The organism is Virgibacillus kimchii (genome assembly GCF_055379185.1).
The window spans coordinates 3,626,030-3,683,368 of sequence record NZ_AP043951.1 but is presented as its reverse complement, the minus strand read 5'-3'; the positions used below and the strand labels follow the sequence as shown (position 1 = coordinate 3,683,368).

At 41.5% G+C, this 57,339-nt stretch carries 59 protein-coding genes, 1 pseudogene and 1 other annotated feature (2 of these 61 only partly in view); of the genes and pseudogenes, 23 read left to right on the top strand and 37 right to left on the bottom strand.

All coding sequences use genetic code 11. The features are described 5' to 3' along the window. The 3 genes from typA to ACZ42C_RS17895 all read right to left on the bottom strand — a co-directional run. Positions 1-189: the beginning of a translational GTPase TypA gene (typA, locus tag ACZ42C_RS17905; RefSeq protein ID WP_461180487.1), read on the bottom strand. It extends 1,641 nt beyond the left edge of the window; only the first 189 of its 1,830 coding nucleotides appear in the window; it begins with the start codon at positions 187-189; its stop codon lies off the left edge, out of view. 158 nt (positions 190-347) lie between these two features. Next, entirely contained in the window at positions 348-1,691 is a 1,344-nt protein-coding gene (locus tag ACZ42C_RS17900) for a sensor histidine kinase (protein WP_461180486.1), read from the bottom strand. Beyond that, the gene (locus ACZ42C_RS17895; RefSeq protein WP_461180485.1) at positions 1,688-2,380 is read right to left on the bottom strand and encodes a response regulator transcription factor; all 693 of its coding nucleotides are present in this window, start codon (positions 2,378-2,380) and stop codon (positions 1,688-1,690) included. Before ACZ42C_RS17895 ends, ACZ42C_RS17900 begins: the two co-directional genes overlap by 4 nt. A 279-nt stretch (positions 2,381-2,659) precedes the next feature. Between ACZ42C_RS17895 and ACZ42C_RS17890 the strand changes: the two genes are divergently transcribed. Further along, on the top strand, positions 2,660-4,009 hold the full coding sequence (locus ACZ42C_RS17890) for a S1C family serine protease (RefSeq protein ID WP_461180484.1): 1,350 nt from the start codon (positions 2,660-2,662) through the stop codon (positions 4,007-4,009). Positions 4,010-4,227: 218 nt separating this feature from the next. Here ACZ42C_RS17890 and ACZ42C_RS17885 read toward each other — a convergent pair whose 3' ends face one another. Then, the gene (locus ACZ42C_RS17885; RefSeq protein WP_461180483.1) at positions 4,228-5,631 is read right to left on the bottom strand and encodes a sodium/glutamate symporter; all 1,404 of its coding nucleotides are present in this window, start codon (positions 5,629-5,631) and stop codon (positions 4,228-4,230) included. Between the two features lie 218 nt (positions 5,632-5,849). Next, on the bottom strand, positions 5,850-6,530 hold the full coding sequence (locus ACZ42C_RS17880) for a TraR/DksA C4-type zinc finger protein (protein WP_461180482.1): 681 nt from the start codon (positions 6,528-6,530) through the stop codon (positions 5,850-5,852). Positions 6,531-6,738: 208 nt separating this feature from the next. Between ACZ42C_RS17880 and ACZ42C_RS17875 the strand changes: the two genes are divergently transcribed. After that, positions 6,739-7,623, top strand: coding sequence for an NAD(P)-dependent oxidoreductase (locus ACZ42C_RS17875; protein ID WP_461180481.1), 885 nt, complete (start codon positions 6,739-6,741; stop codon positions 7,621-7,623). A 43-nt stretch (positions 7,624-7,666) separates the two neighbouring features. Here the strand turns inward: ACZ42C_RS17875 and ACZ42C_RS17870 are convergent, their stop codons facing one another. Genes ACZ42C_RS17870 through ACZ42C_RS17860 form a run of 3 tightly spaced genes read right to left on the bottom strand, consistent with a single transcriptional unit; the run spans position 7,667 to position 11,142 of the window. Further along, positions 7,667-7,972 (bottom strand): hypothetical protein, encoded by a 306-nt coding sequence (locus ACZ42C_RS17870; RefSeq protein WP_461180480.1) that lies wholly within the window; start codon positions 7,970-7,972, stop codon positions 7,667-7,669. 2 nt (positions 7,973-7,974) lie between these two features. After that, positions 7,975-8,658: a class I SAM-dependent methyltransferase gene (locus ACZ42C_RS17865; RefSeq protein WP_461180479.1), complete on the bottom strand. Its 684-nt coding sequence runs from the start codon at positions 8,656-8,658 to the stop codon at positions 7,975-7,977. A 60-nt stretch (positions 8,659-8,718) separates the two neighbouring features. Further along, positions 8,719-11,142 carry a Lon protease family protein gene (locus ACZ42C_RS17860; protein ID WP_461180478.1) on the bottom strand — a complete coding sequence of 808 codons (2,424 nt, stop codon included), beginning with the start codon at positions 11,140-11,142 and terminating at the stop codon, positions 8,719-8,721. A gap of 89 nt (positions 11,143-11,231) precedes the next feature. On the opposite strand from ACZ42C_RS17860, the gene ACZ42C_RS17855 reads away from it, so the two are divergent. Next, positions 11,232-11,444, top strand: a complete 213-nt coding sequence (locus tag ACZ42C_RS17855; RefSeq protein ID WP_461180477.1) for a hypothetical protein — start codon at positions 11,232-11,234, stop codon at positions 11,442-11,444. A gap of 1,562 nt (positions 11,445-13,006) precedes the next feature. On the opposite strand, the gene ACZ42C_RS17850 is transcribed toward ACZ42C_RS17855, so the two are convergent. The 3 genes from ACZ42C_RS17850 to ACZ42C_RS17840 form a co-directional block, all read right to left on the bottom strand. Continuing rightward, positions 13,007-13,204: a cold shock domain-containing protein gene (locus ACZ42C_RS17850; RefSeq protein WP_461180476.1), complete on the bottom strand. Its 198-nt coding sequence runs from the start codon at positions 13,202-13,204 to the stop codon at positions 13,007-13,009. A 194-nt stretch (positions 13,205-13,398) separates the two neighbouring features. After that, positions 13,399-14,514, bottom strand: a complete 1,116-nt coding sequence (locus tag ACZ42C_RS17845) for a 5,10-methylene-tetrahydrofolate dehydrogenase (RefSeq protein WP_461180475.1) — start codon at positions 14,512-14,514, stop codon at positions 13,399-13,401. Between the two features lie 34 nt (positions 14,515-14,548). Next, positions 14,549-15,730, bottom strand: a complete 1,182-nt coding sequence (locus ACZ42C_RS17840; protein WP_461180474.1) for a hypothetical protein — start codon at positions 15,728-15,730, stop codon at positions 14,549-14,551. Between the two features lie 216 nt (positions 15,731-15,946). Between ACZ42C_RS17840 and trhO the strand changes: the two genes are divergently transcribed. Together trhO and ACZ42C_RS17830 are read left to right on the top strand one after the other, a co-directional pair. Further along, positions 15,947-16,918 carry an oxygen-dependent tRNA uridine(34) hydroxylase TrhO gene (gene trhO / locus ACZ42C_RS17835; RefSeq protein ID WP_461180473.1) on the top strand — a complete coding sequence of 324 codons (972 nt, stop codon included), beginning with the start codon at positions 15,947-15,949 and terminating at the stop codon, positions 16,916-16,918. A 146-nt stretch (positions 16,919-17,064) separates the two neighbouring features. After that, positions 17,065-17,541, top strand: coding sequence for a glutathione peroxidase (locus tag ACZ42C_RS17830; protein WP_461180472.1), 477 nt, complete (start codon positions 17,065-17,067; stop codon positions 17,539-17,541). A gap of 83 nt (positions 17,542-17,624) precedes the next feature. Here ACZ42C_RS17830 and proS read toward each other — a convergent pair whose 3' ends face one another. From proS to ACZ42C_RS17805, 5 genes are all read right to left on the bottom strand, one after another. Continuing rightward, the gene (gene proS / locus ACZ42C_RS17825) at positions 17,625-19,064 is read right to left on the bottom strand and encodes a proline--tRNA ligase (protein ID WP_461180471.1); all 1,440 of its coding nucleotides are present in this window, start codon (positions 19,062-19,064) and stop codon (positions 17,625-17,627) included. A 53-nt stretch (positions 19,065-19,117) separates the two neighbouring features. Then, positions 19,118-19,347, bottom strand: a binding site (T-box leader). 64 nt (positions 19,348-19,411) lie between these two features. Continuing rightward, positions 19,412-19,963: a cysteine hydrolase family protein gene (locus ACZ42C_RS17820; RefSeq protein WP_461180470.1), complete on the bottom strand. Its 552-nt coding sequence runs from the start codon at positions 19,961-19,963 to the stop codon at positions 19,412-19,414. A gap of 31 nt (positions 19,964-19,994) precedes the next feature. After that, positions 19,995-20,276 (bottom strand): hypothetical protein, encoded by a 282-nt coding sequence (locus ACZ42C_RS17815; RefSeq protein ID WP_461180469.1) that lies wholly within the window; start codon positions 20,274-20,276, stop codon positions 19,995-19,997. An 80-nt stretch (positions 20,277-20,356) separates the two neighbouring features. Next, complete coding sequence (gene thiD / locus ACZ42C_RS17810) at positions 20,357-21,187, bottom strand: bifunctional hydroxymethylpyrimidine kinase/phosphomethylpyrimidine kinase (RefSeq protein ID WP_461180468.1); 831 nt, start codon at positions 21,185-21,187, stop codon at positions 20,357-20,359. A gap of 28 nt (positions 21,188-21,215) precedes the next feature. Further along, a complete protein-coding gene (locus ACZ42C_RS17805; protein WP_461180467.1) occupies positions 21,216-21,701 on the bottom strand; it encodes a DUF456 domain-containing protein in 486 nt (161 codons plus the stop codon). 164 nt (positions 21,702-21,865) lie between these two features. Between ACZ42C_RS17805 and ACZ42C_RS17800 the strand changes: the two genes are divergently transcribed. Further along, complete coding sequence (locus ACZ42C_RS17800; protein ID WP_461180466.1) at positions 21,866-22,459, top strand: M15 family metallopeptidase; 594 nt, start codon at positions 21,866-21,868, stop codon at positions 22,457-22,459. A 15-nt stretch (positions 22,460-22,474) separates the two neighbouring features. On the opposite strand, the gene ytzI is transcribed toward ACZ42C_RS17800, so the two are convergent. After that, positions 22,475-22,639, bottom strand: a complete 165-nt coding sequence (gene ytzI / locus ACZ42C_RS17795; RefSeq protein ID WP_461180465.1) for a YtzI protein — start codon at positions 22,637-22,639, stop codon at positions 22,475-22,477. 21 nt (positions 22,640-22,660) lie between these two features. After that, on the bottom strand, positions 22,661-23,572 hold the full coding sequence (locus ACZ42C_RS17790) for a ketopantoate reductase family protein (protein WP_461180464.1): 912 nt from the start codon (positions 23,570-23,572) through the stop codon (positions 22,661-22,663). A 469-nt stretch (positions 23,573-24,041) separates the two neighbouring features. Between ACZ42C_RS17790 and ehuB the strand changes: the two genes are divergently transcribed. From ehuB to ehuA, 4 genes are all read left to right on the top strand, one after another. Beyond that, on the top strand, positions 24,042-24,953 hold the full coding sequence (gene ehuB, locus ACZ42C_RS17785) for an ectoine/hydroxyectoine ABC transporter substrate-binding protein EhuB (RefSeq protein WP_461180463.1): 912 nt from the start codon (positions 24,042-24,044) through the stop codon (positions 24,951-24,953). Positions 24,954-25,193: 240 nt separating this feature from the next. Beyond that, on the top strand, positions 25,194-25,820 hold the full coding sequence (locus ACZ42C_RS17780; RefSeq protein ID WP_461180544.1) for an amino acid ABC transporter permease: 627 nt from the start codon (positions 25,194-25,196) through the stop codon (positions 25,818-25,820). Next, a complete protein-coding gene (gene ehuD, locus ACZ42C_RS17775) occupies positions 25,820-26,530 on the top strand; it encodes an ectoine/hydroxyectoine ABC transporter permease subunit EhuD (protein WP_461180462.1) in 711 nt (236 codons plus the stop codon). Before ACZ42C_RS17780 ends, ehuD begins: the two co-directional genes overlap by 1 nt. Next, entirely contained in the window at positions 26,531-27,301 is a 771-nt protein-coding gene (gene ehuA, locus ACZ42C_RS17770) for an ectoine/hydroxyectoine ABC transporter ATP-binding protein EhuA (protein WP_461180461.1), read from the top strand. A gap of 50 nt (positions 27,302-27,351) precedes the next feature. Here the strand turns inward: ehuA and murB are convergent, their stop codons facing one another. From murB to ACZ42C_RS17755, 3 genes are all read right to left on the bottom strand, one after another. After that, on the bottom strand, positions 27,352-28,281 hold the full coding sequence (gene murB / locus ACZ42C_RS17765; RefSeq protein WP_461180543.1) for a UDP-N-acetylmuramate dehydrogenase: 930 nt from the start codon (positions 28,279-28,281) through the stop codon (positions 27,352-27,354). A 74-nt stretch (positions 28,282-28,355) separates the two neighbouring features. After that, on the bottom strand, positions 28,356-29,162 hold the full coding sequence (locus tag ACZ42C_RS17760) for an alpha/beta fold hydrolase (protein WP_461180460.1): 807 nt from the start codon (positions 29,160-29,162) through the stop codon (positions 28,356-28,358). 128 nt (positions 29,163-29,290) lie between these two features. Then, positions 29,291-30,088 (bottom strand): histidinol-phosphatase HisJ family protein, encoded by a 798-nt coding sequence (locus ACZ42C_RS17755; protein WP_461180459.1) that lies wholly within the window; start codon positions 30,086-30,088, stop codon positions 29,291-29,293. Positions 30,089-30,209: 121 nt separating this feature from the next. On the opposite strand from ACZ42C_RS17755, the gene hisZ reads away from it, so the two are divergent. The 9 genes from hisZ to hisC are packed head-to-tail and all read left to right on the top strand — an operon-like array spanning position 30,210 to position 37,771. Next, a complete protein-coding gene (gene hisZ / locus ACZ42C_RS17750; protein WP_461180458.1) occupies positions 30,210-31,454 on the top strand; it encodes an ATP phosphoribosyltransferase regulatory subunit in 1,245 nt (414 codons plus the stop codon). Continuing rightward, positions 31,455-32,081: an ATP phosphoribosyltransferase gene (hisG, locus tag ACZ42C_RS17745; RefSeq protein ID WP_461180457.1), complete on the top strand. Its 627-nt coding sequence runs from the start codon at positions 31,455-31,457 to the stop codon at positions 32,079-32,081. Between the two features lie 6 nt (positions 32,082-32,087). Then, complete coding sequence (hisD, locus tag ACZ42C_RS17740; protein WP_461180456.1) at positions 32,088-33,368, top strand: histidinol dehydrogenase; 1,281 nt, start codon at positions 32,088-32,090, stop codon at positions 33,366-33,368. After that, positions 33,361-33,945 carry an imidazoleglycerol-phosphate dehydratase HisB gene (gene hisB, locus ACZ42C_RS17735; protein WP_461180455.1) on the top strand — a complete coding sequence of 195 codons (585 nt, stop codon included), beginning with the start codon at positions 33,361-33,363 and terminating at the stop codon, positions 33,943-33,945. The genes hisD and hisB overlap by 8 nt, the downstream gene beginning before the upstream one ends. Before the next feature lie 43 nt (positions 33,946-33,988). Continuing rightward, positions 33,989-34,594: an imidazole glycerol phosphate synthase subunit HisH gene (hisH, locus tag ACZ42C_RS17730; RefSeq protein WP_461180454.1), complete on the top strand. Its 606-nt coding sequence runs from the start codon at positions 33,989-33,991 to the stop codon at positions 34,592-34,594. Next, complete coding sequence (gene hisA, locus ACZ42C_RS17725; RefSeq protein WP_461180453.1) at positions 34,591-35,313, top strand: 1-(5-phosphoribosyl)-5-[(5-phosphoribosylamino)methylideneamino]imidazole-4-carboxamide isomerase; 723 nt, start codon at positions 34,591-34,593, stop codon at positions 35,311-35,313. The genes hisH and hisA overlap by 4 nt, the downstream gene beginning before the upstream one ends. Further along, complete coding sequence (gene hisF / locus ACZ42C_RS17720; protein WP_461180452.1) at positions 35,303-36,067, top strand: imidazole glycerol phosphate synthase subunit HisF; 765 nt, start codon at positions 35,303-35,305, stop codon at positions 36,065-36,067. Before hisA ends, hisF begins: the two co-directional genes overlap by 11 nt. Beyond that, on the top strand, positions 36,067-36,708 hold the full coding sequence (gene hisIE, locus ACZ42C_RS17715; protein ID WP_461180451.1) for a bifunctional phosphoribosyl-AMP cyclohydrolase/phosphoribosyl-ATP diphosphatase HisIE: 642 nt from the start codon (positions 36,067-36,069) through the stop codon (positions 36,706-36,708). Before hisF ends, hisIE begins: the two co-directional genes overlap by 1 nt. Beyond that, positions 36,701-37,771: a histidinol-phosphate transaminase gene (gene hisC, locus ACZ42C_RS17710; RefSeq protein WP_461180450.1), complete on the top strand. Its 1,071-nt coding sequence runs from the start codon at positions 36,701-36,703 to the stop codon at positions 37,769-37,771. Before hisIE ends, hisC begins: the two co-directional genes overlap by 8 nt. Positions 37,772-37,912: 141 nt before the next feature. Here hisC and ACZ42C_RS17705 read toward each other — a convergent pair whose 3' ends face one another. The 10 genes from ACZ42C_RS17705 to ACZ42C_RS17660 all read right to left on the bottom strand — a co-directional run bounded on the left by ACZ42C_RS17705 (position 37,913) and on the right by ACZ42C_RS17660 (position 48,124). Further along, positions 37,913-38,602, bottom strand: a complete 690-nt coding sequence (locus ACZ42C_RS17705; protein WP_461180449.1) for a SurA N-terminal domain-containing protein — start codon at positions 38,600-38,602, stop codon at positions 37,913-37,915. A 613-nt stretch (positions 38,603-39,215) separates the two neighbouring features. After that, positions 39,216-40,160, bottom strand: coding sequence for a siderophore ABC transporter substrate-binding protein (locus tag ACZ42C_RS17700; RefSeq protein ID WP_461180448.1), 945 nt, complete (start codon positions 40,158-40,160; stop codon positions 39,216-39,218). A gap of 293 nt (positions 40,161-40,453) precedes the next feature. Beyond that, positions 40,454-41,209, bottom strand: coding sequence for an iron ABC transporter ATP-binding protein (locus ACZ42C_RS17695; RefSeq protein ID WP_461180447.1), 756 nt, complete (start codon positions 41,207-41,209; stop codon positions 40,454-40,456). Next, positions 41,203-42,153, bottom strand: coding sequence for an iron chelate uptake ABC transporter family permease subunit (locus tag ACZ42C_RS17690; RefSeq protein WP_461180446.1), 951 nt, complete (start codon positions 42,151-42,153; stop codon positions 41,203-41,205). Before ACZ42C_RS17690 ends, ACZ42C_RS17695 begins: the two co-directional genes overlap by 7 nt. Further along, positions 42,143-43,096 (bottom strand): ABC transporter permease, encoded by a 954-nt coding sequence (locus ACZ42C_RS17685; protein ID WP_461180445.1) that lies wholly within the window; start codon positions 43,094-43,096, stop codon positions 42,143-42,145. The genes ACZ42C_RS17690 and ACZ42C_RS17685 overlap by 11 nt, the downstream gene beginning before the upstream one ends. A gap of 647 nt (positions 43,097-43,743) precedes the next feature. Next, complete coding sequence (locus ACZ42C_RS17680; protein WP_461180444.1) at positions 43,744-44,460, bottom strand: DsbA family oxidoreductase; 717 nt, start codon at positions 44,458-44,460, stop codon at positions 43,744-43,746. A gap of 93 nt (positions 44,461-44,553) precedes the next feature. Continuing rightward, positions 44,554-45,411: an MBL fold metallo-hydrolase gene (locus tag ACZ42C_RS17675; protein WP_461180443.1), complete on the bottom strand. Its 858-nt coding sequence runs from the start codon at positions 45,409-45,411 to the stop codon at positions 44,554-44,556. Between the two features lie 196 nt (positions 45,412-45,607). After that, a complete protein-coding gene (locus ACZ42C_RS17670; protein WP_461180442.1) occupies positions 45,608-46,051 on the bottom strand; it encodes a DUF2188 domain-containing protein in 444 nt (147 codons plus the stop codon). Positions 46,052-46,115: 64 nt separating this feature from the next. Next, on the bottom strand, positions 46,116-47,171 hold the full coding sequence (gene fni, locus ACZ42C_RS17665) for a type 2 isopentenyl-diphosphate Delta-isomerase (protein ID WP_461180441.1): 1,056 nt from the start codon (positions 47,169-47,171) through the stop codon (positions 46,116-46,118). Positions 47,172-47,182: 11 nt separating this feature from the next. Then, positions 47,183-48,124, bottom strand: coding sequence for a DMT family transporter (locus ACZ42C_RS17660; RefSeq protein WP_461180440.1), 942 nt, complete (start codon positions 48,122-48,124; stop codon positions 47,183-47,185). 178 nt (positions 48,125-48,302) lie between these two features. Between ACZ42C_RS17660 and ACZ42C_RS17655 the strand changes: the two genes are divergently transcribed. Both ACZ42C_RS17655 and ACZ42C_RS17650 read left to right on the top strand, forming a co-directional pair. Further along, positions 48,303-48,842 (top strand): HD domain-containing protein, encoded by a 540-nt coding sequence (locus ACZ42C_RS17655; RefSeq protein ID WP_461180439.1) that lies wholly within the window; start codon positions 48,303-48,305, stop codon positions 48,840-48,842. Between the two features lie 147 nt (positions 48,843-48,989). After that, positions 48,990-50,741, top strand: coding sequence for a methyl-accepting chemotaxis protein (locus ACZ42C_RS17650; protein WP_461180438.1), 1,752 nt, complete (start codon positions 48,990-48,992; stop codon positions 50,739-50,741). A gap of 81 nt (positions 50,742-50,822) precedes the next feature. On the opposite strand, the gene ACZ42C_RS17645 is transcribed toward ACZ42C_RS17650, so the two are convergent. The 6 genes and pseudogenes from ACZ42C_RS17645 to ACZ42C_RS17620 form a co-directional block, all read right to left on the bottom strand. After that, the gene (locus ACZ42C_RS17645) at positions 50,823-51,164 is read right to left on the bottom strand and encodes a DnaJ family domain-containing protein (RefSeq protein ID WP_464891299.1); all 342 of its coding nucleotides are present in this window, start codon (positions 51,162-51,164) and stop codon (positions 50,823-50,825) included. Beyond that, positions 51,161-52,405, bottom strand: a complete 1,245-nt coding sequence (locus tag ACZ42C_RS17640) for an MFS transporter (protein WP_461180436.1) — start codon at positions 52,403-52,405, stop codon at positions 51,161-51,163. The genes ACZ42C_RS17645 and ACZ42C_RS17640 overlap by 4 nt, the downstream gene beginning before the upstream one ends. 107 nt (positions 52,406-52,512) lie before the next feature. After that, positions 52,513-53,055, bottom strand: a complete 543-nt coding sequence (locus ACZ42C_RS17635) for a DUF3267 domain-containing protein (protein WP_461180435.1) — start codon at positions 53,053-53,055, stop codon at positions 52,513-52,515. Positions 53,056-53,090: 35 nt separating this feature from the next. Continuing rightward, complete coding sequence (locus ACZ42C_RS17630; protein WP_461180434.1) at positions 53,091-53,678, bottom strand: DNA-3-methyladenine glycosylase I; 588 nt, start codon at positions 53,676-53,678, stop codon at positions 53,091-53,093. 56 nt (positions 53,679-53,734) lie between these two features. Then, a complete protein-coding gene (locus ACZ42C_RS17625) occupies positions 53,735-54,577 on the bottom strand; it encodes a sulfurtransferase (protein ID WP_461180433.1) in 843 nt (280 codons plus the stop codon). Position 54,578: 1 nt separating this feature from the next. After that, positions 54,579-55,003 (bottom strand): annotated as a pseudogene (locus tag ACZ42C_RS17620) (N-acetyltransferase family protein). 82 nt (positions 55,004-55,085) lie between these two features. Here ACZ42C_RS17620 and pepT point away from each other — a divergent pair. Beyond that, the gene (gene pepT / locus ACZ42C_RS17615) at positions 55,086-56,318 is read left to right on the top strand and encodes a peptidase T (RefSeq protein ID WP_461180432.1); all 1,233 of its coding nucleotides are present in this window, start codon (positions 55,086-55,088) and stop codon (positions 56,316-56,318) included. A 102-nt stretch (positions 56,319-56,420) separates the two neighbouring features. Continuing rightward, positions 56,421-57,339, top strand: partial view of a D-alanyl-D-alanine carboxypeptidase family protein gene (locus ACZ42C_RS17610; protein ID WP_464891298.1) — the 5' portion only. Its footprint extends 125 nt past the window's final position; 919 of the gene's 1,044 nt are visible here — the first part of the coding sequence; its start codon is at positions 56,421-56,423; the stop codon falls past the right edge of the window.

Here is a 57,339-nt window from a genome sequence, read left to right as displayed (position 1 = left end):
TGTATTTTTCGCCAAAATCGTAATACCGCGCTCTCTTTCAATATCACCCGAATCCATGGCACGCTCTTCCACCTGCTCATTTTCCCGGAATGTTCCGGAGTACTTGAGCAATTGATCCACAAGCGTTGTCTTCCCATGATCCACGTGTGCAATGATCGCGATGTTACGAATATCTTCTCTTAATTGCATAAATCGTACGCTCCTCTGTAAATACGGGATGGATAAAACCATCCTATTATATCATAAATTATCGCCAATTAAAAATTATTTTTGAAAATAACATAAAAATCAGGCGAATCGTCATTCCTCCAAAACCCATATACCTGTACTTAAAATTAACAAGTTCCCTATTCTTTTTTACGCTCTAATGAAATCTCAAACCTCGCACCGCCAAGTTCTTCTGATTCACCGACCGTTATTTCCCCGTTCGACTGTTCGATAATCGCCCGGGCAATGGCAAGGCCCAATCCTGTATCACCATTTTTTCCTTTGACGAAGCGATGGAAAAGCTGTGTCATTAACTCCTCTGGTACGCCGGCCCCGTCATCTTCAATCTTTATTTTCACCGAGCTGCTTTCCCTGTATACGGACAGGTTTATCCGCGAATCCGCATGACGGATGGCATTAAAGGTCAGATTTAATAATGCCCTTAACATTTTTTCCTCATCCGCAAAGATGTAGGTATTTTTATCCACCCTATGCTTTAGGTCAATCCCTCTTTCATTCACCAGTGGCAATGCCCGGTCAACCACCTTATCTATCAGATAGCTCACTTCTATATTCTCCGGCTGATAGACACTGGGTTCACTGTCAAGCTTCGCCAATAAGATCATTTCATTAATTATCGTCTTCAGTCTTTTTACTTCCGTTACCATTACATCAAGCCCTTTTTCCTTCTCTTCCTGATCAAACACCCCTTCTTTAATTCCTTCCGCATAACCCTGGATGGTCATTAAAGGTGTCTTCAGTTCATGACTAGCATTCTGAAAAAAGGATTGCTGTGAATTCATGTAACGCTGAAGCTCTTTTGCCATTTCATAAACACTTTGCTCCACTTCCTTAATCTCACCGGTCGCCTGCACCCGCTCCAGATCATCAAACTGGCGGTTCTCTATTTTTTTCACCTGTTGCTGCAGACGGCTTAATGGTGTTACCAATTTATTTGTCAGGAAATAACTGAGCAACACCGCTGCCCCGGCTCCAATAATAAATACAATGACCAACCGGAAAATAAAGTTTTGCTGTACTGCATGCAGCTCATTTATCGGAGTTAATAAAATCAGTTCCAGACCCGTTGTTTCCGGGTAAATCAGTATCCTTGAGTTGACAAATTTGGCGTTGCCATAATCCCAGACAGGCTCTGAGCTATCCGCAAAGTCATTATTCTGAAAAAAACCATTTACTACTTCCGGAGGCATGGTGGAAAAGAATACGGCATCCTGGTTCCGATCATATAAAAACAACTGGAGATCCTGATCCTCCAGGAAATTGCTGAACTGCTGAATATCCGTTCTCGGCCCAAACCGGTCATCCAATACTTCAACGAGGATTTCCCCGTTTTGTCTTAATTGCCTTTGCTCATCCTGAATTAAAAGATCCATTAACAGCGAATAAATAAAGTACCCGGTTACCGCCATGACAACAATCAGCAATACGGTGAATGCTGCATTCAGCTGAGATTGCAGCTTCATTTGCTTTCCTCTTCATTGCGCAAGCGATAACCATACCCCCATACTGTCTCCAACGGTACATCTCCCAATTTTTTCCTTATACGCTTAATCAGATCATCCACGGCACGGTCGCTCCCAAAATAATTATCCCCCCAGATTTTTACAAGCAGTTCTTCACGGGAGAAAGCCCTGTTTACATTTTCAGCCAACAGCAGCAATAAATCAAACTCCTTCGTCGTTACTTCCTGTTCCTTCCCCTTATAAAAGATTCGCCGATCCTTTTTATCTATTTCAACTTCTCCTGCTTTTACGGCATCAGCTGATACTTCTATTTCCTTCGTTCTCACGCTGGATCGTTTAAATAACCTTTTCACACGTGCCACCAATTCCCTCGGACTGAAAGGCTTTGTTAAATAATCATCCCCGCCGAGTTCCAAACCGAGAATTTTATCTATCTCATCATCTTTTGCCGAAATAATAATGATCGGAACTTCACTTTCATTTCTTATCTTTTTACAAAACTCATAGCCGTCCATCCCCGGCAGCATAATGTCCAGAATCCACATATCAATCTTTTCATTTTCCCATACACGCCACGCATCCTCGGCACTGCCGGAAATCCTCACATGAAATCCTTCTTTTTTTAAATAAGCGGAAACGATATTTTGAATGTTTGGATCGTCCTCCACCACTCCGATGTGATAATTCATTATAGATCACCTTTTCCAATCATGTACTGCTTCTATTTTTACATAAGCATCCATGCACAAACAACATTTTAACTATAATACTTCACACAGTTTAAATTCTTTTACACATTTTTTCCACATTTATTCCTAATGTATCCCAAAATTGCTGTATATAATAAGAATTGTACAGATAATATGAACAGAGTTACTTCAAGTTCCCCTCCCTTTAAATACCCCCTTTTGCTTGAAGTAAGCTCTCTGTACCCCCCCCTTTATTAATCTATAAAGAGGTGATTGCGGATGTCGGATGATAAACATGAAAATCAGTCACATGGACCTATCAATGACCACGAAGAAAAACATAACTCAGACGAAAAGAAACATAAGACACCGACAGAAACCAACTATATGGAAAGCGTAAATGAAATGGTTAGTAACCCATCCCGATCCAATAATACTGAAGAAACCGAAAATCAAAGCCGGAAAACAGCAGATACTTCCGGTAGAAATAAAACATGGCTGCATGTTCTGTTTGGCGGGATCATCGGTGGAGCAATTTCTGCCATTGTTGTTCTCTTCATTACAGGGAATGGGCTCTTTCCGACGGAACAAACTTCTGAAAACATCTCTACTGCGGCAGAGGAAGAAGCAACTCCTGAAGTAGTACAGACGATAGCCAATGAAGATACTGAATTGTCATCCAGTATAGAAGAAACCTCAAAGGCTGTAGTTGGTGTTTTGAACCTGCGGCAGCAAAGTATTTGGGAACAAAGTGAAGAGGCCGGAACCGGCTCCGGGATTATTTATAAAAAAGATGGAGATACAGCATATGTCGTAACAAACCAGCATGTTGTAGATAATGCCGAAGAAGTGGAAGTTGTATTACAGGAGGAGGAGCGGCTCCCGGCCAAAGTGCTTGGAACCGATCCGCTTACAGATTTAGCTGTGCTGGAAGTGGACGGAGAAAATATTGATACCGTTGCAACCATTGGTTCTTCTGATGACCTGACTATTGGAGAAACTGTTGTAGCCATCGGAAATCCACTGGGCATGGAATTTGCCAACACCCTAACCAAGGGGATTATCAGCGGGCTGGAACGTTCCGTGCAAGTGGATACAACCGGAGACGGCCGACCGGATTGGGTGACAGAAGTTATCCAGACAGATGCTGCCATTAACCCCGGAAACAGCGGGGGGGCATTGGCAAATGCAAAAGGTGAAGTGATTGGTATTAATTCGATGAAAGTTGCCCGTCAGGAAGTGGAAGGTATCGGTTTTGCCATTCCGATTGATGAAGCGTTGCCAATTATAGAGCAGCTTGAGACGAATGAAGAGGTTGACCGTCCGGCCATCGGAGTCACCATTGCTCCTTTACATCAGGTGCCGCCGCAATACCGTCATGAAATTGTGTTGCCTGATGATGTGGATGGCGGCATGGTGGTGGCAGATGTATCCACTGGATCACCAGCAGATAAAGCTGGTCTGCAGCAATTTGATATCATTGTAAAAATCAACGACCAGAAAATCACATCATTTCTTGAATTACGTAAATTCCTATATTCCGATGCTTCCATTGGAGAAACAGTGGAAATAGAGTATTACCGCAACGGAAATCTTGAAAGTACCGATCTAACTTTGCAGGCTGATTAACATACAAATTAATCTACGCTATTACCTCCTAATAGTTTATATAGATGGGAATCTTTCCCGCACCTAACGAGAGAAATCGATGAGGATTTATATCCCATCGATTTCTTTTCACTTACACCACTAAACCCCCGGGCAATCCTGCTAGGTGTACTGCTCCCTCGGTTTTATTTTCATTTCATGTTGGATGGTGTACCCGCACATTTGCTGCCATCTTTGCATTACCCTTTTTTGCCAAAATAAAATAATCCAAGCAGCAGCCAGCCAATCGTGATAACTGCAGTAATCATCAGCATGGCAACTGGCCCGATTGCAAGAATTAATGGCACTGAAGCAGCGGTCATCATACCACCGCCAACGATAAGATCCAGCATGAGCTGTTTATAACTGAAACCTTCTTTCGCCGGGCTTTCATCTTCCGGATCAGCCAGTTGTATGAGAAGCAGACCTGCTGCACTCATACCCATGGCCTGTCCAAAATCACCAATAGCCCTTTCCAGCCAGTAATCAGGCATCATTTTTGGAGCCAGCACGAGAAAAGCAAACAGGTTCCATCCGATCGCTGCCACAGCCATCAGGATAAATGGCACAAGGTAATCTGCAATAACCGCAAGAGATAAAGTTGCAATCGCTGAAACAATGAGAATATCAAGTGCAAGACCTTGAATCCTGTTAATCATCCCCCGATCCAACATCTGATGTTTTACAGCCTTACTCAAAAAAATCTGTACGAGCACTGCACCAACCATAGCGAGAGGAAATAGCGGGAGGTGCGTAAACAGTTCAATATTTTCAACCCACAAAGCTTCCTCAATAAGAATAAGCCCTTCCAGCAGTAAAAAACCGATTAATATGGATAAACCAATATAACCAAGGTGAACCGTCAATGTTTCAATAAATTCGGATTTTGTTGTTTGATGGCCGGCAGGTTCTTCCTGTTGATTTTCTTTGGCAATTAACCCCTTTTTTTGCTCTTCTGATATATCTTCGGGTTTTTGCAGTATTTCGGTCTTCCCTTTTCTGGCCCCCCAGTTAATAAGAGCCATTCCTACAAAAACACAAGACAATACACCTACCGTAGCAAGACCGACAGCAAGATCCGTACCTTCTTCAAAACCGACGCTTTCAAAGGTGCCTGAAAGGCCGGCTGCTGTACCATGGCCGCCTACAAAACTGATTTCCAACAGTGCACCGGATGCAGGACTGAGGTTAAAAATAGGAGTGAGTACGAAAAGCGCCAGGATGAGACCAACAACATATAGCCCCCATGAAAGGAAATGGGCAAAAGTTATTTGCGGTCCCGATATTCTCCAGATTTCTCTTATGTTTGGTATGGTCTGTCCAAGAAAAAGTGAGGCAAATATAACACTGATCAGCAATCCGGGAAGTTCTGACCAGACATTCAGCATAGCCTCAGGGAATAAGCCCCCTTCATCAAATAGATGGATGCCAAATGCACCCATTACCTCGGGGCCAAGCAACAAGGCAATAATGCCGGCAATCATGGAGCTCGGTATGAAGAAATTTTGTAAGAAAGGAGTAAAAACCCTGATCCACTTTCCTATCAGTAAGAGAAGACCAATAATGATAAAACTAAAACCAACGAGTTCAGCAGACATTTCCATGCAAACCCCTCCCAAAATATGTAACATATACCTATTACACATCCGGGAGGAAATGAAACTCTTCAGCAAAGTAAAAAAGAGAAATCATCAGGTGGGGCATCCTTTACTTGCCCAGCCTATCAGTGGTACTCGTACTTTCGTTGCCAATGACCCCTCAAAGCTAAGAAGGGAACTTCCTGAAGTGCAGCAAGTTCCCTTCCTTTATTATACCGACCCCATCAGGATTCCCAATAATCATCATCTTCTTCATATCTTTCATGATTCGGTGCAATTCCACTGAACTTGCCATCCAAACCGGAAGATATAAACTCCTCTACATTCTCTGAAGCTCCTGTGTTTTCATCATCGTTCGGGTACATGTCATCGTAGTTTTCCTGGTCGCCATAAAAATCCGATGCTGTTTCAGATGTACCGTAACGGCCGACATCCTGCCAGGTGTCTTCCGCATCATAACCCACCTGTTCCTCTTCCTTCACTTCATTCGGGTTTATATTTGGACTGAATACCGCTTCCTCTGCTGTACGATTCTGATCAAACGTATTCTCCTTGGCATGATCCATACAGCGATCAGCAGCCGGCAGTGCTTTCAGTCTTTCATAAGGGATATCCGCACCGCATATTTTACAGATTCCATATGTGCCTTCTTCTATCGCATGCAATGCTTCATTGATTTCTTCAAGCTCTGTTTCCGCATGTTCATTGAGTGCAATATCCTTTTCCCGTTCATATAACTCGGTGCCCATATCGCCGGGATGATTATCATAATTGGACAGCTCACTCACAGATTCTTTTGCCAGTTCGAGCGACATACCGAAATGATCCTGCACATGATTTATCAATTCTGTCTGCCTCTCCAATAGCGCAGCTTTACATTGTGCTATTTGCTCGCCTGTGATCATTCAGATCATCCTCCATCTGCTTTAATGATGTATCTATACTATGCACGGAAAAATAAAAAGACATTCCCCATTTCCCGTGACAGAACGTGTTAATATGTGGAAGTTTTACTGTGGATGATTCCATGAATTCCAGGCAAAAAAATGATAAAAAGGAATATAAAGAACTTTGTCGAAATAGTATGGTAAGAGAAAAAGGAGTTGATGTTGAATGCTTACCAAAGATTCATTAATCGGATTCATCGGAACGGGTGTAATGGGGAAAAGTATGGCTGCCAATTTACAGAAAGCGGGTTATTCCATCGCAGTGTATACACGTACGAAAGAAAAAGCAGAAGAGCTCATAGAAATGGGTGCTGCCTGGAAAAATACAGTAGCAGAGCTTGCCGCTTCATCTGATGTTATTATTACGATGGTAGGATATCCCCATGATGTGGAAAACGTGTACTTTGGTGAAAATGGCATTCTGGAAAAAGCAAAGCCAGGCACATATATAGTGGATATGACTACATCAAAGCCAGCATTGGCAGCACGCATATATGAGGAAGCTAAGACAAAAGGACTGTATGCCATGGACGCTCCTGTTTCCGGCGGGGATGTTGGAGCTAAAAACGGCAAGCTGACTATTATGGTTGGCGGTGATAAGGCGCATTTCGATGTACTTTTTCCGATTTTCAAGATTATGGGAGAAAATATTATTCTGCAAGGGGGAGCAGGTGCGGGTCAGCACACCAAATTGGCAAACCAAATAACCATTGCTTCCAATATGATTGGAGTTTCTGAAGCAATTGTATATGCAAAAAGAGCCGGACTGGATCCGACGCAGGTTCTTGACAGCATTACGGCAGGTGCAGCAGGAAGCTGGTCATTATCCAATCTGGCACCACGGATGATCAACGGAGATTATGCTCCGGGGTTTTATGTAAAACATTTTATTAAGGACATGACGATTGCCCTCGAATCAGCCGAAGAGATGGGTTTATCCACACCGGGATTGGCCCTGTCACTGAAACTTTACAAAGAGCTTGCTGAAAAAGGGTATAATGACAATGGAACTCAAGCGCTAATTAAGTTATTTGAAAGAGGAATGGAATAAACCTTCATGTAAACAGAAAGGATTCCCCGTTTCCTTTCTGTTTTTACTGATCCTCGTTTTTCCCTCTTTCTATTACTTCATACACCACCTGTGCCAGGTCATGGTTTCCAAAGAAATCCAACACTTCCAATAAGAGTTCATTTGAAATGGCTTCTGCTTCTTCTTTTGGTACAGCTTGCTCCAAAACAGAACTTAATTGATCATTCACAGCTTGACCGGGATAAGCCGTTTGATATAATACAACCGGGTCAATATCGTGATTCACGCACCACTGGACAAACAGCAGGATCATATTTTTTTCATCTTCCTTATACTGCGATATCACTTTATCTTCTGTTTCTCTGTTCACCTTTATTCCACCTTCTTCATCACAAATACCCACATAAAAGATAATGCCTGTTGTAATTCACGCGGTAAACCTTCATAATGATCCACTTTTATCCCTTTTTTATAAACACCATATCCGTCTAAGTATTCCAGTCGGTTTTCCACTGCCAGTTTCTCAAACTCCCATGGCATCATCGTATTGCAAATTGCCTTTTCACCATATAACCGCTGGTAGCTGTTGATTCTCGGACCGGCCGTTGGTCCGAGAATACCGAAACAAAGCATGCCTCCCTTTTTCACGATCCGTTTTAGTTCGCCCAATACATAATAAGGGTATTCCGTCCATTCCAACACATTAATCGCCATCATGCCATCGAAATAGCCATCCTCAAAGGGCAGATCATTTACATCTGCTTTTCTAAAATCAGCTTGTTCCTGCTTAACCTGATCTTTGGCAAAAGTAATCATGTTCCGGGAAATGTCAATTCCGGTAACCTCAAATCCGTCCTTTGCCAGTTTTAAAGAACCATACCCATCTCCGCAGCCAACATCCAGCAGCTTACTTCCTTCCTGCAAATGTCTTTTTAAAAAAGGGGCGATATCTTTTCTGCTTCCCTTCTCCCACATATTCATGCTTCGTTTATTCCACCCTTGTGCCTGTTGGTCCCACAGGACTTCCGCTTCTTTTTCCCAATTAAACGACCCCATAGCATTTCTCCTTGTTATTTATTTCCGTTCGTTACTTATTTAATAAACATGGAATTGGATTTATTCTTTTCCAACTTCTTTTTTTGAAAGGCTGATATACCTTTTTAATTTATCGGACACTTTTCCAAAGACCGTTTCCGCTTCATATCTGCCGAATTCATCCAGATTTCCTGCAGGCATTCCGGTCAAAATTTCGATTCCTTCCTCAATCGTTGTGACTGCGTAAATATGAAAATGTCCATCCTTCACTGCATCAATAACTTCATCCTTCAGCATCAGGTTTTTCACATTTTGATGCGGAATCAATACACCTTGCGTGCCGGTTAAGCCTTTATTTTTACACACTTCATAAAAGCCTTCAATTTTTTCGTTAACACCGCCAATGGGCTGGACTTCTCCTTTTTGATTGACGGAACCGGTAACTGCCAGCCCCTGATCAATGGGTGCTTCAGACAGACTGGATAAAAGTGCATACAGTTCTGTGCTTGACGCGCTGTCTCCATCCACACCGCCGTAGGATTGTTCGAATGCCAAATGGGCTGTAACAGCCAAAGGATGTTCCTGCGCAAATTTTTGACCCAGGTAGCCGCTTAATATATATACCCCTTTATTATGAATATTTCCGCTCATTTTGCTTTCGCGCTCTATATTAATGATGCCATTCCTGCCGACGAAGGTGCTCGCTGTGATCCTTGACGGTTTTCCAAAACTGTATTGTCCATATTGGTATACAGCCAGTCCATTTACTTGTCCTGTCTTTTTTCCTTCCGTATCAATGAGTATGGTACCTTCTTCAATGCTTTCCTGAATTTTTTCTTCATATAGATTATTACGATAATCCTTTTCCCTGATTGCTTTCATCACATGTTTTTGGCTGACGACTTCATCATTCATTACTTCCGCCCATGTATCAGCTTCATAAATAATGTCCACCTGCTGGTTGAACCTGGTCGATAATTTCTTTTGATGCCCCGCAAGTCTTGTACTGTATTCCACCATTTTGGCCACTGCGGTCCGATCAAAATGCCTCAGGTTATGTTCCTGGCAATGGGTATGAATAAAGCTTGCCAACCTCGTCATATTTTCCAGATTATAATCCATTTCCACATCGAAATCTGCTTTAATTTTAAATAATTTCCTAAAGTCCTCATCGTACTGATAAAGTAATTGATAAATATCCAGGTTGCCGATAATAATAACCTTCACTTGTAAAGGAATCGCTTCCGGATTTAATGATGTCGTTGTTATTAGGCCGGAATGCTCGCCAATGTTTTCTATTTGCAGTTTATGATTCAATAATGCCCGTTTCAGCCCTTCCCAGGCATAAGTTTTGGAAAATATATCTTTTGCCTGAATGATGATATATCCACCATTGGCATAATGCAGGAAGCCCGGCTTGATTTTTGTAAAATCCGTGCTCATGACACCCATTCGGCTCTCGTATTCTACTTTCCCTATTAAATTATAATAAGTGGGATTATTAGCCGTAACGACAGGGGCACCCTCTGTTTCGCTGTTATCCACGAGCAGATTTACCTTATACTTAGTATGTGCCTGATCACTTGTTTTTCGTGAAAACATATGCTGCTGGTTTGCTCCACCTTCATGCTGGTCGTTCAAAAAATCCCCTATATTTTCCACTATATCATGCTGTACTGCGTCAAAATAAAAAATAACGTCTCTACAGCTCGCATATTTCCTCTTTAATTCATCGATGTGATAGCCGGTTGCGGCATTCGCTACTTTCTCATCCAGATTTTCCAGGGATTGCTTTGTTTCTTTTTCAATTCCACGGATTTTATTAGTATAGTCCAATATTCTCTCCTGCAAAGCTGCAGATTTTTTCTTTATTTCTCCCAGCTGTTCCTTGTTTAGCGATTGGTATGTTTCTTCACTGATCGGTTCCCCGTCTACTGCCGGCACGGTAATGACGCCGGAACCAGATTGGCGGATGAGAAATCCATAACCTTGTGCAATCGCATTCATTTCTTCAATTATGGCACCACTTCTTTCCTGGAACTTACGGACGATAGCAGTTTTTTCTTTTTGATAATTTTCTTCATTGAAAGCTCTGGGAAGATCCGTTTTTAAGTCCTCAATCAGGTTCTCCATATCTTCCTTCAGATTTTTCCCCATGCCAACCGGCAACTGGAGTGTTTTGGGACTCTGCCCATCCGTAAAATTATATACATAACACCAGTCATATAAGTCCGTTTCCTTATTTGCAAATTCTTTTATAATCGAATTGGTAAAAGTAGTTTTGCCTGTCCCTGCTATCCCTGACACGTAAAGGTTATAACCAACTTTGTTCACGTTTAACCCAAATCGCATTACCTGTGTACCGCGTTCCTGACCGACAATACCACTCAGTTCGGGAACCTGCTCCGTCGTCTCGAACTCAAATTGCGTGAAATCAACAGTTCTTTTTAACTTATCGGGAGATACCTCCGTTTGCTGCTTGATCGTTCCTTTATAGTTATCCATATTAATCCTCACCCCTTAATCACAAATTCTATGTCTAATTTGAATATAAGCCTCATTTTTCTTTAGTGCAAGCAGGAGAAAGGCGAAATATGAGAAATACTGCCGATTTTATCTTTTTTATGACAAAAGTTTTATTAGGAGGTTTTGGGAAATTGCATAATGTGGAAAGAATTATGGAGGATTGGGGTTTGTTTGTATTACAGGTTATTTTACGAGGAGATGAGGAGTTGGTGCTTGGCCGAACTGCAGGTTATTTCACGAGGAAATGGGAGTTATGGCACAACCCTCATATAGCAGCTTAATTCAATGGACATATAAGTGTCCGCTGTAGAATTCAGTGCGCTTGAATCTCCTGTAAAACTTGATGAGTGAACGAATAAAAGATTATTTGCGTCATTCGTTCACTGATTCGCTTGATGAATGAACGAATGAAAGATTATTTGCGTCACTCGTTCACTGATCCGCCTCATGAGTGAACGAATGAAAGATTATCTGAGTCATTCGTTGACTGATCCGCCTGATGAGTGAACGAATGTAAGATTATTTGCGTCATTCGTTCACTGGTCCGCCTCATGAGTGACCGAATGAAAGATTATTTGCGTCACTCGTTGACTGATTCGCTTCATGAGTGAACGAATGAAAGATTATTTGCGTCGCTCGTTGACTGATCCGCCTCATGAGTGAACGAATAAAAGATTATTTGCGTCATTCGTTCACTGATTCGCTTGATGAATGAACGAATGTAAGATTATCTGCGTCATTCGTTGATTGATTCGCCAGATGAGTGAACGAATGAAAGATTATCTGAGTCATTCGTTGACTGATCCGCTTCATGAGTGAACGAATGAAAGATTATTTGCGTCACTCGTTGACTGATCCGCTTCATGAGTGAACGAATGTAAGATTATCTGCGTCATTCGTTGACTGATCCGCCTCATGAGTGAACGAATAAAAGATTATTTGCGTCATTCGTTCACTGATTCGCTTGATGAATGACCGAATGAAAGATTATTTGCGTCACTCGTTGACTGATTCGCTTGATGAGTGACCGAATGAAAGATTATTTGCGTCACTCGTTCACTGATTCGCTTGATGAATGAACGAATAAAAGATTATCTGCGTCATTCGTTGACTGATCCGCTTCATGAGTGAACGAATGTAAGATTATCTGCGTCATTCGTTCACTGATCCGCCTCATGAGTGAACGAATGTAAGATTATCTGCGTCATTCGTTCACTGATCCGCCTCATGAGTGAACGAATGAAAGATTATCTGAGTCATTCGTTGACTGATCCGCCTCATGAGTGAACGAATAAAAGATTATTTGCGTCATTCGTTCACTGATTCGCTTGATGAATGACCGAATGAAAGATTATTTGCGTCACTCGTTGACTGATCCGCTTGATGAGTGACCGAATGAAAGATTATTTGCGTCACTCGTTGACTGATTCGCTTCATGAGTGAACGAATAAAAGATTATTTGCGTCACTCGTTGACTGATCCGCCTGATGAGTGAACGAATAAAAGATTATTTGCGTCATTCGTTCACTGATGGGACAGAACAAACGATTACGAAACCTGTTTAGAAACTTTTTAGAGGAATAAATAATTTACACAGTAATATCGACTTGACTGTTAAATCGCAAAATGGCCTGACATTAATTATTCCATTGAAAAACCAAAAGTGGTCTGCTCCTTTTTTCCAGCACCCCACTCAGTCCGACTTATTTTTACTCAGAGTCCTGCAAGCGTGAATCCCAAACCCAATGCAGATAAGTAAATAACACCACAACTTTTATTATTCATTCTTAAACACCAAAAAAGGCTTACCTCTAAAAGAGATAAACCTTTTCTATTTCATCTATTACAGACGAACAACATTTGCTGCTTGTGGTCCGCGGTTGCCTTCAACAATTTCGAATTCAACATCCTGGCCTTCTTCAAGTGTTTTGAATCCTTCAGCCTGGATAGCAGAGAAATGTACGAATACATCGTCTCCATCTTCACGCTCGATGAAACCAAAGCCTTTTTCTGCGTTAAACCATTTTACTTTACCGTTCATGGAAATAACCTCCTTATAAAAGTATCGTGCAAAGTACAATTGAATCATAAATACTTTTACACCACTTTAATAAAGAGATCGTAAAGTATTTCTCAATTTCCTTTTGCTTCTTTAACTTTACCCTTTTTCACAAAAAAATGCAAGTAAATCACAATTTTATTTTTAAAAAAATGTTTTTCCCTGTAAATCCATCGTTATTCCTGACCACGGATGCCGTTGTATCGTCGTTTCTGTCTATATCCATAAGTGATATCCCGAACCAATTCCTCGTTTTCCAATCCTGCTCCGATTGCCCCGGCAATGGTGGAGATCGATGAGGCTACCCACGCGACCTGTAAATAATGAATGATATGCGGGTTTCCATCCATGGTAACGGATTCCTTAAAAACATCGGGTGGAATCAGTACGAGAGTAGCGGTAAGAAAGAATCCCAATAAAAGCACATAATAGGTAATGACCGAAATTAATAAAGTAGATAGGGTAGACATATTGTACAAACGCCTGAGTCTTTTTTTATTCCTTGTGGATGGCCGTTCCCATAAATGATGATTAAAAATAATCCATATAGCCATGACACCTATCGCAGCAGTCATTAGACCGATTAACCTTCCTACACTAAGAATAACACCCAAATTCCATAAGGTTGGAAAAATCAGGCCAAAGGCACCAGTTGAAAAGGCAGCAGCCAACACCTTTTTGAAAGAACCCATAATACTCATCGGTCTATTCGATTGTGTCATGCCAATTAGCAATCTTATCTTGCCAATTATTTTTGGAAAAACCAAATACCGGACTTCTGCTTTTGAGGAATTTTTTGCTGGCTTAATCCGTTTAACCTGGGTAATTGGAAAAGCTTTTTCCCATCGTTCTGCTAATCTCTTCTGCTCTTCCTTTGACAGGTTTCTATCTTTGGAATAAAAAGTGAGCTCTTTAACCATTTGAATAATAGCCCTTTTTATGGAGGACTGTAACCTCAACCAGCCAAATGCCGGAATCGAGATGGAACTTATTTTATTTGGACAGCTTTGGTCTGCTACAACTGTATACTTGCCGTAAAACATTGGCAAGTCTGTTAAAGAGATCGCATAATCCCAGCCCCTTTCTTTTTTTATTTTTAACGTTTCATCCAGAATTTCATCTGCATGTTCTGCTGAACCTGTCAGCGGGTCCTCCACCATTTCCACTTCCCAGGAAATATTTTTATTTATTTTCTGTTCAAAAATATCAGGAAGATCATTAATGAATTTTTTTGTAATTGCCGTTGGTAATTCCGGAGCAGTGATAAGACCAACAGAAACTTGTTCTTCCATCACCTGCACCCCCTTCCTTTCCAAAACTCCTTTATCAGGAGCTTTCTGCTGACTCCTTTTCTTTTTCCTCTTCTTCTTTTTCTTCCTCTTTCTCTATCTCGTAATGACGCTGCTTCTGCCTGTATGAATAAGTAATATCACGGATCTTTTCTTCATCTTCAATACCCGTGCCAATCGCCCCTGCCAGCGTTCCAAGAGAAGTGATCAGCCATACGAGGGAAAAATAATATTCCGGTGTAGGTGTATCCTCCAATCCGGTCCACGCCTCAAACAGCGACGGTGGAACGAATACAGCAATGGCAACCAGAAATATGATAAAAAGCATGATATAGTTACTGATAATAATGACACCCAAGGTAGTAAAAGTTGTCCAATTATATAAGTCCCGCCAACGCTTCTTCCCTTTTTCAGTTGGTTTCTCCCACAAATCATGGGAGAAAATCACCCAAATAATCGTCCCCAGTATGGCCAGTATCATGACCCCAATAAACCTTTCCGGACTGTAGGCAATGCTCAGTTCCCAGGGAGTAGGGAAGATGGAAATATACGTTCCGGTAGCAAAGGATAGGGTAATGAGTTTATTAAATGAAAACAGGGCTGTCCACGGGCGATTGGCAAAAGTCATCCCGGATAACACCCGCAACCGGCCAATCATACGAGATTGTACGATGTAACGGACATCCACTTGTTCATCATCCTCTTCTGTTCTTTTAGTCAGTGACAGGGAAAAGGGTTTTGGTTTAGGAAAACGTTTATTGTTGCTCTTCTTTAGAAATGGTTTCATATGAACAACATTGGTAGCAAAGGAATCCTCGTGCGAGTACCGATAATATAATTCTCCCATTATTTGAATAAATGCTTTTTTCACCCTGCTTCGCATAGGCATAAAGCCAAATACAGGGATGGAAATCTGTCCTACGCTATTTTCAATACTGGCATCAGCCACTACGAGATGTTTGCCTGAAAACAAAGGCAAATCTGTTAAGCAAATAGCATAATTCCAGTCATACTCTTTCTTTATATTCACTACTTTATCTAAAATCTGGTTAGTGTTTTCAGCCACTCCAATTAATGGATCTATGAGTGATTCAACTTCCCAGTTCACCCGGTCATCAATGGCATCGGAAAGAAATTCATGTACTTCTTTTTTTAGGTCCTCCGCAATATCCGCAGGTAGATTGGGTGCGGCAATAATACCCACTGCTACAGACTCCATAACCTTTGCCTCCAATAATTACTCGTCAAGAATATGTATTCCATCAATATATTCCCCATTTATTAATTTGAAAACAGCACCCTATCTATTGAAATATTTTCCTTTTTGATATTCATGATAAAAATTGGTATAATACCCTCTGTGCAAGATGATAATTAAATATTTCACCACAAATTGTGTATCTTGCAAATATACAAAATGACAGGTGGTAGAAACATGGAAGGGAATAAAGATTATCGGGTTTTATTGTATTATAACTATGTGCAAATGGATGATCCCGAAGGCTATGCAGCGGAGCATTTGAAATTCTGCAAGGACCTGGGACTCAGAGGGAGAATTCTCGTTGCTCATGAAGGAATCAATGGTACGGTTTCGGGTACAGTGGAACAGACTGATAAGTATATGGAAGCCATGCACAGCGACCCACGCTTTAAAGATATGGTTTTCAAAATGGATGAACATGACGGGCATGCCTTTAAGAAAATGCATGTAAGACCTCGTAAAGAACTGGTTACTCTAAGACTGGAAGATGACATAAACCCTTTGGAAACAACAGGAAATTATTTATCACCAAAGGAATTTTATGAAGCCATGCAGGAAGAAGATACTGTCGTCATCGATGCCCGGAATGATTATGAATATGATTTGGGGCACTTCCGGGGTGCAGTTCGCCCTGACATTGAAACATTCCGTGAACTTCCCGAATGGATTAGGGAAAATAAAGAGCAATTCGAGGGAAAAAAAATATTAACTTATTGTACCGGCGGAATCCGTTGCGAAAAATTTTCCGGCTGGATGCTTGAAGAAGGGTTTGAAGATGTTTCCCAGCTGCACGGCGGAATTGTAAGCTATGGAAAAGACCCTGAAGTACAAGGTGAATTATGGGATGGAAAATGCTATGTGTTTGATGAACGCATCTCGGTTCCGATCAACCAAAAAGAGCACGTCGTCGTCGGCGCAGATTATTTTGACGGTCAGCCGTGCGAGCGCTATGTGAATTGTGCGAACCCTGAATGCAACAAACAAATCCTGTGCTCGGAAGAAAATGAGCATAAATATATGCGCGGCTGCACGCATGAATGCCGTGTAAGTCCGAGAAATATGTATGTAAAAGAACATGATTTATCCCAGGAAGAAGTCAATCGCAGACTTGAATTACTGGGTGAAAGCTATAGAAAAGAAGCATAAATTTTATTCTTTATTGGAAAGACGGCTTGTGTGACAGCCGTCTTTTTCGTTTTCATACAGGGTTTCAAAAGAAACAAATAGTAAAATCTGTATCTTTTGACATGTAATTACCATTATTGCTACGCTATACCAAAGGAGGTATGTACATGAGTGTTTATCAATTTTCAGCCCAAACACAGAAAAATGGGGAAATTTCGCTCGGTGACTATAAAGACAATGTACTTCTTATTGTAAATACAGCAAGTGAATGCGGATTCACCCCCCAATTTCAAGGTTTGCAAAAGCTGTATGAAAAGTACAACTCTCAAGGCTTTGAAATACTTGGTTTTCCATGCAATCAATTCGGTAATCAAGACCCCGGTACGGATGAAGAAATAACCCACTTTTGCCAAAGCAACTATGGAGTAACGTTCCCTATGTTTAATAAAATAGATGTAAAAGGGGACGACGCACATCCCCTTTTCACATACCTAACTGATGAAGCAGGCGGGATGCTGAACAAGCAAATAAAGTGGAACTTTACCAAGTTCCTGATTGATAAGGATGGAAAAGTGATTAAACGTTACGCCCCCCAGACCAAACCGGAGAACATAGAAAAAGATATTGAAAATGCTTTGGCATAAACAAAACGGCAATGGTAATTCCAGCTTTTTAAGAGAAGCAAAAAACGAGCCCTCGATATAAGCGCTCGTTTTTTATTTGGGGATTAGTAAGCTTTCGCCCAATAAACCAGTTCTTTTGCCTCTTTTCCGCAGCACACGCAGGAATCGGATACTTGTTCCTGTTCAAATGGGATACAGCGGGAGGTTGCTGTCGTTTCCTCTTTAATTTTTTCTTCACATTCCTCGCTGCCGCACCACATTGCTTTAATAAAACCAGTGTTTTCTTCAAGCGTTTGTTTGAAATCTTCCATATTCGTTGCCACACTCGTTTTTTCTTCCATATGTGCTTTTGCTTTATTAAACAAGTTTTGCTGTATCTCTTCCAATAAAGCAGGCAACCTTTTTTGCAAATCCTTCAGTGGAACAAACTCTTTTTCACCAGTATCACGGCGTACAAGCACCACCTGATCCTTTTCAATATCCTTTGGTCCCAATTCAATACGGACAGGAATGCCTTGGATTTCTGTTTCATTAAATTTCCATCCGGGCGTTTTGTCGCTCGGATCAATATCGACACGAACCAGGTCCTTCAAGCGATCACGAAGCTCATATGCTTTATCCAGCACGCCTTCTTTATGCTGGGCGATCGGTACAATTTTAGCCTGTGTCGGTGCAATGTTAGGCGGTATTACAAGCCCACGGTTATCTCCGTGTACCATAATCAACGCACCCATAATTCGTGTGGACAGACCCCAGGATGTCTGGTGAACAAACTGACTTTTCCCTTCCTTATCCAAATACGTAATATCAAAGGCTTCCGCAAATCCGGAACCGAAATGATGGGATGTAGCGGACTGCAATGCTCTGCCGTCATGCATTAACGCTTCAATGGTCAGTGTATAGTTGGCCCCTGCAAACTTTTCACTTGCGGTTTTACGCCCTCGGATCACCGGGATCGCTAAGTAGCTCTCTGTTAAATCAGCATAAACTCCAAGCATGCGATCGGTTTCTTCTGCTGCATCATCCGACGTAGCGTGGGCTGTATGACCTTCCTGCCAATGGAACTCGGATGTTCGCAGAAACGGTCTCGTTGTTTTCTCCCAGCGCACGACATTTCCCCATTGGTTGTAGAGCTTTGGCAAGTCCCGATACGAATGGATATTTTTAGAGTAATATTCACAGAACAACACTTCGGATGTTGGTCGTACAGCAATTCTTTCAGCAAGCTCCTCATCTCCGCCGTGGGTCACCCAGGCAACTTCAGGTGCAAAACCCTCCACATGGTCCTTCTCTTTTTGCAGCAGGCTTTCCGGAATAAACAATGGAAAGGACACATTGGAATGTCCTGTTTCCTTAAATTTTTTATCCAGTTCATTTTTAATGTTTTCCCAAATGGCATAGCCATAAGGTTTAATAATCATTGTGCCGCGGACTTGCCCGTAATCGACCAGCTCCGCTTGTTTTACTACATCTGTATACCACTGGGCGAAGTCTTCCTCCATCGCCGTAATTTTTTCCACAAAATCCTTATTCTTTTTACCCACTTCCATACACCTCTTTATTCTTTTTATTAAAAATACAAAAAACCTCCATCCAAAAAAGGGACCGAGGTTGTGGTGGTACCACCCTTGTTTGCAAACAGCATAGAACCGTTTGCACACTTTACTTGATAACGGTCAAGAACCGCGCCCATCTTATAAGCTTGTCAACGCTTTTTCGACGGGGAACTCTTGAGGCAGGTTCCAATTGACTTCTTTAGGAATTTCCAGCACCATTCCCTCTCTGTAAAAGAAAATCAAGTATACTAATCCTCATCAACGTTTCCTGTATTTAGTTTTAAATATATCTATAAAACAGCAGAAAGTCAAGATTCAGGGGAAAAAGGTTGTCTTTAAACCACTTTTCCTCCCAGCGTGTCAACGAAATGACCAAGTGCCCAATCATGACCGGACTGGTTAAAACTTGCCACGGCATCTTTGTGCACGACTACTTTAAATCCTTTGTTGTATGCATCCACCGCCGTATGCAGCACACAAATATCCGTGCAGACGCCGATAATGTGGACTTCGTCAATGTTCCGCTCCCTCAGTTTCAACTCCAGATCTGTTCCGGCAAAGGCACTGTAACGGGTTTTATCAAAATAATAGACATGATCCTTATCTTTATTTTCCTCAAATACTGTTTCCAGTTTCCCGTATAAATCCCGACCTTTAGTACCAATGATATTATGCGGCGGGAACAAATCGGATTCCGGATGAAGGTCATCTCCCTCCTTGTGCGCATCAATGGCAAAAACGACAAAATCTCCCGCATCGATAAATTCCTTCGTTAAAGAGACTACTTTGTCTTCAATAGCCTGTCCCGGAGCACCACAAGTCAGCTTTCCGTCGTCGGCGACAAAATCCACCGTATAATCCACATTAAGCAATGCCCGCTTCCCCATTCCAACCCACTTCCTTTTTTATTTTTTTTGATTATTCCTTTCGTTTTTCCGCCAATGGGTCAAAGCCGTCCCCTGCCATTTTGAAGGAATCCTTCCCTTCATTTAATTCGGTCAGAAAGACATCCCAATTAGCTGCATTTACTGCAATTAAAAACAGACGATCAAGTACATCCAGATCATCAATGGCCATTACTTTTCCCTTTACATCTTCCGGCACCCGGCCAAACCGCATTTGAATCAGTCCAAGCAAATCTTCCTTTTCCGCCTTATTGATCGTTTCATGCCTGTGATCATGTTCATGATCCATATCCATGTTTAGCCTCCTTGTAAGATGAAACTGTTTTCATTTTGCTACCATCTTAACACAGCAGGAGGGCACGACAAAACAAGACACTACAGCTGGCTTATTTTTATTGGATGGGCTTCCCCAAGCTTCCTTGCAGCAGCATGGTAAGTTGGACCAACCATTTCCGTGTAGGAAAAGCCATGTTCAATGGCCGTGGTAACAAAGCTTTTGGATAAACCAACCGCATCTGCAACGGATTTACCTTTCGCCAGATATGCAGCGATTGCCGCAGAATACGTGCAGCCTGCCCCACTTGTATTGACAGTATCAATCCGTGGTGCTTCAAACATGGTAATCCCTTTCCCGTCATACAAAACGTCCACTGCAGGACCTTTTAGCCTGCCTCCTTTCACGAGGACATATTTGGCACCAAGAGAATACAGATCAATAGCGGCCTGTTTTAAGCCTTCTACATCGTTAATTTGCCTGTTGTCCAACAGGAATGAAGCTTCCGGGATGTTGGGTGTAATGATGGTTGCCCGCGGAATGAGTTTTTTCTTTAAGGCTTCAATCGCATCATCCGCCAAAAGTTTGGAATCCAGTTTGCCGACCATGACCGGATCAACGACAACCGACCTGATCTCTGACCCTCTGATTAAATCCGCAACGCTCGAAATAACTTCCTTGGAAAAGAGCATACCTGTTTTCAGCCCTTCTGCACCGACCTGTTTCATCGCTGTATCAAATTGCGCTTCAATTGCTTCGATTGACTGCGGGTGTACATTCTTATCCGTTTTCGGGTGCCTTCCCACAATGGCTGTTACAACACTCATTCCGTAAATGTCCAATTCCTGAAAAGTTTTTAAGTCTGCTTGAATACCCGCACTGCCTCCCGCTGCAGAACCTGCAATGGTAATTACTCTTGCTGGATAATTCATTTTGCAAAACCCCATTCAATTCTTTTTTCTAGAATAATATTACTATAAAAAACCAGACAATCATAACAAATTGCAAGACCACTTTGGCAAAAGTACCGCTCAAAAACCCAATCAAAGAGCCGAACGAAGCACGCAACGCTTCTGCTGTCGTTCTTCTTTGCATCATTTCGATCAGGAAAACAACCGCAAAAGGCACGATTATAATGCCGAATGGAGGCATTATAAAAGACCCGACAATGACAGCTACTGCAGCTCCTCTTTCGCCCGACTTGCTGCCGCCGTATTTTTTCACAAAATAACTATTTGCAATGATATCGGCCATAATAAGTATAATGGTAAAAACAATCATGGCAATCCAGAAAAAGAAATTCAGTTGGTCCGGGTTCAACACAAAATGATAAAGCAAAAAGCCAACCCATATGACAAGCACAGACGGAATGATCGGAAAAATAACACCTGCAAAACTTAAAAGAAATAAGGTAATAATAATGATCCATATTAGAATATCCAGCATGATTTCCTCCATTATTTACGTTTTCGAAACATGCTTCCGTATTATTTCTCTTGCTTTCTTTTCCCTTTTTCATTTTCTTCATGTTTAATAATGCTTAAAAACGATAATAACATAACATTAGGACACGAGGACAGCGTATTCATTGGTCCAGGGAGTTATTTAATATGAAATTGATACGTAGATTAATAGTTCTATTAATAGTAATATTGATCTTTTTCACCATTGGTTATCTGATATACGATGAGTTCAGCAAACGATATGTTTATTTGGGATCGGATGCACCACTTCCAACAGAGCTGCATCCAAAGGTGGAAGAGAAAAAGAATGAGCTGATACAACAAGCGGATGAAATAGGGATACAAGTTGTCATTACCGATACAGTTCGTTCCATGGAAGAACAGGATGCACTCTATGCCCAAGGCAGAATAGAAGAGGGAAACATTGTGACCTATGCGGAAGGAGGAGAATCCTACCATAATTATGGACTGGCAATTGATTTTGCTTTAGAGGACCAAGACGGAAACATCATATGGGATATTGAATACGACGGAAACGAAAGCGGGGAATCTGACTGGTATGAGGCAGCTGAAATCGCCAAAGAACTGGGTTTTGAATGGGGCGGTGACTGGGAACGATCCCAGGACTACCCCCACCTGCAAATGACCTTTGGACTAAGCATCAACCAACTCCAGCGGGGATGGCGCCCAGCAAATGAGCAAATGGGGTCTGACCCCTCAATTCTAAATATTCAAAATTGAGGGGTCAGACCCCATTTATTTATTCTCTTTTTTTTCATTTTCTTCTGTTTCTTGTTCTTCCGGCAGGGGATCTATTTCTTGTTTGTAGGCATATCCTTTTGATATGACGTACAGTGACCCTATGAGTACCATGGCTACTACAGCAGCCGATATAATTGTTACTACAACGATTGATGACATAATAGAAATCTATTCCTTTCTTTACGCTTTCTCATGCGGCTTGATGATTCCATATATCGCCCGGGTGTACGGCATATTTAATCCAACATCTGCAGCTAACCGGACTGCACCACCATGAATATGATCCAGTTCCAGGTTATTGCCTTTTCGCCGGTCCTGATGCATCGAAGAGGTGGCATTATCCTGCAAATTCAATATTATTTTCCTTGCTGCCTTATAATCCTCTTCTGAAATAGAGACATGATGAGCATTGGCCAACAGTTTCACTTCCTGTAATAGAAGTTCCACCACATTAAAAGTTTCTTTGTGCTTTTTAATAGGGCCAATCGGTGAATTCACCGCAGTAGTTATACCGGAAAAAGCGTGAATAAACATGTATTTCTTCCATAGTTCCCGTGAAATATCTTCTTCATAACAGCTATTTATATTTGCATCCTGCAACCATAAATCCAATCGCTTACAAAACATTTTCTGCTCCGGTTCCAATGCTCCAAATAAAAGATCATGGAACGGGCTGGAATGGATAACATTCCCCTTTTCATCCAATGTGGCCATAATGGAAGCAAGACCTCCCAGCACGTGTCGCTTGCCGATATCCTGTAAAACACGAATATGCTCTATTCCGTTCAGCACAGGCATTACATATGCTCCTTTTTCCACAAATGCTTTCACATGGGGCAATGCTCCGGATAAGTGATAACCCTTCACACTAAGGAGAACAAGGTCACATTCCTCCACCTCTTCAGGACTTAATATTAATTTGGGGTCCTGGATGCGGTAATCACCCTGTGTGCTTGAAATATGGAGACCATTTTTCCTGATTTGTGTCAATCTATTCTCTCTGACCAAAAAAGAAACATTCGCTCCCGCCTGCTGAAATCGTCCACCAAAATAAGAACCCAGCGCCCCGGCACCGATCACCACGATCTCCATTTCATACCTCCCAGTCAGATTTATTAATTTCATGGTACTTTCTTTTTATTTATTTGTCTATCGTTTTTTGGATGAAGGCTGTTCTTTTTTATCAAATATTGGGGATGTGGAAGATATTTGGAATATTTCAGAGCATGTCTTTATATAATTAATTCTAACTGGGGGAATCGTAAAATACAAAGGTTAATTTACAATTATCTAAAAATACCGAGTTTGAATCACTTGAAATATCCCTGTAACATTTTAATATAACTGTTTTACCTGCATAGGAAATCTATCATACTATTTTAATCGAGGTGATTAATGCCTGGGAAAAGATACCTATTTCAATATGGGTAAAGCTAATAAAGGTTAGGTGAATCATCTACAGCTGTGTTTGATGTTTCAACAATTACAACATCACCTTATTGGCAACAAGCTACACATGATTTATTGTTTCTAAATAATAAAGGGAGGTAATTAGTTAAAGATGAAAAAGATACTATTATTGTCAATACTTATTTTAACAGTCGGTATAATCGCTGCATGTGGTGGAGACGACACAAACGGCGATGATACAGGAAACGGTGGAGATAACGGAGATGCTGCAGAAGGAGATGGCAAACTGGGTGAACTGCAGGAAGAAGGCGTAGTCACCATCGGCTTTGCCAACGAGGAGCCTTATGCTTATGAGGAAGACGGTGAATTAAAAGGTGCAGCAGTGGATATTGCAGCAGCTGTATTTGCAGAGCTTGGCGTAGAGGAAATGGATGCGCAATTGGCTGATTTTGGTTCACTTATACCCGGGCTGCAGGCAAACCAGTTTGACGTAGTTACCGCTGGAATGGCTATTACACCGGATCGTTGTGATAATGCATTATTCGGTGAGCCTGAAATGGTTTATGGTGAAGGACTTGTAGTCCAGGCAGGCAATCCTTTGGATATTCACAGTTATGATGATATTGCAGCTAATCCTGATATTCGAGTATCCGTTATGGCCGGTGCAACAGAAATCGGTTTTCTGGAAGCACATGATGTAAGTGACGATCAAATTACTACAGCTTCTGATATTCCTTCTACTTTTTCAGCTGTAGAATCCGACAGAGCGGATGTTACAACAGCAACCGAGATGACACTGCGCATGGCAATGGAAACTGCGGGTGACAACCTCGAATTTGTTGATGACTTTGAGCAGCCTGACGTAGAAGGTGTTCCAAGCTATGGTGCAGCGGCATTCAGCCTGGAAAATGAAGAGCTGCGCGATGCGTATAATGAAAAATTGAATGAATTAAAAGAAGACGGGACCGTTCAGGAGCTATTGGAAGCAAACGGCTTTGTGGATAATATGGTAGAAGTCGGCGAAGTTACTGCGGAATCCGTATGCAGCGGAGAAAACTATTAATAAACAAATCACCCCATAAATAAATGTATATACACTCCATAGGGTCTTGCTCCCCACCTAAGGGAGTTTGACCCTATTTATTATGAAAAAAGTTTGTTGGACAACACAGGTTTCCGCCGTTTTTCAATGGCAGTGTTCATATTTTTCATAAAGCCCGGGAGGTCCCTGCTGTTAAACTTTCCATGAATGTAAAAAGGAGTGATTAAGATTAATGTTATTGCAGAAGTCTTTCCGTATTTAATGCGCGGATTGGGTATTACCGTAAGTGTACTTATCGCATCTGCTTTTTTTGGATATCTGATGGCATTTATCGCAGGTCTTTGCAGATTATCAAATAATATTGTACTTAGGAAGTTTACAGGCTTTTATATTGAAGTTTTTCGCGGTACGTCTTTAATTGTTCAGCTATTCTGGCTTTATTATGCCGTACCTATGCTGTTTGGGATTGAGCTTGGAAGCAACTGGTGGATAGGAGTTATTGCCATTGCCTTAAACTATGGCGCATATATGTCTGAAATTGTACGCGGGTCCATTCTGGCGGTCTCCAAAGGGCAAACGGAAGCTGCTACCGCACTTAATATGTCCAGCTTTCAGAGAATGAGACTGATTATTCTTCCGCAGGCAGTACGCATGATGCTTCCAGAATTCGGAAACTACCTCATTCAGATGCTTAAAGCAACCTCATTAGTATACTTAATTGGCATGAACGACATTTTCTATTATGGAAACATACTGAGAAGCAATGACTTGTCCATGGCACCAACCGTATACTTATTAGTACTTGTTTTCTACTTTATTCTTGCATTGCCGTTGATTTTCTTGACACGCAAAGCAGAGAAGATCTCGAAGAAAGGGGTGGCTAGCTAATGAACTGGAGCTGGGAAACCTTTTTCGATGCCCTTCCAATCGTAGCATCAGGATTAGGTATAACTATAGGATTGACCATCGCAAGTTACTTATTTTCACTGATTTTTGGCTTTGTCTGGGTATTTTTAAGACGAATTCCTTTTAAGCCAATCAGCTGGACCGTGACATGGATCATGGAGTTTATCCGTTCAACACCACCGCTGGTACAGTTATTTTTCATCTATTTTGCCTGGCCGGTAGTTCCTGTAGTGGGAATGACGTTAGACCCGTTTACAAGTGCAGTGCTCGGGCTCGGCCTTCACTTCAGCACGTATATAGGTGAAGTATACCGCTCAGGGATAGAAGGAGTGGATAAAGGGCAATGGGAAGCATCTACTGCTTTGAATTTCTCTCTTTACCAAAAATGGATGAAAATTATATTACCGCAGGCAGTACCGCCAACGATTCCTATGTTGGGTAATTACCTGATTATACTGTTTAAGGAAGTGCCGCTGGCCTCCACCATTGGCGTTGTCGGCATCCTGCATATGGCACAGAGCTATGGTTCGCAATACTGGGCATATCTGGAGCCATTGACTATTGTAGGGATCCTTTTCTTAATTCTAAGCTATCCTTCAGCTATTTTAATTAGTAAACTGGAGAAGAGAATGAACCGCAGATTTGATAAAAAAGCAGCGTTAAGCAGTACTCAAAAAGGGACGGTGGTTTAAATGACAGAACCTATTGTTGAATTTAAAGATGTGCATAAATCGTTTGGGGATGTGAAGGTATTAAAGGGTATTAACCTGGATATCAAGCCCGCTGAAAAAATTGCAGTAATCGGTCCCAGTGGTTCAGGTAAAACAACGATTATTCGTATGCTCATGACCTTGGAAGTCCCCACCTCCGGAGATATTATCGTTGATGGTGTGAATCTCTGGAAAATGGAAAAGAACGGAAAGATGGTTAAAGCAAATGAAAAGCATCTCCGTGAAGTCCGCGGGGATATTGGCATGGTGTTTCAGCATTTTAATCTGTTTCCGCATATGACTATTCTGGAGAACTGTATGACCGCACCAATTCATGTTAAAAAAGAAGATAAAAAGGAAGCTCGTAAGCGATCCATTGAAATGTTGGAGAAAGTCGGCCTGGGAGATAAACTGGATAACTATCCAAACCAGCTGTCCGGGGGGCAAAAGCAACGTGTCGCCATGGCAAGGGCATTGGTCATGCGGCCAAAAATTATGCTGTTTGACGAGGTCACTTCTGCCCTGGACCCGGAACTTGTCGGCGAGGTGCTGGAGGTAATCCGTGATATTGCCAAAGAAGGTGAAATGGCCATGGTCCTTGTAACGCATGAAATGGATTTTGCCTTGGATGTGGCAGACAAAGTGCTGTTCCTTGATGAAGGTGTCATCGCTGAACAGGGAACAGCAAGTGAAGTTATTGAGCACTCTGAAAATGAACGGCTGCAGAGCTTTTTGCACCGATTCCGGAGTTAAATCAAAGGGCGGTTGCCTGTTGCAGATTTCTGCACAGACAACCGCCTTTTTTATTTCGGATCTTCACCAATGATCTTTACTTCCCGTTCCAGTCTTACACCAAATTTTTCCTCCACTGTGTTCTGGACATGCTGGATTAATGCAATATACTCGGTCGCTGTTGCTTCGGCTTTGTTCACGATAAAGCCGGCATGTTTCCGCGATACTTCCGCCCCGCCGATCTGACTACCCTGCAGCTCACTGTCCTGAATCAGCTTCCCGGCAAAATATCCTGGCGGCCTTTTAAACACACTACCGCAGGATGGGTATTCCAATGGCTGTTTCGACTCCCTTTTAAAGGTTAAATCATCCATTACTGCTTTTATGTCTTCGTATTTTCCATGCTGCAGTTCAAAGGTAGCTTCCAGCACAATATATCCATTTTCAGGAATATTACTCGTACGGTAATCCAGATCCAGTTCGTCTGCTGTCAGCGTCAGCAGGTTTCCTTCCCTGTCAACAACCTTTGTGCTTGTTAATACATCTTTAATTTCACCGCCATAAGCACCCGCGTTCATAAACAGAGCCCCACCGACAGAACCGGGAATCCCACAGGCAAACTCCAAACCTGTTAATCTTTCGTTCAAGGCTTCCCGGGAAACATCAATAATTCTTGCGCCACTCTGGGCTATGACAGTGGTATCATCCACTTTTATATCTGTTAATTGCTGCAGGTTCATGACAATACCGCGTATCCCGCCATCTTTGACAATCAGATTGGATCCGTTGCCCAATAAGGTAAAGTCGACCTCTTCTTTATTTGCCAATTTTACAATTCCCTGCACTTCTTCATAGGTTTCAGGTCTCACTAAAAAATCGGCTTTTCCACCAAGATGTGTGTAGGTATGATTTTTTAACTGTTCATCCACCATCACATTTTTCTCATCTGTAATATGAATTAATTGATCGTAAATATGATGACCATTTGACACCTGTATCATTCCTTTAAAATATACTGCTTTTCCTATGTGCAATAAGGTACTCGCACACATATCACCATCTGTTATATTGTAAGTCATTCTGCCCGATCTTGCCACAGAAAAGAAGAAATAATTTTATCAATCTGCTCACTCTGATGGAGGGTACTATGGCCCATTTCCTCATCCACAATTATTATTTCCTGTATTTGCTCTACCGGCACGTACTTTTCCAAGGCTTGCACACTTTCCGGCGCTGCTACGCTATCACCTGTACTTCCCACATTCAGTACTTGGGTATACTCCGGAAACGTTCCTGTTTCCAGTAATTGATATCCGACTGAATCAGGTTTCAAATCCTCTGCTGCCGGATCATGGTGAATCCGAAAATATTCCTGGCTGAGAATACCGGCAAACGGTGCCCCCAATGCAACCAATTTATTTACATCCGGATAATCCCCGTTTTGATACTGGAGGGTGTATTTCAAGGAAACTATGCCACCCATGGAATGGCCAACCAAATTAACTTTGTCTGTGCCGTAATTCATTTTCATGGAATGAAGCACATCGGCAAGCCAGCCTGCAGTATCTTCAAAATCTGCACGGTTATTTTCAAAAACAACCTGCACAAGTTGCGGTCCACTGCTGTTTCCATTCAGGAAATATTCCTGTATTTCCCCACTTTCCCCAACATAGTAAACGAGCACTCTACTTCCCGTTTCATGCCTGTTTTCGAAACGGTGGAGCATTGGGCCCAAGGAGAAAAAAGTACCTTTATATCCGTGCACAAATACAGTCGGCTCACTGATTTTATCATCCGCTTCATAAGGAGCCCCGAGTAAAAAGAGCGATCCAATTATAATGATTAAGAATGCAGATAGCTTCTTCATGTTTAAATGTCTCACATACCACCCTCATTCCGGGACAGACACCCTGCCCCACTTTCTGTAAATAAAATCAACAGGACAAAGCATCTGCCCCTTTGTCCCGTTTATTTTACCACAGATGAATGATTTGAAACCTTTACGTTTGTTTACAGTAATGTTTCTATCCGGTGAAATACCGGTTCTTTGTTTTCAAAGGTGGATACGTATTTATAGCCAAGAGACTGAAGCAAGTCCAGAGATTCTTTGAAATCATAAGCCAGGGTTGTTTCCACATGGGAATCAGAACCGAGAGTAATAATTTCCCCGCCAAGGGATTTATAAAGCTTCAGAATGTCTGTACTCGGCATTCCGCTTTCCAGCCCGTACCTTTTTCCGGAAGTATTTAATTCTATCCCTTTACCGGCCGGTATTATTTCCCGGAATATCTCCTCAATGATGTCATGGAATTTCTCCTCGCTTTCCTGCCTTTTATAACGTTTGATCAAATCCAAATGGCCGAGCACCTGGAAGTTTTTAAAATGCTTTACACAGTACAGCAGTTCTTCGTAATATATCGCATAGGCTTCTTCCTGTGTTTTCCCTTCTAAAAAATCACCTGAATGCAAATCTTTTTTTTCTGTTGTATGCATGGAACAAATGACGAAATCAAAATGCTCTTTTTCTATTAGATCATTATATCTTTCCAACTGATGAGGCTGAACCCCAATTTCAATTCCTTTTTTAATCGTTATTTTTTCTTCGTATTGCTGCTTCGCTTCCTTTATTTTTTTATCATAGGCATCCAAATCAAACTCAAATACGATGGATGGGTCCGGATAATCATAGTCAATATGCTCCGTAAAGCAAATTTCATCGAGACCAAGCCGAATGGCTTCCTTAATTGTTCTTTCCATCGGTGTTTTGCAATCAGCTGAAAAATCACTGTGTATATGATAATCAAACATAAAAAATCCCCCTGTTCTTCTTGACTTTTATATATATCCTTATTAAAATACTACTATAAAACTTTACTTAGATAAAGTGATAAAGTAATAAAATGATAAAGCAACTGAAAGGGGTCATTTTGTGCAACCCTATGTATATGATAAAGAAAATGGCAGTAAAATAGAAGATTTTCAGATTCGGGAAGTGCTTCTGTCCAAGCTGAGGAACCGGTTTAAAACCTATGGCTATAAGCAGATTCAAACGTCTGCCTTTGAAGCTTATGATGTATACGCCAACATGACAGGCACTGTAAAAAAAGATGATATGATCAAAGTGGTTGATTCCTCCGGGAAAGTGTTGGTGCTTCGGCCGGATGTAACCATTCCCATTACCAGAATGGAAGCACGAAACAAACAGCCAACGCAGGATGAAAAACGCTATTTTTATATATTGGATGTGTTCCGGCAGCAAACAGCGCAAAACAAGCAAAAAGAACATACTCAAGCCGGCATTGAATACCTTGGAAAAAATACACCGGAAGTGGACGCCGAAGTAATTATGCTTGCGGTGCATCTATTAAAAGATTTACGTTTCACCAATTTTAAAATCGAGATTGGTCATGCCGGTTTTTTTAAAGAGTTAATTGCAAACACTTCTTTGACCGAAGAACAGCTCAGTCAGCTGCAATCGTATATTCAATCAAAAAACATGTCGGAAATGGAACCATTTCTTGACACTTTGCCTATAGAGTCGGATTTGAAACAGGCAATAATGCAGATTCCCATGCTATACGGCAGACCGGAAGAAGTATTAAAACGTTTAAAAACCATTTCCATTACCGATCAGCTTAAGCAGCAGCTGGAGAATTTAACCAGCGTATGGGAAGTGCTGGAGGCTTACCAAATCAGCAATGACGTCGTGTTAAACCTTGGTCTGATCAATCATATGGATTACTATACGGGAGTCATTTTTCAGGGCTTTGTTGAAAACGCCGGGAAACCAGTGTTAATGGGCGGACGATATGATCAATTGGGAGCCCAATATAACAAAAACATCCCCGCCATCGGATTTGCAGCTGAAGTGGATGTACTTCTGCAGGCAGTACTTCAACAAGGATTAATGGAGAAGAAGAAAGAAATGCATGATTTTCTTATTGTTTATGATAAGAAGAAACAAAAAGAAGCATTGGCTGCCGCCTATGCACTGCGCACCACAGGTTATCACGCACTCACCTTTACATCAGAAGAAGACTTTCAATCATCCGGCAGATACGAGATATATTTTTCCGTTGGAGGAAATGAATTGCGTACCAATGAAAAGAAACGGCCTTTTTATGATACAGAAAACCTCATCAGCATAGTAGAGGAAATGGAGGAGGACAACTAAGTGGAGACAATCACATTGGCAATGGCAAAGGGACGGACAGCAGAAAGCACCATTGAACTGTTAAAGTCGGTTCATATACATTTTCCCGACTTTCATGAAAAATCCAGGAAGCTCATTTTTTACAATGATGACCGCACGATTAAACTACTGTTCGTCAAAGCAGTGGATGTGCCGACTTATGTAGAAAAAGGAGCAGCTGATATAGGGATTGCAGGAAAGGATAATATCCTGGAATCCAAAGCAGACGTTTATGAAATGCTGGATTTAAAAATTGGAAGATGCCAGTTCGTCATTGCCGGAAAAGACAAAGAACAATTTGATCAACAGCAAAATTTAACCATTGCTTCCAAATACCCCAATTTAACGAAAAATCACTTTGCCAAAAAAGCGCAGAGAGTGGATACAGTGAAGTTAAATGGATCTGTGGAACTGGCTCCCTTGATCGGGCTGGCTGATTATATTGCCGATATTGTCGAAACCGGAACAACTTTGAAAGAAAATGGGCTTTCCGTCATTGAGAAGGTGGAAGATATCAGTACGAGACTTATTGTAAATAAAGCCAGTTTCGCGACAAAATCAGCGGAAATACAAGATTTTATTCAAAAATTAGACAGGGCTTTGAGGTGACAGGAAATGGAGATGCTGACAGCAAAACAGTTTACAAATAAATCCGCCTCCGCCGAGGAAACAGCAGTAAATCAAATAGATGAGCAAGTCACGGAAATCATTGGCCAGGTAAGAAAAAACGGAGATCGGGCCCTTTATTCCTATACAGAAAAATTTGATGGAGCAAAACTTGATCATCTCATCGTTACAGAGAATGAATTTGCAGAGGCCGAGCAGAAGGTTAAACCTTCTGTCATCCATGCACTGCAGAAAGCAAAAGCGAATATCGAGGAGTTCCACCGGCAGCAAGTAGAGAAGTCATGGTTTTTTGAAAAAGAAAAAGGCGTGACACTCGGGCAAAAAATCACTCCCATGGAGAAAGCAGGGATTTACATTCCGGGCGGAAAAGCAGCCTATCCATCAACCGTGTTAATGAACGTCATCCCTGCCAAAATAGCCGGCGTGGAAAACATCGCCATCACCACCCCGCCCCAGCCGGATGGCTCGGTAAACCCATATGTATTGACTGCAGCCCGGATCGCCGGAGCTGACACTGTCTATAAGCTTGGCGGAGCCCAGGCTATTGCGGCTCTTGCTTACGGAACAGAAACAGTGAAAAAGGTATCAAAAATTACCGGGCCGGGAAATACATTTGTCGCCCGTGCAAAAAAATGGGTGTTTGGGGACGTGGATATTGATATGATTGCAGGTCCAAGTGAAATTTGCATCCTGGCAGACGAGACAACAAATGCCAAGTACGCTGCAGCCGATCTGTTATCACAGGCCGAACATGATGAATCAGCCAGCAGCATTTGTGTGTCCACCTGCCGAACGACAGCGGAAAATATTTTAAAAGAAGTCAACAGACAATCCGCCACGTTGGAAAGGCGGCAGATTATGGAGAAGTCACTTGCACAGAATGGCAAATGTGTTATAGCGGAAAATATACAGGAAGCGTATGACGTCATTAATGAACTTGCACCTGAGCATTTACAATTAATGACAAACCACCCTTCCGACGATCTAGCTTTTATTAAAAACGCAGGTGCCATATTTATCGGTGAGTCATCAGCTGAAGTGCTTGGCGATTATTATGCCGGGCCTAATCATACCCTGCCGACTAACGGAACAGCCAAATTCTCATCCCCGCTTGGTGTGTATGATTTTGTAAAGAAATCCAGCATCATTCATTTTTCCCAAGAGGCCTTAATGGATGCGGCGGAAGATATTATTCAACTTGCCGAAACAGAAGGTTTAACAGCACATGCAAATGCCATTCAAGTTAGAAAGGATGACAAAAATGCGTAATGCATCGGTAAAAAGAGAAACAAAGGAAACGAACATAAATTTACGTGTGGACATTGATGGTGACGGTCGTTCAAACATAAAAACAGGAATTGGCTTCTTTGATCATATGCTTACACTCATGGCCAAACACGGCCTCCTGGATTTGGATGTGAACTGTGATGGAGATTTGGAAGTGGATCAGCATCACTCCGTCGAAGATATTGGGATTGCTTTTGGGCAGGCATTCGATCAAGCCCTTGGCAATAAAGAGGGAATGACCCGATATGCAACGATCACCACCCCGATGGATGAAGCATTATCCACGATTTCACTGGATATAAGCGGCCGTTCATATCTCGTTTTCCAGGTGGAAGGGCTAAAGGATAAAGTCGGCACCTTTGATACAGAACTGGTGGAAGAGTTCTTTATAGCCTTTACCAGACATGCCGGCGTTACCCTTCATGTTAATTTGCAATACGGAAGAAACACACACCATATCATTGAATCCATTTTTAAAGGGTTTGGCAGAGCAATAGACCTTGCCAGCCAAAAGAATGATCGAATCAAAGGAATACCATCAACGAAAGGCACGTTATAGCTTACGTTGAAGATAGGTCTATCCCCGAAAGGAAGCATGTTACATGATCGCAATCATAGATTACGGTGCAGGCAATATTAAAAGTCTGCAATTTGCATTAAATAGATTACATCTAGCCTCCGTTCTTACAGCGGATGAAAAGAAAATTACAGATAGTGATGCCATCATTCTTCCTGGTGTCGGGGCATTCCATGACGCTATTCAAGCTCTTTATCATTCAGGTTTACCGGAGATTTTACAAAGAGAAGCGAAAAAAGGTAAACCCATACTCGGCATTTGTCTTGGGATGCAGCTATTTTATGAAACAAGCTATGAAGATGGGGAATGGGAAGGACTTCAACTGTTAAAAGGAGAGATTCATAGAATCAGCAATTCTGTGAAAGTTCCCCATATGGGATGGAATACACTGACTAAGCATCAGCACGTTCCCCTCTTAAATCAGATTAATGAAGACGACTTTGTATATTTTGTCCATTCCTATAAAGTTGCTGCCCTTGATCACAAGACACTTCTGGCCAGCACGAATTACGGCGGGGAAATCCCTGCCATTGTCCAACAGGATAATATTACCGGCATGCAGTTCCATCCGGAAAAAAGCGGAGCAGCCGGATTACAGCTTTTAAAAAACTTTGGGGAGATGATCTCATGATTCTTTTTCCGGCCATTGATATAAAAAACGGAAAGTGTGTAAGGCTCATTCAGGGTGATTATAATAAAGAAACCATATACAGCACATCCCCTGCCGATATGGCAATGAAGTGGGAGAAAAAAGGAGCCGAATACCTTCACATTGTTGATCTTGACGGAGCAAAAACAGGAACCGCTGCAAATGAGGACGTCATCAGCCGGATTACCGGAAATGTTTCTATTCCTGTCCAAATTGGTGGAGGGATCCGCTCCATGGAAACGGTGAGAAAATATGTGGAAGCCGGTGTGTCCCGGGTCATTATCGGTACAGCAGCGATTAATGACAGAGATTTTTTACACAGCGCTGTCAAAAGCTATGGAGAGAAAATTGCTGTCTCTATTGATGCGCGTCATGGCTATGTAGCCACCAATGGATGGACGGAAACGAGTGAAGTGAAAGCTGTTGATTTGGTGAAAGAGTTGGAATCCCTTCGTGTGAAGACAATTATTTATACGGATATTTTAAAAGACGGCATGCTGAAAGGGCCAAATTTTGCTGAACTTCAAACCATGAATGAGGCAGCTTCCATTCATGTCATCGCTTCAGGCGGGGTCACTACAAAAGAGGATATTCGAAAATTAAAAGAAGGAAAATTGTACGGCGCCATCATCGGCAAGGCATTATATGACGGTACTTTATCGTTTGAAGAAGCATTGGAGGTGGAAGGAAATGCTGGCTAAACGCATTATTCCGTGTCTGGATGTGGACAAGGGAAGAGTAGTGAAAGGGAAGAAATTTAAAGATATTCAGGATGTGGATGATCCTGTGGCACTGGCGAAGAGGTATAACCGTGATGGTGCAGATGAACTGGTCTTCTATGATATAACGGCATCTAACGAAGCGCGTAATATTTTTTTGGATATTGTAGAAAAGGTGGCGGCAGAAAATGCTATTCCGTTCACTGTCGGCGGGGGAATCCGCACATTGGGTGACATTCACAGCATACTCCATGCCGGCGCCGATAAAGTGTCAATCAATAGTGCTGCCGTTCAGAACCCGGATCTTATTAAAGAAGCAGCCTTGAAATTTGGTTCCCAATGCATTGTTCTTTCCATTGATGCCAAAAAAACCGGTGAGAACAAATGGGAAGTGTTTACCCACGGGGGGCGAAAAAATACGAAAAAGGACGTTCTGGAATGGGCAAAACAGGGTGAAACGCTTGGTGCCGGTGAAATTGTGCTGAATGCCATTGAAACAGATGGTGAAAAAAGTGGCTATGACCTGGCCTTAATGCAAGCTGTAGCCTCTGTGGTCAATATACCAATTGTAGCAAGCGGCGGAGCCGGAAAACCTGAACATTTCTCAAGCGTTTTAAGAGAAGGCTATGCAGATGCTGCATTGGCAGCTTCTGTTTTTCATTATAATGAAATCCCCATTCCGGCATTAAAAGAATATCTGGCTGAAGAAGGAATTGCTGTCAGGAGGAATACGTAATGACGATTAATATTAATAACCTGTCCTTTGATGAAGACGGATTGATTCCCGCCATTATTCAGGACGTACAGACAAAAAAAGTACTGACTTTGGCATATATGAATAAAACATCCCTACAGAAAACACTGGAAACCAGGGAAACATGGTTTTACAGCAGAAAGCGCCAGGAGCTCTGGAATAAAGGCGAGACTTCCGGAAACAAACAAATCGTAAAACATATCAGCTTTGATTGTGACCAGGATGCCCTCCTCATCCAAGTGGATCCTTTGGGACCGGCATGTCATAAGGGTGAGGAAACATGCTTCCACAATACCTTATTTCAGGATAAAAGCGCAGCATCCGATGTGATTGACATGCTCACGGATAACATAAAAGAACGGAGAAAGAATCCAAAAGAAGGCTCCTATACAACCTATCTATTTAACGAAGGAATTGATAAAATCCTGAAAAAGGTCGGGGAGGAAACGAGTGAGGTTATTATTGGGGCAAAAAATAATGACAAACAGGAAGTCACATGGGAAATTGCTGATTTAACCTACCATACGCTTGTGTTCATGGAGTTACTTGATGTTTCTGTTTCTGATATTCAACATGAGTTACGTAAAAGACATATTCAAAAAGAAGGGAATCAGAATGAGTAAATTCTGGAGTGAAACAGTCAGACGTGCAAAACCTTATATTCCGGGTGAGCAAATAAATGATCCCGGCATCATCAAACTGAACACCAATGAAAATCCTTATCCTCCTTCTCCAAAGGTAAAAGAGGCAATGAATCTGGAGCTGGAAAAACTGCACCTTTATCCGGACCCTTCAGCGGCACCTTTTAGAGACGCAGTTGCCGACTATTATGGTGTTGATAAGGAGCGGGTTTTTGCCGGAAACGGTTCAGACGAATTACTCGCCTTTTCGTTTATGGCTTTCTTTGAAGGACATAAAAAAATACGTTATCCTGCTGTTACGTACAGTTTTTACCCAGTGTATGCCGATTTTTTCCATATCCCGGTAGAGGAAGTGCCGTTAAACAGAGATTTCACCCTTCCTGTGGAAGCATTCTTCCAATCCGAAGGCGGTGTGATTTTTCCGAACCCAAATGCGCCGACAAGTATTTATTTAAAACAGGAGTTCATCAGGGAGATTGCCGAAAATAATCCGGATAACGTAGTCATTGTGGATGAAGCTTATGTGGATTTTGCCGAAAAATCCGCCGTGGAATTGACTGCCCACTATGAAAATTTACTTGTCATCCAGACATTGTCCAAATCCCGGTCTCTCGCAGGATTGCGTGTCGGCTTTGCAATAGGTCACCCTCAATTAATTGAAGGATTAAACCGGGCAAAAGACTCGTTTAACTCATATACCATTGACAGGTTGGCTATGGCAGGTGCCCGATCTGCCATTCTGGACAGAGTATACTTTAAAAAAACGAAAGAAAAAATTATCCGTACGAGAGAATGGGTTACAAAAGAAATGAAAAAAAGAGGATTCCATGTGCTGCCTTCACAGACCAACTTTATTTTCGCCTGTCACTACCAGAAGAATGCCAGTCAATTATATGAAGACTTAAAAGCAAATGGGATATTGATCCGATACTTTAACAAACCGGAGATAGATAATTATATTCGTATTACAATTGGCACAGATGAGCAGATGGAGACATTTTTTGAGAAGCTGGACCTGGTGATGCAGGGAGGTTCCTTTATATAGTTATGAATGAGGCACTTTTGTTCCATTTGGCCACTTATCCATAAAATGTCATTGTCCATAATCATTTTTTAAGAGCGAAAATAAAAAATAGCATACCAGCTCACTATTAGCAGTGATTGGTATGCTATTTCATTTGTCATTCTAAATCATATGCTCAATATCCGCGTTTTCCCTCAGTTCTTCCAATTTCACAGGCAACTGTTCCTGTGTCTTTTGATTCTCCAGTTGCGCACGGATCAACGCTTCCAGTTCATCCAATTCTTCGATATCTTCATTTTCTTCTCTCATTTGCTCATAAAATTCTTCTACTTCTTCGTCGGACACTTCAATATCGAGTTCAGAATTAATATATTCCTCTGTAATTAAATCGTCTCTCAGTTGCGTTTTAAATTCTTCTTCTGTTAAATTAAATTCTTCAAGCACAATGGATAGCTGTTCTTCATTTTGTTCCTTCAGTTCATTAAATTCGTTCTCTACTTCATCCTCGGTTACTTCAATGCCTACCATTTCTGCATCCTGGCTGATCAGCTGCTGTTCCACCAAAACGTTTAGCGTTTGTTCCCTCAGTAAATCAAGGTCACTGGCATCTTCTCCAAATTGAGCCATTTGCATTTTCACCTGTGTATAAATTGGATTATAACGATCGCCTTTTATTTCATCTCCATTGACCGTCGCAACAAGTGTATCCGGTGACACCCTTTCATCTTCGGAAATATCAACCTGTTCATCCACCGGTGCTTCCGGGTTTCCGGTTTCTTCCTCATCATTTCCGCACGCAGCCACGATTACAGACAAACTAATCAGAATGCTTAAAATAAAAAGTTTTTTCACATAAATACCTCTTTTCTTACCCTTGTCCTTTCATCTAAACACATTTCATGCTTTCAACGCAAGTCCTGTACGGATCTTCCTTCTTTACCTTATTCACATAAATTAAAGAAACGAGGCTGGGAATAACTTTAAAGTCTCGAAGAAACTCCTAACAAATCATGGTGATGGAGTATCACCTGCCGCTCCGGGAATATACTTCGCTTTCACCACGGGCACAAGTGCGACATCTGGGACTGCGCTAAATGCTCGTCCCACCGAAAAGCATTGGGACTGCGCGTAAATGCTCGTCCCACCGAAAAGCATTAATCAAACTCCCGTTGGTCGTTTTCTTAGTGTCTTCTTTGCTGCAGGCGGCTGATGAGCCTCCTTGCCCCGACAAGGGGTATGCCGACGTTACCCGCAAAGGGTGTTTTTAGTCGGCCTTCATTAATGTTGCCCTGTGGGGTCTCATCGATGCCTTTTCTCCTGCTGGACAAGTAACGCTTCGGCAGCATTACATCTTCGTGAGAAAATGCATAGCATTTTCAAGGGGTCTCCGTATATTCCCGGAGCTGGGTAAGTGGTTTGTTTGGGTTTTTCTCGATAAAATTAGTTAAGTCCCAGCCTCGTCCCATTAATCCAGGCTTTCCTGAATTTCTTTGATCATTTCGTTGACGGAGATCAGTCCGCCGCCGGATAGGTACCAGTAATCCGGATTGAGATAATATATATTGTCGTTTTCATATACTTTTGTATTCTTAACAAGCTCATTTTCCACGATTTGCTGTGCATTGGACTCGCCGTTAACAGCTGCTCCTCTGTCAATCACATATAAACGATCCGGATCCTGGGAGGTCACATACTCAAAGGAAACATTCATTCCATGTGTGGAAGCCTCAATCCCATCATCGACCGCAGGCACATCAAATTCATCATGAATTATACCAAACCTTGAACTCGGCCCATAGGCGCTGATTTTGTCATCATTGGCCATAATAATAAGTGCATTTTCATTCATTTCTGTTGTATTTTCCTGTATTTCAGAGATGGTATTTTCCATTTCTGTTAACTCTTGTTCTATTTCTTCCTGCTTATCAAAAATATGAGCGATCGCCTCCATGTTTTCCTTAAAGGAATCCATATAGCGGGTTGTATCTACACCAAGATGGACAGTTGGGGCCAATTCCATAAATTGATCGTATAATTCCGCTTGACGAGCTGAAATAATGATTAAATCCGGATCGATTTCTGCAATCTTTTCAAAATCGGGTTCTTTCAGGCTGCCCACATTTTCATACTCGTCAGCTTCGTATTTCTGTAAATAATCGGGAGTATTTCCTTTTGGTATCCCTGCCACTACATCAAGTTCAAGTGCATCCAATGTATCCAGCATACCAAAATCAAACACAACCACTTCCTGCGGGTTTTTCTTTACATCTGTTTCACCCAGCTCATGGGTTATGGTTACCATTTCGTCATCAGTGTCTGCATTACTGCCATCACTTGCATCAGAAGATCCGCATGCTGCAACAATAACACCTAATAATCCAATCATACATATATATATAATTTTTTTCATAGTAAGTAAAACCCCAATTCATTTATAAGATTTATACAGTCCGGTGAATTTTAACATGCTCATCCAGACTGGCATACATGGTTAATGGTCAGAATATTCACTCTATATGTTAAGCAAATTATTTTACGATATCTGTTTTGTAAGATAAACTTAAGGTTCAGTTGAATTCCTTTATAATAAACCAGTGATTTGCACTGCATTATTATAAGGGGTTCTTTTTTTATTTTCAGTGTTTGTGGGCTTGTCGACGAGCCCGGTTTTTCCATACATTGATTGCCGGCAATTCAGTTATATTAGAAATAAACACAAATACGTTTATTATCAATGTTTTTTATATCAATATCCATGTCATAAATATCCTTCAACACACATTTATCAATTACATCGCAGGCTCTTCCCTGTTTGACAACTTTCCCATCTTTTAAAGCAACAATATTATCGGAATAGCAGGATGCAAAATTAATATCATGGATAACAATGACTACCGTCTTTCCGAGCTCATCCACCAGTTTGCGCAATATCTTCATAATTTGCACGGAATGGCGCATATCCAGGTTGTTCAGCGGTTCATCAAGTAAAATGTACTCTGTATCCTGGGCAATCACCATAGCGATATGGGCACGCTGACGCTGACCGCCACTTAACTCATCCAGATGTTTATCCTGTAAATCACGCAGTTCCATATAATCTATCGCTTCGTCAACCTTTTCCCAATCCGTTTTATCCAGCCTCCCCTGGGAATACGGGAAGCGTCCAAAGGAAACCAGCTCGCGGATCGTCAACTTCAGGTTAATGGAATTGGACTGTTTTAAAATGGAAATCTTTTTAGCCAGTTCATTGTTCTTTGATTTCAAAATATCCTGCCCGTCAATGGTAATGTCTCCATCATCTCTTGCTATAAGTCGACTAACCATTGAAATCAATGTACTTTTTCCGGCTCCGTTCGGTCCGATAAAGGAGGTAATGGTTCCCTTTTCAATCTTAACGGAAACATCTTCAATGACCTTTTTCCGGTTATACGTCTTAAAAACATTTTTTATATCTACCATGATTTATTCTCCTTTAACAAAAGAAATATGAAGTACGCACCGCCTGCAAAGTTGATAATTACACTAATCGTCGTCTGAAATGTGAATACTTCCTCCACAATAAACTGACCACCAAGCAATGCAATAATACTGATCAGCACGGAACCTATAATTACATAAAAGTGCCGGAATGATTTCAGGTACTCATAAGCAATATTTACAACGAGCAGACCGAGAAAAGTGATTGGCCCGATCAACGCAGTGGCAACTGAAATTAAAATAGCTACCATAATTAAAACATGCAGTACGACCCGATCATACGGGACACCGAGATTAATGGCGTGATCTTTTCCTAATGCAATAACATCCATATATTTATAGAATCTTAAAAAGTAAATGACGACAAGAATGACAATACCTACGGATAAGTACACTAATTCGGTGTTTACATTATTAATGCTCGCAAACATCCGGTCCTGCGCCACCATGAATTCATTCGGATCAATCAGCACTTGCATAAATGAAGTCAGGCTTCCAAAAAAGGTACCAAGAATCATTCCAATAAGCAGAAGAAAGTAAATATTACTCTTTTCTCCCTTAAACAAAAGACTGAAAAGAATGATGGAGAAAAGCACCATACTTCCAATGGAAATAAAATAGTTTATTTCACTGTTCATCATAACAAGTGAACCGGAACCAAATATGAAAATGATGACAGTTTGTATTAATAAGTACAGGGAGTCAAGTCCCATAACCCCCGGTGTCAAAATCCGGTTATTCGTGACAGTCATGAATAAAGCTGTTGCAAAGGCAATGGCTCCACCGGTTAAAATGATGGCAACCACTCTAATAATTCGTCGCGGTAAAATATATTCAATATTTCCGCTGAGATCATAAAATACATACAAGAGTGCTAGTAAAGTTGCGATAATGGCGAGTATAATCAATTTTTTTCTAGAATCCATATTTCTTTCTCCTCAGCAGCAGGTAAATGAAAATACCGCTTCCTATTACTCCAACAGTCAGGCTGATGGGAATTTCGTATGGATAAATAATTACTCTGCCAATGATATCGCAAAATAATACAAATACTGCACCCAGCAATGCGGTATGTATCAAGTTGTTTTTCAAATGATCTCCCTGATAGATCGTAACAATATTGGGGATAATCAAACCAAGAAACGGAATGACCCCTACCGACAGTACAACTGCTGCTGTGGCAAGTGCCACGATAATCAGACCCAAATTGACTACCTGGCGATAATTTAAACCCAGGTTTTTGGAGAAATCCTCTCCCATTCCGGCTATAGTAAATTTATTTGCGTAAATATAGGCGAGTATGAGAATGGGAATACTGACAAACATCAGTTCATAATTACCACTCATGATCATGGAAAAGTCGCCCTGCATCCAGGATGTCATATTTTGAATCAGGTCATTCTGATAGGCAAAAAAGGTGGATACGGAATTAATGATATTACCAAACATTAAGCCGATTAACGGGATAAAGATCGCATCTTTAAATTTAATTTTTTCCAGTATCTTCATGAAGATAAATGTGCCCAATAAGGCAAACGCAAAAGATACAACCATTCTCTGAAAAGGACTGGCTGAAGCAAAAACCATCATGGATACTAAAATACCCAGCCGGGCTGAATCCAAAGTCCCCGCAGTCGTCGGGGAAACAAATTTGTTTCTGCTTAACTGCTGCATAATCAGTCCGCATATACTCATACTTGCTCCGGCAATCAGTATGCTGAGCAGCCTCGGAAGCCTGCTGATGAGTAATACTTGTTCCTGTTCTTCAGTTAAATGAAATATATCTAATGGTGAGATATCGGAAACCCCTAAAAATAAAGAGGTAACTGAAAGAACGATAAGTGCTGTAACCAAATACCAAATTTTCATACGCTGACTCTCTCTTCAAAGCTCTCCGCTTCCAGTGTTTACTTTAAAATTTTACTTGGAACGACAATATCAATTGTCCTCCATCGTCTGCCGGTTATGTGTATTGTCCTGTTATTTTGTAAACCTTCGTTCTGTAATTATATCCAGCAGCATGCATGCATATATAGTATAAATTTTCCAGTTCCTGCCGCTAATAATAACGATTATTATCTTTTAATAAATCTAATTAAGAATGATATTCATTATCAATTAGACTCTTAATTATTAGTATAGCAGATTAGATGTGTTCGTCAATATAAATCAACTGACAAATTCAATTTTTTTGTGACATGTGTCACCGCAAATTAATCCGCAATGGAGAGCAAATTCTCGTTTGAACCCTTGACATGACTGAAATAAAAGCACTTATTCCTCTATTTTAAAAATTGCTGCATAAGATTTATTAAAATGGAATTTTTTTCTAATTTGCGGGTGAGATATCTCTTTGGATGGTGATTGCATTCTCAATGAATTACAAGTTTAGAAGACTATTAACCAAAAAGCTTTCGCGGATGTGGAGGTTTTTTCATCGTCCATAGAGTAAAGAAGCACCGCAAATAAAAATACAACCTACAGATTCATTTTCCATAGGTTGCAATAATTGGTGTTCATTCTGTTTCACAGCCTTCATCCGTACAGTAAGTAGTTTTTGACTTTTTCGGATTTAATGACTGGAGCACGGGCTGCTCATTTTCTTCCTCCCATACTTTTGTCAGTACTTCGGAAAATACTTCATTCGGTTGCGCTCCGGAAACAGCATATTTTTCATTAAAAACAAAAAAAGGAACACCCTGAACGCCGATTTTTCGTGCATTTTCCTCATCGGCACGCACATGGATGGCATAGTCATCCAGCTTGAGCAGATTTGTTACTGCTTCTTCATCCAGGCCAATTTCTTTCGCAAGTTCAATTAATGTAGTGTGGTCACTGATCAGTTTTGATTCAGTGAAATAAGCATAAAGCAGCCTTTCCGTCATTTCTTTCCCTTTGCCCTGTTCTTCTGCATATTTGGCCACACGATGTGCATCAAAGGTGTTTGTATGCTGCATCGTGTCAAAATGATATTCGAGCCCTACCTCTTTCGCTTGTTCTCCAACCGATTCATTCATGCTTTTTGCCTGTTCCAACGACATACCTTTTTTACTTGCCAGATATTCATGCATATTCTTGCCGGGATTTACCTCGGCATTAGGGTCCAGTTCATAGCTTTTATACTCTACTGTTACATTTTCTCTATGTTCGAATTTTTCCAATGCATGTTCCAATCTTCGTTTGCCAATATAGCAGAATGGGCATACAAAATCTGACCAAACTTCGATTTTCATGAAAAAACACCTCATTTCTAAGCTCATTGTAGCACAGCAAGCTAATTTCCATAAAATATTGTGCTTAAGATAACAAGGTATTCTGGTATGCAATTAATGTATGTTATCACCATCTACATAACGGCCGTGATCCGGCACTGCCAGACTTTGAAAGTTATCTGCCAGCCGCCTGAGACCTTCTGTTAAATCTTCCCCTTCCATTGCTTCACCATGGCCGGGCACCACCACTTGCGGTCGGATTGCTTCCAAAGCACGCAGCGATTTATAGGCAAGTTGCCAATCTGTAGTTAAGTACCTCGGAGGACCATTTACCTCCTTCTCCTGGGTGAGTACATTATAAAAGGAATCCTGTCTGACCGTAACAAAAGCATCTCCTGAAATAAGCAGGGAATCTTTTCTCCGGTAAAAAGAAACATGCCCGGGAGTGTGCCCTGGGGTATGCATCCATTCCCATCCATCCAATCCAGGCACGGAATGATCATCAGGCAGTGCTTTCACCCGACTTCCCAGGTTAATAGCTTCATTTGGATAAAGACCTGATATTTTTGCCAGCATGCCGCCTTCCACCGACATATCCGGTTCAGGGTAATCTTCCTTTCCCTGTAAATAAGGCAATTCCATTTCATGGGCATATATGGTTACATCCCATTCATCCATCAGGTCTGCCAGACCACCGACATGGTCGAAGTGGCCATGGGTTAAGATAATTGCTTCCGGTCTGCTTCCCTTGCCAAAACGTTCATTTGCCATTTCTTTAATCTCTGCTCCAGCATGAGGCATTCCCGCATCCACAAGCACCCATTTCCCGTTTGGCTCTCCAATAAAAATAATATTTGCTATCTGATCGGTATAATAGTAAACATCCTTGGTTACCTCTCTGCCCGTTCCGCTATTCACGGAAGTCATGGGGATAAATGTGTCATGTCCCCTTTGTTTTCTTTCCTGATCCATATATTTCACGTTCCTTCCTTATATTTTTTCCATGGAAAAAATAAGCTTTTACCAATCCTTTAACCGACCATCCAAGCACCGCTAGACTATGACGAAAAGCTCCTGACACTTATGCAGTGAGAAAGGTTTTATACTTATTTACTGACAAAAAACAACCACCCTTATTTTTGGAAGAGTGGTTGTTTTTATGCACTGCTTATGCTTCTTTTTGCAGCGTTCCATCTTTTTTAAAAACTTTTAAAGAGGTGCCTTTATTTTTGGCAACTTCTTTTGCACGATCAACGGCATCCTGCTTGTTTTTATACACTTTACTTGGTTTCTTTGCATTACTTGATTGAACAGCCCACCCATCGCCATGGGCTACGACGTGTTGTGCTTCTTCCAGCCGCTCCGGATTATTTTCATGATTTTTCCCAGTTTCCGAGCGTTTCGTCGGTTTTCCGCTTTTTTTGTATTCTTCTATTTCGGATTTGGATGCGTTCTCCCGCCATTCTTTTGCCTGTTCGATGGCTATCGGGATCGCACGCCCTTCATCATAACCTTCGTCCACCATGGAATTGGCGATATCGATGGCTTTCTTTTTGGCCGCTTCATTTAAATTTTTCATGGAGGAAGGGTAATCATTCAATGTCCAAGGCATGGTAAGTCCTCCTTATCCATTTTGTAATAAAATACCCTCCCTGGAAGATATAAAACATAACCGCTTAGCTGTTTTCCTCCAGCAATGACCTGCCCATAACACTTACGCGTTTCGTATTTTTCAGTTCATCCAATGTTTTCACACCGATACCAAACATCGTCATTTTTAATTCCAATTCGATTTGTTCCATAGTTGTCATGACAGCTTCTGATGATTCGGTGGCAGCCTGCAGCAATTGACGAGCAAAACCGATAATATCTGCGCCAATGGTAATGGCTTTTGCTGCATCCACCCCGGTTTTCATCCCGCCGCTGGCCACCAATGGTACATTCGGCAGCCTGCTTCTCACCGAGTTAAGGCAATCCTTCGTTGGCAGTCCCCAATTATTGAAGGCTTCAGCTGCTCTATTTTTCAATGGATCCTGGGAACGTAGCTTTTCCACCTGGCTCCAGGACGTCCCGCCGGCACCAGCTACATCAATATAGGATATACCGGCATTATACAATTTTTCCGCAGCAATCCCATCAATGCCAAAACCGACTTCCTTCACTCCTACCGGTACATTCAGTTTTTTGCAGACTGCTTCTATTTTCGGGAGCAGATTTTCAAAGTTTAAGTCCCCGCCATCCTGAACCGCTTCCTGGAGCGTATTTAAATGAAGAACAAGTGAGTCTGCTTCTGTCATATCGACGATTTTCTGTGCTTCCGCTGCACCATAGCCGTAATTTAACTGAACGGCACCCAGGTTGGCAATAAGCGGAACCGTTGGGGCGCTTTCACGAATCATAAAGGACTTCTTATGGGCATCACTCTCCAGCAGGGCTCTTGTCGACCCCAGCGCTACAGCCCAGCCTTTTTCCTCTGCTGCTTCAGCCAGATTATGGTTGATTTCCGATGCCAGTTCAGAACCGCCTGTCATGGAGCTGACAAGAAATGGCGCCTTTAATTCCTTCTGTAAAAATGAACTGTTCAGCTCAATATCAGCAAAATTAATTTCCGGCAATGCATTATGTATGAAAGAGATCCCTTCCAATCCTGTTGATTTATCGACGCCTTCCACATTCTGTGTTAAACAAAGGTGTATATGTTCTGTTTTTCTTCTGTTAATATCTGTTTCCATGGTAAACCCTCCTAACTGGATTTAAGATGCAGCATTTTTCGCTTTAACCTTTTCTCTTTAAAATATGGGTGAATTGTTACGAGATAAACACCCAATAAGACCATCATCATGCCGCTCAACTGAATCAATGTAAAAGCAGCTCCATAAAGGAAAACAGCAATAAATGCTGTACAAATCGGAACAAGGTTCAAATATAAACTCGCCTTGCTTGCGCCAATCTGTTTAATTCCGTAATTCCATAAAAGAAAGCCGACAACCGATGAACAAACAATCATGAAAAGCATTTCCATCCAAGCCTGTCCGGACATGGCAGGCAACAAATGCCAACCATTTTCAAACAGGGACCCCATTCCGAGCAAAACACTGCCCAGCAATGTAGTTAACGTCGTTGTCACTATGGGAGAAACATCACGCATCACTACTTTGCCCAGCAGTCCATGGGTAACCCAGCAAGCCAGGGCTAATAAGAATAGCATATCGCCGGTATTAAACTGCAGCTGCAATAATGCTTGTACAGACCCCTTGGAAATAACAACAATAACCCCGACGAGGGATAATGCAAGTCCCAACCCCAGGCGCTTATTCCAAGTCTCACCAAGAAGAATGACGGCTCCCAGGGTAATCAATACCGGTGTAGTTGCTATAATTAGTGATCCGTTTATAGGTGATGTTATCCCCAGGGCAATAAAAAAGAATAAATTATAGCCAAAAATACCAGTCAGTGCCATAAACAGAATAGGTATCCACTGTTTTTTAATGGCACGGATATCTATTTTTCTTTGCAGTAAAACGATCATAAATAAAATAATTCCTGCTGTTCCAAACCGGAAGGCAGCAGCTGTAATGGGAGGTATTTCTGTAATTACATGTTCTGCAGCTACAAAAGCCCCTCCCCAAAATAACGGGACCAGCAATAACCAAAAATATATTGCCATCGATGAGTCTTTTTTCATTTCCACCCTTCTCTCCAGCGAACCTGGACAACTCGCCTTCTGGATATAATTTTACTTGTTTTAATACCGAAATGAAAGGAAAAGGAGCTTAACATTCATAGTTTTATGCTATAATGAGCACACCATTTTATGGAACCAACATTTATTGTTGTAATGATCTGTTTCAGGAGGTAATTAAATGAAACAAAAGGCAAGGTACTTTGCAGAAAAGGCGCATGAGGGACAGTTTCGAAAGACTTCCGGCGCTCCATATATTACTCACCCCATCCGAGTGGCTGAAAGACTGGAGAAAGCAGGGTGCAGCCAGGAAGTGGTAAGTGCCGGCTATTTACATGACGTGGTGGAAGACACTCCCTATGAAATCGAGGATATACACCGGGAGTTCGGTCCCCGTGTTGCCGAATTGGTTGCTGCCCACACAGAAGATAAATCAAAAACCTGGCAGGAAAGGAAGCAGCATACCATCAATACAGTAAAACATGCTGAAAAAGATGTTAAATATTTAATCATTGCAGATAAACTTGATAATCTCCTCAGTATGGAAAAAGATCTTACCATATTGGGTGAAGCAATATGGGAGCATTTTAATGCCGGATTTGACAAACAGAAATGGTATCACCAATCCATAGCAGGTAATATGTATGAAGGCTTGGCAAAGGAAGACATACCTGCATTTTTCAGGGAATTTGAAGACGCTGTGAAAAGGGTTTTTGATTGAATTTTCCCATAACCATATACTGTTGTATATCAGTTCCCTCCTTTCTTTCGCTTCTATAAAAAGCATTTTCTCCCAATTTAGTACTTTAGACTTATATCGACCGTGCCGATATAAATAAGGACTGTATCACTAATTGGGGGATATATAATGAAGAACAATAAATGGAGAAAGCTAAAACAGAAAAAACAGCGCGACAAAAAATTTAATTGGAAAAACGTAAGAATAGGCAAAAAATATGTCTCCGTTTACATAGTAACTGCCCTATTATTTATTGCAGCAACAGTGGTTGTCTATTTTCAGCTGAGTGAGGTGCGGGAGGATATAGCAACCATTGAAGAACAGAGCCAGCGAGTAAATGACATGGCCGAGATGGCTGAAATACTACAGGCAAAAGATGTACAGACTGCGGATTATCTCCTTACAGGAAACACGGCCTTCATTGATGCGTTCCATGCATATCAGGATGCATTTCATGTGCTTGAAGAAAAAATCGCACCCACGATGACTACAGAAAGAGAGCTTGCTTTATTTGAACAAATAACTACGAATAACGAGATTATTGATAATGCATTTACCGATCGCATGATTCCATCCATGGAAGAGGGACAGGATGCGATGGCTGTTTCATTGCGGGACTACTCTTCCCGTTTACGCACACAAACAGTGGAAGAAATAGAAAAATTAATGGAAATTGTCGCCGCCGATCAGGCAGGTTCAGTGGAGAATGCCGAGAATAATATGAACTCAAGCATTATCGTCTTGGCTTTGGCAAATGCGCTGTCTATAATTATTGGTATTACTTTATTGGTGTGGATCAGCCGACGAATTTCACTAAACCTTCGGGATGTAGTTCGGATGACAAAGGAAATGGCAAATGGCAACCTGCAAGCAATGTCTATAAATTATCAAGGGAAGGACGAGATTGGACAATTAGCTGCTTCAGTCAACCAAATGAAAGAGAATATACGGCAAATCCTTGGTAAGGTGACCAGCGCGTCAGGATCGGTTAACGAGAGAAGTGAAGAACTTACCCAGGCAGCCAACGAAGTAAAAGAAGGGAATATACAAATCGCAACGACAATGGAAGAGCTATCCACAGGCGCTGAAACTCAGGCAAACAGTGCCTCAGAACTATCAGAAAGTATGAGAACTTTTGTGGAAAAAGTAAAGGTATCGGAACAGAACGGAGAGGCTGTTTCGGCTAACTCAAAAGACGTGCTTCAACTAACACAGAAAGGAACATCACTGATGAATGAATCCATAGACCAAATGAAAAAAATTGATACAATCGTAGCTGAATCCGTAGATAAAGTACAGGGGCTGGATCATCAGTCAAATGAAATATCAAAGCTTGTCAAAGTTATTAAAGATATAGCTGATCAAACAAATCTGTTATCCTTAAACGCAGCCATTGAAGCCGCCAGAGCCGGCGAACACGGAAGAGGGTTTGCTGTGGTCGCCGATGAAGTACGTAAGCTGTCGGATCAGGTAGCTGCTTCGGTGGGTGAAATAACACAGATTGTAAATAATATACAGTCGGAAACAGAAGAAGTCGTAGAAGCCTTGAATGATGGTTACCACGAGGTGCAGGAAGGAACCGGTCAAATCAGAACAACAGGAGAAAGCTTTGAATCAATTTATACCGCCATAACAGATATGGTAGATAAAGTATCCAATATAAGCGGAAACCTAAAGGAAATAGCTGATAACAGCACCAACATGAATAATTTAATTGAAGAAGTCGCCTCCGTTTCCGAAGAATCCGCAGCCGGCGTCCAGGAAGCAGCAGCATCTGCAGAAGAGACATCCAGCTCCATGGAAGAAGTATCCTACAGCGCAGATGAACTCGCAAAACTCGCCGAACAACTGGACGATGAAGTAAAAACATTTAAACTCTAAGTGACATAGGGCTTCCTCATGGGGTCTGACCCCTCAATTGTGAATGTTGGGAATTGTGCGAATTGGGGGGTCAGACCCCAACTACCAAACTTTTTTGGCCTGTTCCAGTTCACTTAACTGAACGGGCCGTTTTTGCATGGAAAAAGGGCACATTGTGTTATATTTCCTGATCTTTTTATTTATTACTTTGATATCCTTTTCATTTTTCGCAGTATGCACCAGTAGGGAAATTTCCTTTTGTAACTTTAACCAGGGAGGTACATATCCTGCATCTTTCGCTATTTCCTGGAAATTCTGCAGTATATCTTTTTGCATGTAGCTTTTAGGGAGCGGTTTTCCTTTACCTTTATAGTTATAGTTGTCTTTCTCACCGGAGGCATCTAAAATATCACCGATTAAATCATTATGTTTTCTGTCCATCATGTTTCACCCTCAATGTTGTATTTCAAATCTTCACGGTAATAGATTTTTACACCCGGCCTCAATACAAAAAAAGAAAAAACAAAAGAACAGATCAGCATAATAAGTGCCAATGTTACAATGGTGATTCGGAGTGAAATGATGTCAGCCAAAAAACCAATGGCAAGTATAAATATTACTTGCACAGCACTTTGGATTAGCTGGTAAATACTTGTCACTCTTCCCATAACCTCTACAGGCACATTATTTTGATAGAAAGTCATTATACCTGCGTTTAGAAACACATTAAAAAAACCAAGGATGACGAACCCGACAACAATAGATGCAAATGACCAGGAAAATGCATAAATGACGTAGCCTATTGTCGTCATTATAAGACCGAAAACAATCATATGTCTAAGCGAGAATGAATTTGAAAAGATCGACAGTAAAGCAGCACCAGTAACAGATCCGATGCCGGTTATACTGATCAGTAAACTATATTCCATTTCTGAAAGCCCGATTACCTGCTGCGTAAAGACCACTTCCTGCGCATCCATGGCAAAAGTAAAAATCATTACCAAAATGAAGCCCAGATAGATATAGGATACATATTTATTATTAATCATAAATTTCCTGACAACGGTAAAATCACGAACCACTTGGGAGAAAGTTAACGCAGGTATTTCTTCTTTAGACTTGTTTTCTTTTTCAGGTAAAAATAATAATAGAATTGCCGATATAACAAAAAATACGCCATTCATCCATAATGTTATTTCTACTGAGGTTGCTAATATGAGGGCTCCCCCGATTGCAGGCCCGATAATAAATGCACCGGAAGTCGCAAATGAACGTATGGCGTTAAATCGTTTTCTTTTCTCCGGTGGAATAAGTATGGTTGTATACGTCGTTGAGGATGGAGTGAAGAAGGCCCTCGCCACACTTAATATGATAAGAATTCCATAGATTACTGCCATACTTGGCGCAAATGGGATGAGGAATATAAATACTGACCTCAATATGTACGTTGTAATGATAACTTTTCTCTTACTTCGATAATCAATGAAACTGCCGGTCCAGAATTTAGTTACAATATTTGTTAAAGGGCCTACAATCCATAATCCTGCAACGGCTGCAGCTGATCCTGTTAATTGGTAAACCATAATATTTATCGCAACCAGATAAATAAAGTCGCCTATACTTGAAATACCAATGGAGGACAATAATATTACTGGATCCTTCCAGCTTTTTATACTTTTGTTCATCTGAAGTCCCCTTTAAAGGAAGATAAATTGCCAGATTTTAATTTGAATTTAAATGCAACAGGTATTTTCATGCCTTGCCGTGAAAAAATTAGGATGCAACCGCATATTTATTCATAAACCGTAAACTGTGGTTTGGAAGGATGATCCAGAACAAACGCTTGATGAGGATACTTTAATAGCTTTTGATATAATACCAGGTCACCAAAGCAGCCTGCAGTCAATATGACCCCCAGTATGGAGAGGGGTAAATAATTGAACGATATACCTATGATGAGCGGCAGAATTCCTGTAGGGATTAATGGAAGCAGCAGCACGATTTTCATTTGTTTCACCGTTACCGGTCGTTTTGCATGGGCATAAACAACACCCATTTTCCAATTAACGCCCCAATCCAATTCCTTTTTCGGGACTCCACCAATATAGCGAAATCCAATCAAATGTATTGCTTCATGCAAAACAACGAAAATGGTCATGGCAATCAAAAACAGAAGCATGCCGGAAAAGGTGACTGCCAACTCTGCACTCTCAAAAATAAGTACATGTATAAATATTACACCAGCCAGCATTGCCATACAGGCAAGTAGCACCAGTATATTCACTTTTACCATAGAAATCGACACCACTACCCCATTATTCCGCTTCGCTTCCATTTATTCACCCCCCACTATGTCGGGGGTCTGACCCCTTAATTCTGAATATTTGGAATTGAGGGGTCAGACCCCATTAAAAAGCAATCCTGTGTATGGTCATTTACCATGCCAGTTGCCTGCATGAAGGCGTAGCAGATCGTTGGGCCGACAAATGAAAAGCCGAGTTTCTTTAGATCCTTGCTCATCTGTTCTGATTCCTGCGTATAGGCTGGAATATCTTCCTGTGTCTGACGATTCATTTCCATCGGATTGCCACCAACGTAAGACCATATAAACGTTTGAAAGCTTCCATACTTTTCCTGAATTCGCTGAACTGCCTGTGCATTTTTAACTACAGCATTAACCTTCAACTTATTTCGGATAATGCCCTTATTTTGCATGAGTGCCTGAATCTTGTTTTCATCATATTGACTGACGGTATTAATATCAAAGCCGTCAAATGCCTCCCGGTAATTCTCTCTTCGCTTTAAAATGGTAATCCAGCTTAAACCGGCCTGGGCGCCTTCCAGACAAAGCATCTCAAACAGCTCACGATCACCATAGGTCGGCCTCCCCCATTCGTTATCGTGATAATCAATATAAATCTGCTCATCTGATACCCAGGCACAACGCTTTTTCTCCATGCTAAGTATCATTCCTTTCGCTGTGCTTAAAGCACAAGACGAAACTTTCTTTCATACTACTCTTCCTTCGTCTCCACTTGATTTTCTTCATAGGAAATCCAGTCACTAAAGCTTCCGGGATATAATTTCACATTTTCATAGCCGGCCAGTTTTAATGCCAGTACGTTTGGACAGGCTGAAATTCCGGAACCGCAGGAAACAATAATCTCTTCTTCTTTATCAAAAGCTTTAAAATGACTTTGCAGCTCTTCCGGCTTTTTCCATTTTCCATTTTCGTTAAGTATACCCTTCCAAAAATAGTTTTCCGCTCCAGGAATATGACCGGCTTTTCCGTACAAAGGTTCTACTTTTCCTAAATAACGCTCTCTGGAACGCGAATCAATCAGACGCGCGGATTGATTTTTAAGTTTTTCCTTCACTTCATCTATGTCTGCTTTCGCTTCAGTCCGAATGGATGGCTCATATGTTTTTGCTTCCAATTGAGGTATTTCACTTGTTACTTCATTTCCATCCATGATCCAACGTTCATATCCGCCATCCAGCACGTATGCTTTCTCATGCCCTAAATAATGCATCATCCACCACATTCTGGCAGCAAACATATCATTGGATTGGTCATATATAATTACCGTAGTATCATTATCTATCCCAATATTCCCCAGTTTTGCCGTAAACATGTTCATATCCGGCAAGGGGTGATTGCCGCCATGCTTTTCCTGTTTTCCGGACAAGTCCTTATCCAGATCCATGTAAACAGCACCGGGCAAATGGTCTTTTAAGTATAGTTTTCTGCCTGCATCCGGATCACTCAGCTGAAATCTCACATCCACAATGACGGTATTATTCCGGGGGCTTTCCAAACGGTTTTTTAATCGGTTGACACTGACCAAATAAGACATGCTATCCCTCCAGTATTTTACTCATATAGTATTCGTTTACATACTTCCCGTCCATATATAAGGAGTCTCTTTTTACTCCTTCTTTTTGAAAACCGGCTTTCTTATATAATGTAATCCCTGCTAAATTGTCTGTAATTACTGTTAATTCTAACCGATGCAGCCCATTTTGCATAGCCCATTTTTCCAGTTCACAGAATAAAGCCGTGCCAATTCCTTTTCCCTGATAATCATCCAAGATTCCTACTATAAAGTACGCGCTATGTTTATTTTTCCTGGCTGCACCACCCTTCGTATCATCCTGCGTTGTGTTTCCTCGATCAACTCCCTTTCTCCTGGTCCATATAACATAAATGAACTTTCACTTTCCACCTGCCTGATTAACGCCGCAAGAGTTTTCGCATCCTTTTCATCCACCCGTCTGATCATTTTTATATATCCCCCATATGCTAAACAGCTTTGTTAAGTTATAATTATAGCAGACAGTTTATGTGTTGAGGAGATGAAATCAATGTGGGAAACAATGATGGAACGTTTTATTACTTATGCAAAAATTGATACTCAATCGGATGAATCGAGTGAAACCACCCCATCCACACCAGGTCAATTGGAACTGGCCAGACTTTTAGTAAATGAATTGAAGGAAATTGGTATGGAGGAAGTTACTATCGATGAACACGGATACGTGATGGCTACCCTTCCGGCAAATACGGATAAGGATGTACCTGTAATAGGATTTATAGCCCATCTGGATACTTCGCCTGATTTCACCGGTAAAAATGTAAATCCGCAAATAATCGAACGGTATATGGGGAAAGACATTACGCTTAACGAGGAATTGAATGTCGTTATACCTATGGAAAAATCTGTGGAATCCATGGCCTATTTTGGACATCCCCTCATTACCACCGATGGAACCACTTTACTGGGCGCGGATAATAAAGCTGGAATTGCAGAAATCATAACAGCGATGGATTATTTGATTAGGCATCCGGAAATTAAGCACGGAAAAATCCGTGTCGCTTTTACGCCGGATGAAGAAATTGGCCGTAGTACGCAAAAATTTAACATAGAGAAATTTGCAGCTGATTATGCCTATACTGTTAACGGCAGATCACTGGGAGAAATTCAGTATGAAAACTTTAACGCAGCCGCCGCCCGTATTATCTTTAAGGGGGTTAATATCCATCCGGGCGCAGCTAAGAATAAAATGGTGAATAGCGGAAAAATGGCCGCTGAATTTATCGGGAAATTCCCGGAGAAAGAGGCGCCGGAATATACAGATTTCTATGAAGGCTTCTACCATCTTATTTCCGTTAAAGGCGATGTAGAACGTACAGAAGTAAAGTACATCATTCGCGATTTTGATAAAAACGGGTTTAGAGATCGAAAGGAAACGGTAAAAAGATATGTGGATGAAATGGAAAATAAGTACGGAGAAGGTAGCATAGAATTGGAAATGAAGGATGAATATTACAATATGCGGGAGAAAATAGAGCCTGTTAAGGAAGTCATAGATATTGCCTATGAAGCAATCGATAACAACGGTGTCGTTCCCGCTATAACGATGCTACGCGGTGGAACGGACAGCGCCCAGCTATCCTACATGGGCTTGCCTACACCTAACCTTTTTTCCGGAGGGGAAAATTTCCATAGTAACATTGAGTATATCTCCCTAGACAACATGGAAAAAGCAACAAATGTTATCATAGAAATAAGCAGGCTATTCGCGCACAAAAGCTGAATTTTTTGAATTGAGGGGTCAGACCCCCACTACAGTAACGCGTTAACGTATTAATGTGGTGGGGGTCTGACCCCGCAGGTACAGGAGAGAATGATGATGAGTATGAAGTATTTAGTGATTGCTGGTGTTCTTTTTTGCTTCAGTTTTATTTTTACAGGATGCAATACTGAATCACCTTCAGATACAGAGGAACCGCCCGCGGATGAAACAGAGCATGAAGAAGAAAGCACAGAACCTGACGTTGACGAGGAAGCAGATAATATATTGACGGAAGCACCAAATGCACACATGCAAAAGCTTGATGACGGTCCTGATGTGGAAGTCTTGCAGCAGGTGCTGAGTGAAATAGGTTATGATATGGAGACAAGTGGAATTTATGACGATGCCACTACCTGGGCGATTACCGATTTGCAATTACAATTCGATGAACTGATGGTTACCGGGATCTATGAGGAAGACACAAGCCGGAAACTGGATAATCTTTTCCAGGAAGAGGTAAGTGATTTTCAGCCAGGTGAGGCGCTTCCCGTTCCAACGGAGGAAGTGACTACTTCTCATGGGTCTGTCGTATTGGCGAACCCTTACGAGCAACTTGCACTTGTCAATAAAGAATTTGCCCTCCCGGAGGATTATAGCCCGGAGGATTTGGTTGTGCCGGACATTCCTTTCCCATTTGAAGACGATCTGCCACAAAAACAAATGCGTGAAATTGCAGCGGAACCGCTGGAAGAAATGTTTCAGGCCGCAGAAGAAGCAGGACTTGAATTATATGCCCAATCCGGCTTTCGTTCCTACGACCGTCAGGATGCTATTTTCGCTTCCAATGTAAATCAACACGGGGAAGAAGATGCAAATAACTTCAGCGCCCGGCCAGGAGAAAGCGAGCATCAAACCGGGCTTTCCATGGATGTCACCAGTCCCGATGTCGGCTTTGGTTTAACGGTGGAGTTCGCTGAAACAGATGAAGGAAAATGGCTGAAGGAGCATGCAGCCAATTTTGGCTATATAATCCGTTATCCTG

What these genes read in the sequence shown, in the direction of transcription:
- ACZ42C_RS17900 (WP_461180486.1), bottom strand. Translation starts at nt 1,691, where the DNA reads ATGAAGCTGCAATCTCAGCTGAATGCAGCATTCACCGTATTGCTGATT.
- ACZ42C_RS17895 (WP_461180485.1), bottom strand. Translation starts at nt 2,380, where the DNA reads ATGAATTATCACATCGGAGTGGTGGAGGACGATCCAAACATTCAAAAT.
- ACZ42C_RS17890 (WP_461180484.1), top strand. Translation starts at nt 2,660, where the DNA reads ATGTCGGATGATAAACATGAAAATCAGTCACATGGACCTATCAATGAC.
- ACZ42C_RS17885 (WP_461180483.1), bottom strand. Translation starts at nt 5,631, where the DNA reads ATGGAAATGTCTGCTGAACTCGTTGGTTTTAGTTTTATCATTATTGGT.
- ACZ42C_RS17880 (WP_461180482.1), bottom strand. Translation starts at nt 6,530, where the DNA reads ATGATCACAGGCGAGCAAATAGCACAATGTAAAGCTGCGCTATTGGAG.
- ACZ42C_RS17875 (WP_461180481.1), top strand. Translation starts at nt 6,739, where the DNA reads ATGCTTACCAAAGATTCATTAATCGGATTCATCGGAACGGGTGTAATG.
- ACZ42C_RS17865 (WP_461180479.1), bottom strand. Translation starts at nt 8,658, where the DNA reads ATGGGGTCGTTTAATTGGGAAAAAGAAGCGGAAGTCCTGTGGGACCAA.
- ACZ42C_RS17860 (WP_461180478.1), bottom strand. Translation starts at nt 11,142, where the DNA reads ATGGATAACTATAAAGGAACGATCAAGCAGCAAACGGAGGTATCTCCC.
- ACZ42C_RS17855 (WP_461180477.1), top strand. Translation starts at nt 11,232, where the DNA reads ATGAGAAATACTGCCGATTTTATCTTTTTTATGACAAAAGTTTTATTA.
- ACZ42C_RS17850 (WP_461180476.1), bottom strand. Translation starts at nt 13,204, where the DNA reads ATGAACGGTAAAGTAAAATGGTTTAACGCAGAAAAAGGCTTTGGTTTC.
- ACZ42C_RS17845 (WP_461180475.1), bottom strand. Translation starts at nt 14,514, where the DNA reads ATGGAAGAACAAGTTTCTGTTGGTCTTATCACTGCTCCGGAATTACCA.
- ACZ42C_RS17840 (WP_461180474.1), bottom strand. Translation starts at nt 15,730, where the DNA reads ATGGAGTCTGTAGCAGTGGGTATTATTGCCGCACCCAATCTACCTGCG.
- trhO (WP_461180473.1), top strand. Translation starts at nt 15,947, where the DNA reads ATGGAAGGGAATAAAGATTATCGGGTTTTATTGTATTATAACTATGTG.
- ACZ42C_RS17830 (WP_461180472.1), top strand. Translation starts at nt 17,065, where the DNA reads ATGAGTGTTTATCAATTTTCAGCCCAAACACAGAAAAATGGGGAAATT.
- ACZ42C_RS17820 (WP_461180470.1), bottom strand. Translation starts at nt 19,963, where the DNA reads ATGGGGAAGCGGGCATTGCTTAATGTGGATTATACGGTGGATTTTGTC.
- ACZ42C_RS17815 (WP_461180469.1), bottom strand. Translation starts at nt 20,276, where the DNA reads ATGGATATGGATCATGAACATGATCACAGGCATGAAACGATCAATAAG.
- thiD (WP_461180468.1), bottom strand. Translation starts at nt 21,187, where the DNA reads ATGAATTATCCAGCAAGAGTAATTACCATTGCAGGTTCTGCAGCGGGA.
- ACZ42C_RS17805 (WP_461180467.1), bottom strand. Translation starts at nt 21,701, where the DNA reads ATGCTGGATATTCTAATATGGATCATTATTATTACCTTATTTCTTTTA.
- ACZ42C_RS17800 (WP_461180466.1), top strand. Translation starts at nt 21,866, where the DNA reads ATGAAATTGATACGTAGATTAATAGTTCTATTAATAGTAATATTGATC.
- ytzI (WP_461180465.1), bottom strand. Translation starts at nt 22,639, where the DNA reads ATGTCATCAATCGTTGTAGTAACAATTATATCGGCTGCTGTAGTAGCC.
- ACZ42C_RS17790 (WP_461180464.1), bottom strand. Translation starts at nt 23,572, where the DNA reads ATGGAGATCGTGGTGATCGGTGCCGGGGCGCTGGGTTCTTATTTTGGT.
- ehuB (WP_461180463.1), top strand. Translation starts at nt 24,042, where the DNA reads ATGAAAAAGATACTATTATTGTCAATACTTATTTTAACAGTCGGTATA.
- ACZ42C_RS17780 (WP_461180544.1), top strand. Translation starts at nt 25,194, where the DNA reads ATGCGCGGATTGGGTATTACCGTAAGTGTACTTATCGCATCTGCTTTT.
- ehuD (WP_461180462.1), top strand. Translation starts at nt 25,820, where the DNA reads ATGAACTGGAGCTGGGAAACCTTTTTCGATGCCCTTCCAATCGTAGCA.
- ehuA (WP_461180461.1), top strand. Translation starts at nt 26,531, where the DNA reads ATGACAGAACCTATTGTTGAATTTAAAGATGTGCATAAATCGTTTGGG.
- murB (WP_461180543.1), bottom strand. Translation starts at nt 28,281, where the DNA reads ATGATACAGGTGTCAAATGGTCATCATATTTACGATCAATTAATTCAT.
- ACZ42C_RS17755 (WP_461180459.1), bottom strand. Translation starts at nt 30,088, where the DNA reads ATGTTTGATTATCATATACACAGTGATTTTTCAGCTGATTGCAAAACA.
- hisD (WP_461180456.1), top strand. Translation starts at nt 32,088, where the DNA reads ATGGAGATGCTGACAGCAAAACAGTTTACAAATAAATCCGCCTCCGCC.
- hisB (WP_461180455.1), top strand. Translation starts at nt 33,361, where the DNA reads ATGCGTAATGCATCGGTAAAAAGAGAAACAAAGGAAACGAACATAAAT.
- hisH (WP_461180454.1), top strand. Translation starts at nt 33,989, where the DNA reads ATGATCGCAATCATAGATTACGGTGCAGGCAATATTAAAAGTCTGCAA.
- hisA (WP_461180453.1), top strand. Translation starts at nt 34,591, where the DNA reads ATGATTCTTTTTCCGGCCATTGATATAAAAAACGGAAAGTGTGTAAGG.
- hisF (WP_461180452.1), top strand. Translation starts at nt 35,303, where the DNA reads ATGCTGGCTAAACGCATTATTCCGTGTCTGGATGTGGACAAGGGAAGA.
- hisIE (WP_461180451.1), top strand. Translation starts at nt 36,067, where the DNA reads ATGACGATTAATATTAATAACCTGTCCTTTGATGAAGACGGATTGATT.
- hisC (WP_461180450.1), top strand. Translation starts at nt 36,701, where the DNA reads ATGAGTAAATTCTGGAGTGAAACAGTCAGACGTGCAAAACCTTATATT.
- ACZ42C_RS17700 (WP_461180448.1), bottom strand. Translation starts at nt 40,160, where the DNA reads ATGAAAAAAATTATATATATATGTATGATTGGATTATTAGGTGTTATT.
- ACZ42C_RS17695 (WP_461180447.1), bottom strand. Translation starts at nt 41,209, where the DNA reads ATGGTAGATATAAAAAATGTTTTTAAGACGTATAACCGGAAAAAGGTC.
- ACZ42C_RS17690 (WP_461180446.1), bottom strand. Translation starts at nt 42,153, where the DNA reads ATGGATTCTAGAAAAAAATTGATTATACTCGCCATTATCGCAACTTTA.
- ACZ42C_RS17685 (WP_461180445.1), bottom strand. Translation starts at nt 43,096, where the DNA reads ATGAAAATTTGGTATTTGGTTACAGCACTTATCGTTCTTTCAGTTACC.
- ACZ42C_RS17680 (WP_461180444.1), bottom strand. Translation starts at nt 44,460, where the DNA reads ATGAAAATCGAAGTTTGGTCAGATTTTGTATGCCCATTCTGCTATATT.
- ACZ42C_RS17675 (WP_461180443.1), bottom strand. Translation starts at nt 45,411, where the DNA reads ATGGATCAGGAAAGAAAACAAAGGGGACATGACACATTTATCCCCATG.
- ACZ42C_RS17670 (WP_461180442.1), bottom strand. Translation starts at nt 46,051, where the DNA reads ATGCCTTGGACATTGAATGATTACCCTTCCTCCATGAAAAATTTAAAT.
- fni (WP_461180441.1), bottom strand. Translation starts at nt 47,171, where the DNA reads ATGGAAACAGATATTAACAGAAGAAAAACAGAACATATACACCTTTGT.
- ACZ42C_RS17660 (WP_461180440.1), bottom strand. Translation starts at nt 48,124, where the DNA reads ATGAAAAAAGACTCATCGATGGCAATATATTTTTGGTTATTGCTGGTC.
- ACZ42C_RS17655 (WP_461180439.1), top strand. Translation starts at nt 48,303, where the DNA reads ATGAAACAAAAGGCAAGGTACTTTGCAGAAAAGGCGCATGAGGGACAG.
- ACZ42C_RS17650 (WP_461180438.1), top strand. Translation starts at nt 48,990, where the DNA reads ATGAAGAACAATAAATGGAGAAAGCTAAAACAGAAAAAACAGCGCGAC.
- ACZ42C_RS17645 (WP_464891299.1), bottom strand. Translation starts at nt 51,164, where the DNA reads ATGATGGACAGAAAACATAATGATTTAATCGGTGATATTTTAGATGCC.
- ACZ42C_RS17640 (WP_461180436.1), bottom strand. Translation starts at nt 52,405, where the DNA reads ATGAACAAAAGTATAAAAAGCTGGAAGGATCCAGTAATATTATTGTCC.
- ACZ42C_RS17635 (WP_461180435.1), bottom strand. Translation starts at nt 53,055, where the DNA reads ATGGAAGCGAAGCGGAATAATGGGGTAGTGGTGTCGATTTCTATGGTA.
- ACZ42C_RS17630 (WP_461180434.1), bottom strand. Translation starts at nt 53,678, where the DNA reads ATGGAGAAAAAGCGTTGTGCCTGGGTATCAGATGAGCAGATTTATATT.
- ACZ42C_RS17625 (WP_461180433.1), bottom strand. Translation starts at nt 54,577, where the DNA reads ATGTCTTATTTGGTCAGTGTCAACCGATTAAAAAACCGTTTGGAAAGC.
- pepT (WP_461180432.1), top strand. Translation starts at nt 55,086, where the DNA reads ATGTGGGAAACAATGATGGAACGTTTTATTACTTATGCAAAAATTGAT.